This window comes from Pseudomonas sp. WS 5503 (genome assembly GCF_012985385.1).
Classification (GTDB): domain Bacteria; phylum Pseudomonadota; class Gammaproteobacteria; order Pseudomonadales; family Pseudomonadaceae; genus Aquipseudomonas; species Aquipseudomonas paracarnis.
Genome location: NZ_JAAQWI010000016.1, coordinates 52074 through 109744 on the forward strand (window position 1 = coordinate 52074; position 57671 = coordinate 109744).

Annotated in this window: 56 protein-coding genes (2 of these 56 cut by a window edge); 9 read left to right on the top strand and 47 right to left on the bottom strand. The window is 53.1% G+C overall.

Annotated features, from left to right (window positions below; all coding sequences use genetic code 11):
* The 4 genes from HBO10_RS29770 to HBO10_RS29785 all read right to left on the bottom strand — a co-directional run.
* Positions 1-388 carry the 5' portion of a hypothetical protein gene (locus HBO10_RS29770; protein ID WP_169904222.1) on the bottom strand. It extends 779 nt beyond the left edge of the window, so 388 of the gene's 1167 nt are visible here — the first part of the coding sequence; it begins with the start codon at positions 386-388; its stop codon lies off the left edge, out of view.
* Positions 389-533: 145 nt separating this feature from the next.
* A complete protein-coding gene (locus tag HBO10_RS29775) occupies positions 534-911 on the bottom strand; it encodes a hypothetical protein (RefSeq protein ID WP_169904016.1) in 378 nt (125 codons plus the stop codon).
* 101 nt (positions 912-1012) lie between these two features.
* A complete protein-coding gene (locus tag HBO10_RS29780) occupies positions 1013-1240 on the bottom strand; it encodes a hypothetical protein (RefSeq protein ID WP_169904015.1) in 228 nt (75 codons plus the stop codon).
* A 71-nt stretch (positions 1241-1311) separates the two neighbouring features.
* The gene (locus HBO10_RS29785) at positions 1312-1692 is read right to left on the bottom strand and encodes a hypothetical protein (protein WP_078466083.1); all 381 of its coding nucleotides are present in this window, start codon (positions 1690-1692) and stop codon (positions 1312-1314) included.
* A 344-nt stretch (positions 1693-2036) separates the two neighbouring features.
* On the opposite strand from HBO10_RS29785, the gene HBO10_RS29790 reads away from it, so the two are divergent.
* Positions 2037-2480, top strand: coding sequence for a hypothetical protein (locus HBO10_RS29790; RefSeq protein ID WP_078466084.1), 444 nt, complete (start codon positions 2037-2039; stop codon positions 2478-2480).
* A 493-nt stretch (positions 2481-2973) separates the two neighbouring features.
* Here the strand turns inward: HBO10_RS29790 and HBO10_RS29795 are convergent, their stop codons facing one another.
* The 9 genes from HBO10_RS29795 to HBO10_RS29835 all read right to left on the bottom strand — a co-directional run bounded on the left by HBO10_RS29795 (position 2974) and on the right by HBO10_RS29835 (position 13419).
* Positions 2974-5043 carry a hypothetical protein gene (locus HBO10_RS29795; RefSeq protein WP_169922244.1) on the bottom strand — a complete coding sequence of 690 codons (2070 nt, stop codon included), beginning with the start codon at positions 5041-5043 and terminating at the stop codon, positions 2974-2976.
* Between the two features lie 1252 nt (positions 5044-6295).
* A complete protein-coding gene (locus HBO10_RS29800) occupies positions 6296-7006 on the bottom strand; it encodes a hypothetical protein (protein ID WP_078466087.1) in 711 nt (236 codons plus the stop codon).
* 115 nt (positions 7007-7121) lie between these two features.
* Positions 7122-7478 (bottom strand): hypothetical protein, encoded by a 357-nt coding sequence (locus HBO10_RS29805; protein WP_078466088.1) that lies wholly within the window; start codon positions 7476-7478, stop codon positions 7122-7124.
* Positions 7479-7676: 198 nt separating this feature from the next.
* The gene (locus HBO10_RS29810; RefSeq protein WP_153045992.1) at positions 7677-9557 is read right to left on the bottom strand and encodes a hypothetical protein; all 1881 of its coding nucleotides are present in this window, start codon (positions 9555-9557) and stop codon (positions 7677-7679) included.
* Between the two features lie 195 nt (positions 9558-9752).
* Positions 9753-10310, bottom strand: a complete 558-nt coding sequence (locus tag HBO10_RS29815; protein WP_078466090.1) for a hypothetical protein — start codon at positions 10308-10310, stop codon at positions 9753-9755.
* A 91-nt stretch (positions 10311-10401) separates the two neighbouring features.
* Positions 10402-10776 (bottom strand): hypothetical protein, encoded by a 375-nt coding sequence (locus HBO10_RS29820; RefSeq protein WP_078466091.1) that lies wholly within the window; start codon positions 10774-10776, stop codon positions 10402-10404.
* A gap of 102 nt (positions 10777-10878) precedes the next feature.
* Complete coding sequence (locus tag HBO10_RS29825) at positions 10879-11412, bottom strand: hypothetical protein (protein WP_169904013.1); 534 nt, start codon at positions 11410-11412, stop codon at positions 10879-10881.
* Between the two features lie 93 nt (positions 11413-11505).
* Positions 11506-12057: a hypothetical protein gene (locus HBO10_RS29830; protein WP_153045993.1), complete on the bottom strand. Its 552-nt coding sequence runs from the start codon at positions 12055-12057 to the stop codon at positions 11506-11508.
* A 222-nt stretch (positions 12058-12279) separates the two neighbouring features.
* The gene (locus HBO10_RS29835) at positions 12280-13419 is read right to left on the bottom strand and encodes a hypothetical protein (protein WP_078466094.1); all 1140 of its coding nucleotides are present in this window, start codon (positions 13417-13419) and stop codon (positions 12280-12282) included.
* Positions 13420-13632: 213 nt separating this feature from the next.
* On the opposite strand from HBO10_RS29835, the gene HBO10_RS29840 reads away from it, so the two are divergent.
* A complete protein-coding gene (locus tag HBO10_RS29840; RefSeq protein ID WP_078466095.1) occupies positions 13633-15186 on the top strand; it encodes a diguanylate cyclase in 1554 nt (517 codons plus the stop codon).
* A gap of 60 nt (positions 15187-15246) precedes the next feature.
* Here HBO10_RS29840 and HBO10_RS29845 read toward each other — a convergent pair whose 3' ends face one another.
* The 4 genes from HBO10_RS29845 to HBO10_RS29860 form a co-directional block, all read right to left on the bottom strand.
* Positions 15247-16479: a hypothetical protein gene (locus HBO10_RS29845; protein WP_078466096.1), complete on the bottom strand. Its 1233-nt coding sequence runs from the start codon at positions 16477-16479 to the stop codon at positions 15247-15249.
* Between the two features lie 12 nt (positions 16480-16491).
* Entirely contained in the window at positions 16492-17004 is a 513-nt protein-coding gene (locus HBO10_RS29850) for a hypothetical protein (RefSeq protein WP_169904012.1), read from the bottom strand.
* Between the two features lie 400 nt (positions 17005-17404).
* The gene (locus HBO10_RS29855; RefSeq protein ID WP_078466098.1) at positions 17405-18793 is read right to left on the bottom strand and encodes a hypothetical protein; all 1389 of its coding nucleotides are present in this window, start codon (positions 18791-18793) and stop codon (positions 17405-17407) included.
* Complete coding sequence (locus HBO10_RS29860) at positions 18790-19521, bottom strand: hypothetical protein (RefSeq protein WP_011923016.1); 732 nt, start codon at positions 19519-19521, stop codon at positions 18790-18792. The genes HBO10_RS29855 and HBO10_RS29860 overlap by 4 nt, the downstream gene beginning before the upstream one ends.
* 465 nt (positions 19522-19986) lie before the next feature.
* On the opposite strand from HBO10_RS29860, the gene HBO10_RS29865 reads away from it, so the two are divergent.
* The 3 genes from HBO10_RS29865 (at position 19987) to HBO10_RS29875 (ending at position 25032) form a co-directional block, all read left to right on the top strand.
* A complete protein-coding gene (locus HBO10_RS29865; protein ID WP_169904011.1) occupies positions 19987-20319 on the top strand; it encodes a hypothetical protein in 333 nt (110 codons plus the stop codon).
* A gap of 3041 nt (positions 20320-23360) precedes the next feature.
* Positions 23361-24431 (top strand): ParM/StbA family protein, encoded by a 1071-nt coding sequence (locus HBO10_RS29870; RefSeq protein ID WP_011923011.1) that lies wholly within the window; start codon positions 23361-23363, stop codon positions 24429-24431.
* Positions 24424-25032, top strand: coding sequence for a hypothetical protein (locus tag HBO10_RS29875; RefSeq protein ID WP_078466101.1), 609 nt, complete (start codon positions 24424-24426; stop codon positions 25030-25032). Before HBO10_RS29870 ends, HBO10_RS29875 begins: the two co-directional genes overlap by 8 nt.
* 256 nt (positions 25033-25288) lie before the next feature.
* Here the strand turns inward: HBO10_RS29875 and HBO10_RS29880 are convergent, their stop codons facing one another.
* The 26 genes from HBO10_RS29880 to HBO10_RS30005 all read right to left on the bottom strand — a co-directional run bounded on the left by HBO10_RS29880 (position 25289) and on the right by HBO10_RS30005 (position 50584).
* Positions 25289-25732: a hypothetical protein gene (locus HBO10_RS29880; protein ID WP_078466103.1), complete on the bottom strand. Its 444-nt coding sequence runs from the start codon at positions 25730-25732 to the stop codon at positions 25289-25291.
* Between the two features lie 42 nt (positions 25733-25774).
* Complete coding sequence (locus HBO10_RS29885; protein ID WP_169922245.1) at positions 25775-26134, bottom strand: hypothetical protein; 360 nt, start codon at positions 26132-26134, stop codon at positions 25775-25777.
* Positions 26135-26319: 185 nt separating this feature from the next.
* On the bottom strand, positions 26320-27270 hold the full coding sequence (locus HBO10_RS29890) for a hypothetical protein (RefSeq protein WP_078466105.1): 951 nt from the start codon (positions 27268-27270) through the stop codon (positions 26320-26322).
* A 160-nt stretch (positions 27271-27430) separates the two neighbouring features.
* Positions 27431-29461, bottom strand: a complete 2031-nt coding sequence (locus tag HBO10_RS29895) for a hypothetical protein (RefSeq protein ID WP_078466106.1) — start codon at positions 29459-29461, stop codon at positions 27431-27433.
* Positions 29461-30858, bottom strand: a complete 1398-nt coding sequence (locus HBO10_RS29900) for a hypothetical protein (RefSeq protein WP_078466107.1) — start codon at positions 30856-30858, stop codon at positions 29461-29463. The genes HBO10_RS29895 and HBO10_RS29900 overlap by 1 nt, the downstream gene beginning before the upstream one ends.
* A 2-nt stretch (positions 30859-30860) precedes the next feature.
* Positions 30861-31742 carry a conjugal transfer protein TraF gene (traF, locus tag HBO10_RS29905; RefSeq protein WP_078466108.1) on the bottom strand — a complete coding sequence of 294 codons (882 nt, stop codon included), beginning with the start codon at positions 31740-31742 and terminating at the stop codon, positions 30861-30863.
* A gap of 7 nt (positions 31743-31749) precedes the next feature.
* Complete coding sequence (locus tag HBO10_RS29910) at positions 31750-32547, bottom strand: sel1 repeat family protein (RefSeq protein WP_078466109.1); 798 nt, start codon at positions 32545-32547, stop codon at positions 31750-31752.
* On the bottom strand, positions 32516-33205 hold the full coding sequence (locus tag HBO10_RS29915) for a transglycosylase SLT domain-containing protein (protein WP_078466110.1): 690 nt from the start codon (positions 33203-33205) through the stop codon (positions 32516-32518). The genes HBO10_RS29910 and HBO10_RS29915 overlap by 32 nt, the downstream gene beginning before the upstream one ends.
* The gene (locus HBO10_RS29920; RefSeq protein WP_011923001.1) at positions 33202-33861 is read right to left on the bottom strand and encodes a hypothetical protein; all 660 of its coding nucleotides are present in this window, start codon (positions 33859-33861) and stop codon (positions 33202-33204) included. The genes HBO10_RS29915 and HBO10_RS29920 overlap by 4 nt, the downstream gene beginning before the upstream one ends.
* Entirely contained in the window at positions 33842-35164 is a 1323-nt protein-coding gene (locus HBO10_RS29925; RefSeq protein WP_169904009.1) for a hypothetical protein, read from the bottom strand. Before HBO10_RS29925 ends, HBO10_RS29920 begins: the two co-directional genes overlap by 20 nt.
* Positions 35161-35538: a hypothetical protein gene (locus tag HBO10_RS29930; protein WP_078466112.1), complete on the bottom strand. Its 378-nt coding sequence runs from the start codon at positions 35536-35538 to the stop codon at positions 35161-35163. The genes HBO10_RS29925 and HBO10_RS29930 overlap by 4 nt, the downstream gene beginning before the upstream one ends.
* On the bottom strand, positions 35522-38404 hold the full coding sequence (locus HBO10_RS29935; protein WP_078466113.1) for an FtsK/SpoIIIE domain-containing protein: 2883 nt from the start codon (positions 38402-38404) through the stop codon (positions 35522-35524). The genes HBO10_RS29930 and HBO10_RS29935 overlap by 17 nt, the downstream gene beginning before the upstream one ends.
* Positions 38397-38873, bottom strand: a complete 477-nt coding sequence (locus HBO10_RS29940; protein WP_078466114.1) for a hypothetical protein — start codon at positions 38871-38873, stop codon at positions 38397-38399. Before HBO10_RS29940 ends, HBO10_RS29935 begins: the two co-directional genes overlap by 8 nt.
* A complete protein-coding gene (locus tag HBO10_RS29945; protein WP_078466163.1) occupies positions 38861-39184 on the bottom strand; it encodes a TraV family lipoprotein in 324 nt (107 codons plus the stop codon). Before HBO10_RS29945 ends, HBO10_RS29940 begins: the two co-directional genes overlap by 13 nt.
* An 88-nt stretch (positions 39185-39272) precedes the next feature.
* Positions 39273-40853, bottom strand: coding sequence for a conjugal transfer protein TraB (locus tag HBO10_RS29950; RefSeq protein ID WP_078466115.1), 1581 nt, complete (start codon positions 40851-40853; stop codon positions 39273-39275).
* The gene (locus HBO10_RS29955; protein WP_078466116.1) at positions 40850-41644 is read right to left on the bottom strand and encodes a hypothetical protein; all 795 of its coding nucleotides are present in this window, start codon (positions 41642-41644) and stop codon (positions 40850-40852) included. Before HBO10_RS29955 ends, HBO10_RS29950 begins: the two co-directional genes overlap by 4 nt.
* Positions 41641-42273 (bottom strand): hypothetical protein, encoded by a 633-nt coding sequence (locus HBO10_RS29960; RefSeq protein WP_011922994.1) that lies wholly within the window; start codon positions 42271-42273, stop codon positions 41641-41643. Before HBO10_RS29960 ends, HBO10_RS29955 begins: the two co-directional genes overlap by 4 nt.
* 401 nt (positions 42274-42674) lie before the next feature.
* Entirely contained in the window at positions 42675-43004 is a 330-nt protein-coding gene (locus HBO10_RS29965) for a hypothetical protein (protein WP_153045996.1), read from the bottom strand.
* 58 nt (positions 43005-43062) lie between these two features.
* Entirely contained in the window at positions 43063-43413 is a 351-nt protein-coding gene (locus tag HBO10_RS29970; RefSeq protein WP_078466119.1) for a hypothetical protein, read from the bottom strand.
* A gap of 91 nt (positions 43414-43504) precedes the next feature.
* Complete coding sequence (locus HBO10_RS29975) at positions 43505-43846, bottom strand: hypothetical protein (RefSeq protein ID WP_011922991.1); 342 nt, start codon at positions 43844-43846, stop codon at positions 43505-43507.
* A 39-nt stretch (positions 43847-43885) separates the two neighbouring features.
* Complete coding sequence (locus HBO10_RS29980) at positions 43886-45688, bottom strand: TraM recognition domain-containing protein (RefSeq protein WP_078466120.1); 1803 nt, start codon at positions 45686-45688, stop codon at positions 43886-43888.
* Positions 45689-45788: 100 nt separating this feature from the next.
* Positions 45789-48005, bottom strand: coding sequence for a helix-hairpin-helix domain-containing protein (locus HBO10_RS29985; protein WP_228759038.1), 2217 nt, complete (start codon positions 48003-48005; stop codon positions 45789-45791).
* A 2-nt stretch (positions 48006-48007) separates the two neighbouring features.
* Positions 48008-48502 carry a hypothetical protein gene (locus HBO10_RS29990; protein WP_078466122.1) on the bottom strand — a complete coding sequence of 165 codons (495 nt, stop codon included), beginning with the start codon at positions 48500-48502 and terminating at the stop codon, positions 48008-48010.
* Between the two features lie 1003 nt (positions 48503-49505).
* Entirely contained in the window at positions 49506-49778 is a 273-nt protein-coding gene (locus HBO10_RS29995) for an HU family DNA-binding protein (protein ID WP_078466164.1), read from the bottom strand.
* Between the two features lie 86 nt (positions 49779-49864).
* Complete coding sequence (locus tag HBO10_RS30000) at positions 49865-50194, bottom strand: hypothetical protein (protein WP_011922985.1); 330 nt, start codon at positions 50192-50194, stop codon at positions 49865-49867.
* A gap of 33 nt (positions 50195-50227) precedes the next feature.
* Positions 50228-50584, bottom strand: coding sequence for a hypothetical protein (locus HBO10_RS30005; RefSeq protein ID WP_078466124.1), 357 nt, complete (start codon positions 50582-50584; stop codon positions 50228-50230).
* A gap of 148 nt (positions 50585-50732) precedes the next feature.
* Here HBO10_RS30005 and HBO10_RS30010 point away from each other — a divergent pair, with 148 nt between their 5' ends.
* The 4 genes from HBO10_RS30010 to rnhB all read left to right on the top strand — a co-directional run bounded on the left by HBO10_RS30010 (position 50733) and on the right by rnhB (position 53813).
* Positions 50733-51149 carry a TraR/DksA family transcriptional regulator gene (locus HBO10_RS30010; protein ID WP_078466125.1) on the top strand — a complete coding sequence of 139 codons (417 nt, stop codon included), beginning with the start codon at positions 50733-50735 and terminating at the stop codon, positions 51147-51149.
* A gap of 177 nt (positions 51150-51326) precedes the next feature.
* Positions 51327-51815, top strand: a complete 489-nt coding sequence (locus HBO10_RS30015) for a hypothetical protein (RefSeq protein WP_078466126.1) — start codon at positions 51327-51329, stop codon at positions 51813-51815.
* Positions 51816-52503: 688 nt separating this feature from the next.
* Positions 52504-53160: an SMI1/KNR4 family protein gene (locus HBO10_RS30020; RefSeq protein WP_078466127.1), complete on the top strand. Its 657-nt coding sequence runs from the start codon at positions 52504-52506 to the stop codon at positions 53158-53160.
* 26 nt (positions 53161-53186) lie between these two features.
* Entirely contained in the window at positions 53187-53813 is a 627-nt protein-coding gene (rnhB, locus tag HBO10_RS30025; RefSeq protein WP_011922979.1) for a ribonuclease HII, read from the top strand.
* A 242-nt stretch (positions 53814-54055) separates the two neighbouring features.
* Here the strand turns inward: rnhB and HBO10_RS30030 are convergent, their stop codons facing one another.
* The 4 genes from HBO10_RS30030 to HBO10_RS30045 form a co-directional block, all read right to left on the bottom strand.
* Positions 54056-54517, bottom strand: a complete 462-nt coding sequence (locus HBO10_RS30030) for a hypothetical protein (protein ID WP_078466128.1) — start codon at positions 54515-54517, stop codon at positions 54056-54058.
* 89 nt (positions 54518-54606) lie between these two features.
* Positions 54607-56550: a helix-hairpin-helix domain-containing protein gene (locus HBO10_RS30035; protein WP_169904008.1), complete on the bottom strand. Its 1944-nt coding sequence runs from the start codon at positions 56548-56550 to the stop codon at positions 54607-54609.
* A 1-nt stretch (position 56551) separates the two neighbouring features.
* On the bottom strand, positions 56552-57286 hold the full coding sequence (locus HBO10_RS30040; RefSeq protein ID WP_161952153.1) for a PP2C family serine/threonine-protein phosphatase: 735 nt from the start codon (positions 57284-57286) through the stop codon (positions 56552-56554).
* Positions 57287-57306: 20 nt separating this feature from the next.
* Positions 57307-57671 carry the 3' portion of a hypothetical protein gene (locus HBO10_RS30045; RefSeq protein ID WP_078466131.1) on the bottom strand. 298 nt of this gene lie beyond the right edge of the window, so 365 of the gene's 663 nt are visible here — the last part of the coding sequence; its start codon lies beyond the right edge, outside the window; its stop codon occupies positions 57307-57309.

A 57671-nucleotide genomic window follows, 5' to 3' on the forward strand; every position in this document is an offset into this window, starting at 1 on the left:
CCTTCGCAAGGGTAGTGCCGGCAGGCAGGTGAGGCTTTGAGAAGTCCCAGCTGAGGGTCCGTAACAGGTTGACTTTCTCGATGCCGATCTTCTTGGCAGCCTTACTAACAGGGCTGTCGAATTCCCCCAAGGCAGACCCGATCACTCCAGCTATCAGTTCGGCCGGGTCAGTTTCGCGGTTGGCCCAAAGGTCGACATACACTGCCAGCCAGCCACGCTTTTCACATTCGGGGATGAAATCGTTTCTGAGGAAAGTGCTCTTGCCAGTGCGCCGAGGCGCGGCCAGGAACAGGCCTGAGCTATAATCGACAAACGACTCACCGGCGACATCTCGCGCCAGAGATTCTGCAAGCGCAGGGCGTTGGAAGATAGGGCGTTTCTGACTGATGCTCATGCTATATCCTCAAATATCCGAAAGACTATAATCTATAGTGTAGCGGATATTTCGAGATATTCAGAGTCGGCGTCCAACATCACCAAGCTACGGATGAGACTCTGGTCTAGCCTCGGTATGGCGGATAGGCCGCGCTCGATCAATGCTTTAGCGCTGCGATCAGTTGAATTGTCGCAGTTGCTTTACGGGAGCTGTGGATACACGACATTGCAACAGGTGTCACGGTGGCGACCACAACGGCGCAGCAGGCCGCCCACCCTCCAGCGACGTAGGTGCCAATTGCAGCCAACACCAGCCCTATAACGAAATATGCCTCACGCCTGTTGAAAATGTTGGCAAAACCTTTGTTCTTTCGGGCCATTGCTTCAAGGGTCGATCTCAATTGCGCCTGATCTTCAGGCCGCACCTGGTTAACCATATTTTTAGCCGCTGAAATGGCTTGATTCTGGTCGACGCGATAAAGCGAGTAAAACTCAGCGTTCATCCATACGATGAAGTCTTGTGAAGGGGGGCGCATTGGTGGGTTTAACTCCGTGGTGCTGAATGTGCCCGTTCTGACAGTGCACTGCTCGCAAGATGGTCATAGGTGCTTTGCTTATGAAGCCCTAACTATGGCTTTTAACCGTTTCCCAGGGCACGGTCGTGCTCGATCAGTGCAGCAGCTTTCGACTTGAGGCGCCCCTCCGGCCAGGTCTCGCATTTTGACCGCAGCAAGAATCCCAGCCCGCGGAGGGTGGGTTTAGGGGTGTCGATGCCAAGATCCTGACAGACCCTGCAGGCCACGATTCCAGTATCGGGGAAGTATTTGACGATCGATGTCTTGTGGTTGCAGCAGGTGCATTCCATGTCCAATCATTCCTTTCAAGGCGCAAGTGCGGGTTTAGCAGGCTCCATTCACTTCACCATCCCAGGCTAGGTTATGGACGCTCGCCGTACTGCTTGGCGATTTCGGGGATATTGATGCGGGGTCTATTAGGGTCTTCGTTCACAAACAGGCCGTAGATGTGAGCGCTAGTTTTAGGTCCATGTTTCTCAGCGATGTTCTTCAGCATTCGTGAGCCGTGCCAGGGTTGCAGGTACAGGTGCTCAGCCAATGCAATCGCTGCCGTAACAGCCATGTACGTAGTGAATCGCATCATCACCGACATTTGGTCAGTGACAGGCTCTAACGCTACATAGCACACCACAAAGCCCCCAACGTAGGCAGCCCAGCTTGCGGAGGCAAAGCCGATGGTGTTGAAAACCTTCCGCAACGCCTTCCGGCTTTTAGGGGCGGTTACGCTGTCCTGCACACTCATTGGACCATTCCAGGTAGAAAGCAATTCGGTGATGTTGCAGTCGGGCACTACGCCTTGCAACCCAACTGGGGGCTTCCTTTTTCGCACCCAGCTTTCGCTACATTCCATCAAACGCTCTTGATGCTTCAGGCTTTACCTTGGGCAGATAAGGCGCTAAGTGACGGCGGCCGGGGAGCCATTTGGACTTCCGCCCGCACATAAAGTCCGTCTTGCTCGCGCTGCCTCAGTCATCGATTCCTCAGGTGGAATTTCAAGGGTGGGGTTTGCCTTGATGACGCTGGCCCGGGCGTTAAACTGCCGTACTGAGCTACATCCTCTAAAAGCCTATGTTTGAAGGATCACCAATGAAGAAAGCATTTTGGGGAATGGCACTGCTGGTTCTCGCAGCGCCGGCATTTGCGTCTACCAACGAGATCGCGATTCCGGCACTCACCCCTATCCCTTTCATCGTCAGCACTCCCGGAGACCTACTCTTCGGCGTCGTGAAGAACTGGGGTTCCTTGGGCGATGAGAAAGGCCCGATGACTAAGCTTGCAAGCCAAGTCGCGGATCAGCTACAGGAGAGTAAATGTGCGTTTAATATCCGGGTCTCCAGAGGAACAAATGGCCGGTTAAAAGCTCAGGAGGGGGTTGCAAACCTCGCCTGTGCGCAGGCTGACGGTTCCTTGATAGTGACAGAGATGCCAGGCCTCATCTGGGACAAAGATGGGATTCTAGGACTAAAGAAAGGTGAGGTTGGCGAGAAAGGATTCTTCGTTATCACCACAGCTGCCCATATCCGCCAGTAAATAGCTCACACACACTAAAAGTAAATCGGGGACTGAGTGCCTGAGAACAGATTTGAATGGGGGGCAGAGGCAATCGCACTGTTGGGTGGGGTTTCCGATAGCGCACTGGCTGAACAGCTTGGTATTTCGCGTCACGCTGTCAGGTACAAACGAATCGCACTTGGCATTCCTGCTTGGAGGTATAGCGCCGGGGTTTTCTGGACACCGGAGCGAATTGCTCTACTCGGGAAGGAGTCGGATTTAGTTATCGCCTTCCGATTTGGACTTACTAAAAACGCGGTAGCCCGGATGCGTGAAAAGAAGAAAGTGCCGCTGTTGCGACATCAAAAGTTCTTTGACTGGACTGAGGACGCTATAAATCAACTCGGCACTTGCTCCGATCGGCTTCTTGCTGAGCGCCTCGGGTGTAGCGTAAGCACCGTTTATTTGAAGCGGAAACGGTTAGGGGTGCCTCTCCTTTCCGCTTGATTGTGAAGCTGCTGCGCAGGACCACTCAGCACGTCAGCCCTTCGGTGTGCGCAGCTAGGCCGCCCTCCAATCCCCATTGTACAAGTGCCCCGGGAGTGGGCGTGGTAAGCCCGTGCGCCGCGCGGTAGGCCTTGAATGCCTTGAAGCTGACGGGCAAGCGGAACCTCAGTGTCAGACCTGCCCATGGGTTCCGAATCCTACTTAGAGGATCCAGTCGGGTGAGGATGTGGTTCCCCGTGTAGATATCCAATCCTCGGGAATGAAGTTCAGCCGGGATGTCTGCAAGAGAAAGGCCGGTAAGGACCTTGATGTCGTGGATGGTGTCGGTACTCACGGTGATGAACAGATTGGCCTGCACGTGCTCCCCAGGCTGAAGGTAGCAATCCCACTGAAATGCCGCTCTGTTAGTGACACCAATGAAGTGCTCCAGGCGCACCTTGTCGCGGCGGTCGGGGGCGTGCTGCTTGCTGGGTGGCTCGTAGATATACCCAATGTGTCGCATGTTGGTGCCGTTCACGCCCATCATTGGGCGGCCACTCTCCGTACGAGGCAGACGGAATCGTGCATGGTTGGCTAGCAGTAGGTCATCCAGGATCGCGGGCAGATTCTTGGCCACGGCCTTGTAGAACCATTCCTGCACTTGAATCTGCCGGTGAGCGTAGTCTGCAGCTGCAAGGCCCCGGATAATTTCGACCTGGTTGTGACGTGCCGTGTAGTGGGCGTCAGCGATGATGCGCTCCGGGGTGTCCAGGGTGTTCATCGCAATCGACTTCAATTCAGCCACGAACAGCCCCTTGCCCGGCTCGCCGTGGTTCATGGTCAGTTCGCCTTGCCCATCCATGCCAATCTGGAGCTGGCCGGCCTGTATCACTGTCTCAGGGATGTACAGGCATTCCGCGGGCACTGCGGCGGCGAATCGATCTTCCATCCAGAGGTTCGGATTGGCGCACGTTTCCCACTGTGGCTCAGTTTGATAGAACCATGCGGCCGTCAGATCCTTGCTGGCGCGTGTAACCAGATCCAGCTTTCGGCCAGCAAGCGCTGGGAGATGATCACCACTCTCTGCAAGTTTGTGCCCGAGGCTCAACATTGAACCTGTTGCGAGCAATGGCTCGGACTTGCCTTGGTCGAAGTAGCGTGCGCGGCATTGGTCGATAAACAGCTGAAGCCAGAGCAACTCGCGGTCATCCAGCTCGCTGATGTCCGCCAGGACCGGCAGTCCGGCCGCGGCGGGTAGGTTGGTTGCGCGCGGCTCACTCTCCAGGGCTGTCCGGCCCCGGTCCATCCACTGAATCTTGAGCAGGGAATAGGGAAAGTGACTGCCATCGATACGCTGGGCGTTGAACCGATCGTTGCGTGCCTGCATGCGTTCTTCTTGGAGAGGGTGCTCGAACTTGCCTTTGTCGGTCAGCGCCAGGATGCGTGAGCCGGTGCGCACCACCATGACGAAGTAACTACTAGCGATGCTTTTGCCTCGGATGACACACAGGGAGAACCCCGTGGGTATTTGGTGGGCATGAACCAGCAGGTCTTCGATACGTCCGATGTCGTAGATGTTTCGTCCAAGCTTCGCTTCCCCTGCTGGGGCCGGAACACCGTCCTTGATCATTAGGCGTGTCAGCCGGTCGATGCTGTGAAGCGCGTCGAGGCCAACACCTCCGGCCTGTGTAGCGACAAACTCCAGTGTCTCAGCGGAGAGTGCTGATCTGTCCAGATTTCGGTAGAAGGCCAGTGAGCCTTGAGCATAGTCCAGGTACTCATCATGTAGCCTGCCTATGGCTGAATCTGCGAACAGTGCATCCAGTTCGCTCATAGCCTCCAGCATGGTTGATATGCGTTCTGAGCCGCTCCGGTACTCACTGAGGGGAAAGGTCGCCGCTCTGGCATAGAGGGGCATCTGTGAGCGTATGAGCAGGTTGACGATGGCTTCGTCCCCTGTCTTGATCGCCGCGTTGATTTCTTTGTTGGCGTAGTAGAGGCTAAAGCCATCTAAGTCCGAACCAAAACTGAGGCTCTCAACTGGCTTACCGGTCAGGCGTTCCCACAGCACAAGTGCTGTTTCGCCGGGTCGCTGGGGCAGGGTGTATTGGCTCATGCATGGACTCGCTGGATCGTTGGGTGTGCCCTCGAGGGGCTTCTACAATGAGTCCAGTCTGATGTTATAGCTGGCGTGCCAGAACCTAATGCGTTATCGGCGTTACTCTGCGAGGTGAGATATGTTCTGGACCTCCCTTGGGCGCGTAGCGTTAATGCTTTCTGTGTAAGGTGGGATGCCTGCCTTTTTGCGCCTGAGCCAAACGCAGGCGGTAGTGACCCCAAAGCGCCTGGCCAGATTAGAATCTGTGTCCTTACCCAGCAGATCATTGAGTTCCTCACTGGGGTGACCAAACTCAACGGTTGCGCCGATCCCGAGCCTTCGCCTGTATGCACTGATAGTCGGGGCTGATACACCCACAGCCTTAGCGATCTTTGCGTCAGAGACCTTTCCAAGACGCGTCAGATATTCTGCAGGGAGCTCGAAAGCTTCGGTAGGCACATTGAGGGGCGGGATCGAGCTTCGAGTTCTTCTTGAGGTAACTGTGGATTTGGGGATGCCGAGTTTGTAGGCGAGTGATTGGTCGCACATCTTACCCAGTAAGGCTAAGTGCTCTTCCGTCCACACTTTATTCCCCGACCTCGTCTTGATGCCCCGGGCTTTGCGCGCCTGGAATACTGCCGATTTTGTGATCCGAAGTTGGGCCGCCACTTCCTTGTCGGTTAGTCTGCCAAGCAGGGCTACGGCTGCTGGCGTCCAAATGGAATCCGCGTTCCTTGCGTCATTGTCGTTTGCCATCTTGGATCCAAGTCTAAGTGGATAGGCAAAGTTTAACGCCGATTTTGCAGGGGGCTAGCCAAACCGGGTCTATGAAAATCCCCGGCTTGCCGGAGGAGCTAGTTGAGGCCGATATGCCTAGCCGTTACAGCGGGCCGATTCCAAGGTCAGGGCTGTGATTTTCATAGTGAACGTGAATGGGGGATTTCCCATCTTGCGTCGAAGCCAGACACAGGCCCCATGCCAGAGATGGGGATTCGAGATCCCCACCCTATCGGTTCCCACCGGTGGATAGTCGGCAAGGCTCGTGTTCAGGAACCGTAGCCAGACAGTGTGTAGATGGTCTCCCATTTCTCAGCGCAGTCATCGCACGAAGTCTGTTGACCGATGAAGTCCCCGCCGAATGTGAAGTCGGTACCGGACAAGGTCACGTTAGATGATGCACACCACGGGCAAGCAAACCCAGCCGGATGATTGATGTAGACGTGATCGGTAACAGGCTTTTCTACGCGTTTGAGCGTACCCGCACCCTCGATCACGCCGCAGCCTCTTGTTTGTAGTCATTTCTGATCCGAACCGCCTCAGGGATCAGCACCTCAAACGTATAACCTGGATCTGCACTGAATTTGGTGGTGTCTCCGCGCGCTGTTGCGATTCGGCTTGCATAGTCCTTTGCCTGTTCGAATTGCAGGACTGAGAAATAGGATTGCTCTTTAATGTTGGTGTTCGAGATGTCAGTACACAGCACTGCGGTACCGCCGTGGTTGTTGCTTAGGCCAAAGGTCATCACCACGTAGCGCGGCTCGCCTGCGGGGCGGTAGACCTGACCATCGATGAGGATGAGGGTTTTAGCCCAGCCGTGAAGGTAGTCAGCGATGGCCACCTTCCCCTCACTCACAGAAACGAAGATGCCTAAATCGTGGCGGCTCATGCTGACGCTGTCGGTCACTAGCGAGAGTTCTGTCCCCGGAGCAGCGTAGTCGTAGTCAGTACCGCCCGATGTGCGCGCCTGGCGCGAACAACCGTACACGCTGCAGGAGGTCCAGAGTTGACCGTCAAACCAGCGGTACTCGATTGGCGGCTCGCTGCTATTGCTGGCGCTGATGATTGCAACCGGCGCGGCCTCGCGCGGGATCTCGCGGAGGTTTACAACCTCAAGTCCATCGTCGAACCGAGCGCGGCGGGGATTGCGACAGCGTGGCGGGATGATGTTTTCGACGTAGGTGTATTTGACGGTGAGTTGCATGGGGAGCTCCCTTTGAAGTTGGTACCAGGATGCCTCGAGCTCCTGCGTGCCAGAACCAGCGAGATAGCGAATGGGGCAGGCGGGGTGTACTCAGCCTACAGGCCGTCAATCGGGCTTATGAATCCAGAGATTCGATGTCGATGGGCTTTGTATCTTTGTTGATCAAGTCCAGTAAATCGCGGGCTGACATGCACATGACCTCGGAATCATCGTCCTCACGGTAAATGCCGATCAGGTTTTCCTCCCAGTCCTGTTCATCGGGCACATCTGAGCCACACTCCGACGTAAGAAGCATGTAGAACTCGCCTGCGTTGCGACGCATAGCCAAGCAGCCCCCGCCAGTCTCAACGACCTCAAACCCATCCAGCCCCGTGAATTTGAGAGACCCATCAGCACCAGCAATCGATTTGAAATCGGAGAGGGCGAAACCTGCACCAGTCAGTGCCTGCTGGTTTTCGAGGAGGGTTGGCATGTGTGGCTCCAGTAGAGGGCGAGTTCGTTTTTGATGGGATCCATTGTCGGGGCGGTTTGGGTGTGCCAGAACCTCGGCGCCCTTCGAAAATCGGCCGAATCCGCTGATGGGGAGCGATTCATCCCAAGAATGCCAAAGGCCCAGCATAAGCTGGGCCTCAGGTGTTCTGTGTTGTGCTCGTAGGTGCCGATAGCGTGCTTAGGATTTCTCCAAGAACACCCGTCGAATGCCCTTCGTATTTTCCTCTTGGAGCATCAGCCTCATCATCTTCTCTCCCCAGTGAATTCCGGCAGCCTTGTACCGAATGATGGAAATCGTTAGGGAGAGCAGGTAGATCTGCGGAGTGATCACCACTACCCACACGAACACCTGACCGATATTCACGTGAAAGGTCGGAATCAGCGATGAGAACTGCAGTGGCACGAATTGGGATGGATGCAAAGCCATGAGCATCTGGACAACCACCATGCTCGGCACGGCTAGAATTCCCATCCTCAGGAATGAACCAGAAGTCCACCCCCACACCCTCGGTGCGAGCAGGGGCAGGGTGAAACGATTGAAGACCAGCGCTGTGAGCATCCAGCACGTGATAAGCAGGTAGTCGATGCCGTACCTGAACTGGTCAATGAAATATTCCATTGGGCTCATGAATGCCTCCATTACACCTTTGGGGTCAACGAGAATCGCAAAAAGCCCAAGACACCACTCGCCTTTGCTGTGCTCATTGGTTGCATCCAAATGAAGGATGCTCATTAGCGCGTATAAGGCGAAGAGCACCGCGAACATCGAGTTGGCCAAACCAAATACGGCGCTCCAGCGGAACTGCTTGAAGGTAGTCATGATATGGAGCGTGGAGAGGTGGCGGGCCATGGAGAACGTCGTTGCGTCGTTCGGTGTGATGATTCCCTTACGAACTGGCGAACAATCATTGATATCTTTGCCTTTGGCTTGCTCGGTGATTAGCTCGCGAGCGATCTTGCTGCTCGATGCTTGGAATACCGCCTTGAGGTTCTTATGATCCTTCACACCCTCCAATGCTGTCTTGAAACCCCCGCTGAGAATATTGTCCAGGAACACCGGGACCAGCGTCGGGCCAATGAACTGGCAGGTGCCGCTCATGCCTTGGAATCCGACCTTTGCTTGCGCAGCTAGGACGTGGCCGGTACCGACGAACACGTTCGGGTTCTCATTGGCAAGCTCGTAGCGGTCGACACTGAAGATGGTGCTGCACTCGGGTGCGTTCATCATCTCCTTTAAGGCTGGCGCAAGCCAAGGCGCAGTGAGATTTTTCCAGCCGTATGACACCTTAGTCTGGGCATAGACGTTCAGGTTGTATTCGTACGTAAGCTGACATGCGCCCCTGCAACTGCTGCATTGAACCTCGCCCAGGTTGCATTGCCGGCAGTTCTGTCTGCCACCGCCATTGCACCCGTTGCAGGTCATGGTGCCTGTAGCGTGGCAGCGATAGCACGGACTACCTGATTTGCCGGTACCGTAGCACTGGTTGCAGCGGTCGCCCATTCTCGCACCAGAGCCACCGCATCCTGGGCAATAACGACTGTGTGAGGTGTTCCCGGTGCCGCTGCAGTTTGTGCAATGCATCCGGCACTGGCCATTACATTCGCGGCAGGTGTGGTACATCGTGCCGTTACAGGTGGAGCAATCATTCTTGCCTGATCCGCCGCAACCCCGGCAGTCCTCCACGCTGTAGCAATATGAGTCATCACGAAGGATCAAATGCTTCGAGACGGGGCTGCGGTACAGGTTGGGATTGCCCTTTAGTTGCCCCTGCATGAGGTTGCGGGTGTAGGTAGCATCACTGAATATTTGTTTGTGGCGCTGCGCCAGGACCTCACCGATGTACTCACGTTTGTAAGCCGGGCCGGACGCGTACTGAACCTGACGGCTCTCGGGTTCGCTTGTATACGAAGCGGTGACCGTATAAGTGACGTCTGCCCTGTGATTCTCAATTTCCTTGATCGCGAATGGATCTGTAACTGCTAAGCCAAAGGCATGCTCAGCTTTTGACTTGAGCGAATGCGCGATGTCACCTGCTTTGAATCCATTTGGTGCTGCCATTGCCGATCCTAGATCCTAGATCTGAAGTGAATTTCCCAGTTGCGAGCCATTTTGCCATCACTGCACCTGCTCAGGCACCCAATTGGGCACCCTCAAACCGCTGAGTTAGAGGACTGATGAAACAATCACGCGCGTGAATGCCCAGCAGTGCTGGGCGAAAGAGAGTGGATCTGAAAATAGGGGGATTACCCTCCGTTAGGAGTCGAACTGAATACGTTCGCAGAGTGCATCAACACCCTCGGCAGTAAGGCCTTCGTGGGTGCCGTTGTCCGTGAGGATTTCTCCGATGTCGCCATCACATGGGCGAACAAGGCCACCCGTCATGGATGCACCAAGCAGCCGTAGGGCAGCCAGTACGGCATCGAATTCAGCTTTGTTCACCGCCGGCAGCGCGATGCTCCGTTCGCCTTGAGAATACGCAATCACGTCAGCGTATTGCTCGATGAGGTCCGGATAGCTGGCCAGAACCTCGGCCGAGGGTACCGACGGCTTGTTTGGGATCTCTGGTGCGTCCGCCTCGTTAAGGAACAGGGCGTTGTTAACGGCGCCGTGGTGGGCATCGATCAGCGCAGCCTGAGCTGTGTCAGCATCCGAGAAGGAGTTGTAGTTCCCCATGCGCACATCCCACTTGCGCCCATGATTGAGCAGGGGTACTGCCTGGGCGGTGGCGATGAACTGAGCTTGAGTAAGCAGGTGAGGGGCGATGGCCGCTGCTTGGGTATTAGCATGAGTGTTGGTTTCGACGTTCTGCATGGTATGGCCTCCCGGCTCTGTGTTGATAGAGCCAGTGTCATGCCCTGAAGGGTGTGCCAGAAGCGGGTGAGTCATACTTTGCCAGTGACGGTTATCGGCCCTCGGGCAGATTCACCGCCCCAGTCAGGATTTCTGCGAAGGTCACCTTCAGATCCGGGTAGTCGTCCAGTACGTCTTGTGTTGGCATCGACGGTAGATAGCCTCTCTCACTTGTTCCTGCGCTGTTCCAGTTCAGCGAGCTTTCCACTTCACGCCGGTGTATCTGCCTCAGCGCGGCTTCAGCACTGTCTGCCTCTGCCCAGGTCAGAAAACGACCGTGACTGACCTCCCAGCTGCGGGGATTGCCCACAACAGGCAAAGCGTCTCCGTGCTCAAGAAACTGGGCGAGCGTTAGCCGGTGAGGGGCGAGGGTGGAGAGACGTAGGCGCGCATTCAGCGAAGCAACATCAGGGTCGATATCGGGCACGTAGGAAGCCTCAGTTTGGTAACCGTTATGGCACATTATCACTGGGATAGCGCTGACCAACAAAAAGGCCCGGTGTGTGCCGGGCCGGGGGAAGTAGCGGCATTAAACGCCGGCGAGTTTCAGAAGATCGTTGTAGTCATCACCATCAGGGCATTTTTCATCAGCGTCCAGCTTGTCGTTGTGCATGCGGATAGCCTGGGGGAGGGATACCAGTCCTTGAAGGCCAGCACAGGCCGAGCGCACCGTCGACTCGCAGTCACCTACCATCATCTGGTATGCGTCCTCGGGATTGGTGCTGCCATTTACAAATGCCAGGATGCGCCAGTACAGACCCCCGTACTCCCCGCTGCACAAGCTGATCTCGGTGCGGTCTGCTCCATGAGCGATGTCGTAGATCTCAGAGCCCTCCGGGGCGACCACTAGCCCATCCACACCTTCAGCCTCAACGCTCACGAGGGTCAGCCCCATCTCGTGGTCATCAAAGCAGTTGAGCGAGGCCACAGATGCAAGCGCGGACGGCTCCTGCTGCGGGTGGATGGTGCGGTAGACCACATCATTGTCGTAGTTAACCCGAATGCATGGGGCTACGGAAAAGCTGGTGAACTTGATGGCTTGAGGGGAATTGGCTTCGGGCATGTTCGTAACCTAGTTGGCGATCAGTTGATGGGGACCATGTTGGGGGCGATGCTGGTGTGCCAGAACCACCCCTGATTGGAAATTCTCTCCAACCTAGATGGCGGCCTCTGCCTCCTCAAACGCATCCGCAATAGCATCCTCTTTGCCCACGCCGTGGCAGTAGCGCTCGAGGTAATCATGCTTCTTAGCATCGCTTTCCTGGCTGAGGGGCCGAACGATCACTACGATATCCAAGGGGTGATCGGAGTAGGCATCGCTGATGGTAATTGGGCCGGTACAGTCGATAACCACACGACCTGTCTTAGGCCCCGCAGCTGCCAAGGATTCCACGTCTACGGGCAGAAGCAGGCCGGGCGCTGAGATGGCTTTGAATATCGCTACCGCTCGGGCGTTGTACGCCTCGGCGTTCATCTTGTCCGTGCCTTCCTGTGCAGTTGAAATCAGGGCGTGCAGGCTATCAAGCTGAGCCTTCAAGGCTTCGATCTGCCTGTTGAGTTGAGCCTCGCGCAAGTAGATGAGGTTCTCAACCGATTCTGCGAGGTCGCTGGCCTGGCCATTGGTGACGTAGCCGGTTGAGCGGAGGGTGGTGTGGATGGTGTCGTGTAGAGACATCTGAATTGACCTTGAGAGGTTGATGATTTCCATGGTCAACCCTGTATCCCAGTGCCAGAAGCACCTGGTGACTGGAAATTCATCATCCTCAAGAAACCCTAGTGTCTCAGTGTGGATGGGGAGCCTCAAAGGCAGGCTAGACCCGAGCTCAGGATCTGCACCCCGTCCAAACTCAAGGCAAGACACCTACCCAGACCGAGGGAATGAATGCGAGCCTTGACATGATAAAGCCGCTTCTTAGAGCGGCTCGGGTAGTTAGGCAGCAGCTTCGTCAAAGTCGTCTGGTGGCCGACGGGTGGAGCACGCTGTGTCGAGTGGTGGCGTTACCAGGTTTGCCACGCGGGCCTTGGCCCTATCGCATGCAGACAGGTAGCCAGAGAAGGTCGGGGGTTCCACCTCTATCTCGTCCGCCAGCGCTAGGCAGTAATTCACTAATTCAAAGCCGGTCTGAAGGTTTGCGCTTTGCCCGACACAGTAGTTGAGCTTGACCTCTACGACGAGGGCCTCTCTATCCAGATCTGAACGTTGGAGCCGGAATGCGCCATTCGATTCCTTCCTGAGCCTTTTTGTTAGCGTGCCCTGGTGGTAGGTCTTCACACCATCAAGGACAGCTGCGAGACGCCTAACGAGACCAAACACCTCCTTCCAGTGGGCTTGCTGCTCATTGACCCTTCGCATCTCCTCAGCCGCCCAGCACTGCTCGTACTCCGAAGGGTTCATACCACGATACTGAACGTCCTCAAGCAGCTTGCGCTCAAAGCTGTCGATGTACCGATTCCTCGTTGCAGACACGTAGTCGAGCAAGAGATGCATGCAGTCGTGCTCACGAAGCCGTTCGATTTGCTCTGTTAGGGAATAAGCCGACTCCCACATCCAGGCTGGACGGAAGCAATCCATCTGTGCCCTGATGTATTTAGCCACGGACTGGGTATCTAAAAGGATTTGGACCCAGAGCTCGAGTGTGATTTCACCTGCTACATGATCTCGTGGGAGTCTCGAGAGGCGGGTCATCGCCGCTGTGGCGGATGAATGGAAGTTCGGTAATGCCTTGGCACCGAATGCGCGCGCCCGACCATGAGCTCGGTCTGCACGCATTGCCTCGAATGCTGCCGCCTCATCGACTAGCTCACCAAGCCACGGGGCTCTGCTGCTGAGGGCTGTGAGCCTGCTGTGTTGGGCCTTGCTGAAAGTCAGGTCTGGGCCCGCGGGAACCTCAAACCATCCAGCCTGGACGGCAAACATGATCAATCGGACATCCACCAATACCCCTGCTGGGACGCTTCGGGACGCAATGGCGTCGTCTAAGCTTGCACCCTGTCGCATATCGCGGGCGACTTTTCTCGCAAATGGCATAGCGCCACGGTTGGTGAGCGCGGCTATTAATGTCGTGTCCATGGTTACTCCATCTGTCGGTGACCCATCCTCGCTAGTGCCGGACTGTGCCACCACCACCACATTGCGAACCTTCAGGTTTTAGCCTTCCCGACATTCGTCCACGGGCGCAGGTCTGAATGGCTCGCTGCCTCAGGCCGGAAGGCAAATATTTTAGTTGGAACCTGCAAATATGGGGCACTAGATGGCCACTATTACTAGTGGAGGCCCCTGCTTATGAATCACGAAACCATCAACCGGGTCCTGCAGTCAGCTTGGCGCTCACAGGTCTTGCCAAGGCCAAGCGAGTACACCCTTGAAGCCTTCAAAGCCGTAGTTGCCAAGGTTCGATCAAGCACCATCAGTTCCCTATCCGGGGAATTCGCGACGGAGCTCGGTTCGCTTTCATCCCTCATCAGCAGCAACCAATCACTGACAGCAAGATTATTAGAAGGAATTGATCTGCAGATGGACACGCTACAGGCGGCAAGCCGGCGGGAAAGCGACGCACGAGCCAGTGATCAAGGACCATCAGCCATCTACATCCCCGGGTTCGGAAACCGTGGAGCATTCTTTGCCTCAGGCTTAAGCTCTATGGGGCTTAAGATCCTGTCACTCAGTCTGGATTCCAGCTCGGATCTTGTAGCCGACCTGAGGGAACGAATGCCGACCTCAGGTTTGGTGCTCGTGGGTAGCGCTGTTGTGGACCACCCAGAAGCATGTCGTGCGCTCGAAGCTCTGGCTGCTCATCATGACAGTGATTTGCTGGTGGTCATTGCAGAAGATACACCAATGACATTCGAGCAGCGCTTGGTTGCCGCGACCTTTGGTGTAGTGCGGTTACTAGGGGTTGAGGCCGACGTCAAAACGCTTCGATCGCTGATCCGTAGCAGAGCCAGAGACTCGCAGATCAATGGGTACAAGGTTTTGCTGCTCGATGACTCCAAAACGGATGCATACCCGGCAATTAAATTCATGCGTGAGGAAGGGATTGAGGTACTCCATATCCTTTCTCCAGCTGGGGTTTTGAAGGCTATTGAGGACTTCAGGCCTGACGTGGTCGTAACTGACTTCCATATGCCGGGAGCCAATGGCGCCCAAGTTGCCAGTGTTATTCGCCAAGATAGCGATGCAGTGATGCCTATCATTTTTCTGAGCAGTGAGCGGAACACAGAAACCCAGCTGATCGCGCTTTCGAAGGGGGCAGACGCTTTTGTCCAGAAACCATTGAAGCGGGGAGCCTTCATCAAAGCCCTCAAGGCGCTCATATCGAGGTCTAAGGCGTTTGACTCGCGAATGCGGCGCGACCCTCTCACAGGGCTTCTGAACCACGGGCAGTTGATGGCATCAGCATCACGTGTCAGTGCTTCAGGCAGCGTGCCCAACACCATGGTGATGATCGACATTGATCACTTCAAGCAGGTAAACGATACGTTTGGTCATCCTGTAGGTGACAAGGTGCTTGTTGGGCTTGCTGAGGTGCTATCAGACAACCTTCGCTCCACCGATTTCATAGGCAGGATGGGGGGCGAGGAGTTCGCCGTGCTGATGGTTGGCGCACCGATGTCAGATGCCAGGAATGTAATCGACAGAATTCGCGAACTCTTCAGCAATCTTCAGTTTGAAACCGGCCTGCAGGATCAGGGTGAAAGTGGGAAATGGTTTGCCTGCACCTTCAGCGCCGGCGTGGCTCTGCTGGATGGGTCCGCAGCGGTTTCAATGAAGGCTGCAGACCACGCGTTGTACAAGGCAAAGCATGGCGGTCGAAACCGTGTAGAGGCTGCTGACTAACCAGTTCCGATCTGCGGATATAAAAAAGCCCCAGCATCTGGGGCTTTTAATTTACTGAGATCAGGCTCGAAAGGTTTTCTCGGCCGGGGGGGCGAAGTGATGGACATTGTCCTTCACAGGTTCAGAGAAATTACCCTCTGAAATGTCGCTGTGCTCTGTTATGCCCTGGATGTCATCTGGCTCGTCGAAGGTAAGCTGCATCAGCACGCGCTCCATTGCTTCGTTCGAGTCGAACTCAGCAGAAGGGAAGTCTGCAGGCATTTCAACGCGATCAAGAATGTGCTTGAGGTCCATGTACATCAGGGTAGGGCGGCCACGCATCAGTTTGACCAGCTCAAGGATGAGGCGCTCGTTCTGTACCACTGCTGCGTGGCAACGTTGCGATACGTTCCCCCGCAACAGATTCAAACGGTTAGCCTTCATCACTACTTCGTGGTCCGACACTGGTTTGAAGAAATTCCCCTTGTTTGTCATTTGCAGGTAGCGCAGACAAAGCTCGTCGAAATTCTGAAGATCATCAAGCGCTGCGTCAGAAGACGTATTCATGATGCGCTGTTCTGCGGCACTGCCGATCATCAGCATGTGCATTCGCCAGAAAACCATGTCTGAAGTAGAGAGGAGGTTAAGATCTGTGAAGATCTTTGCAGTCCGAGTGTTGATGTCAAGGTGAGCGCTGAATGAGTCTGCAATCAAGCAGTTACTGCCTTTGTAGGCAATGATCCGAGCCGCTTGATGAATCATGAGCCGGGTTTGGTCTGCCATTGTCACCTGAAATGCCGGCCGTTGCTCTGGTGTTGGGGCAAATGAAAGTGGTAGAGCGACTGCGCTGCTCATTGCGCCACCAAGTTGATCTTGATGAGCCTGGGCCTTTGGCCGAAGTCCTGATGCCCAGTAACCGACACCAAGAAGGCAAGCAACTCCGATGGTAGTGACGGTATAGAAAATGTTCTGTGTGACCAAGCGGTATGCCGGGGTGGCACAGACGTAAACGCAGAGGCAAACGGCCGAAGTGACCCATACGAATGTTAGGCCACGTTGAAAGCCTTCGCCGATCGCTGACACGACATTGCCAGCTTTCGCTTTTGCGATGGCACTTACCATGAATACAAACCCGACAAGAAGCGACAGGACAATGGCAGACATTGTTGCGAAACCAACCAGTTCGTCAGGCTTTTCCGCAGTCATGTAGCGGGCAATCACGTACAAACCAATTGTTGCCCCCGCAAGAACAAATGGGGTGAACCAGGCCGGAAGCATCCGGCTCGCGTCTTTAATATTGTTCCAGCTGCTCATTGTCCAGCTCCCTTATAAGGTGACGGTTGCTACATCAGGCTTTTGCTTAGCCTGCTGCTGCGGGTTTTTGGCCTGCGGTTTTGCTTGCTGGCCTTTAGGTGGCTGACCATTCTGCTGAGCAGGTTTTTGAGTTGGCTTCTGCGGTTGTTTGGCCTGGGTTTTGGGTGCTTCGCCGGCAGGGGCAGTCGAACCATTAGCCTCAGGCTTGGGACCTTGCGCAGGCTTAGATTCGGCTGTGGGCGTAGTAGTGGCCGCCGGCGCAGCTGAATTCTTTTGTGGAGCAGTCTGTGGGCGCGCCTGAGGCTCGCGTCGTTGTGGCTGCCCTTTACTCTGGCGACCGCTGCGGCGTGAATTCATATCCACGTCCTTCTCGATCTGCATGAGAGCGTCTTCGAACTCACCGAGCGCCCGAGCAAAGCCTTCGTTGCCCGAACGATATTGCTTGCGACCTTCCACGGAGGGGTTGCCTGCAAGCTCACGAAAACGCGAGTCGAGCCGTGCAACACGGATCGCCAGGGTGTACATCGCCGCGGTACGCTCGCCGTCAATGCGTAGGGTGCGCTCTGGAAGTTGAGGCGCGGTGTTGCGGACTTGGGTAGTTTCGTTAGCCATGGGGTTACCTTACTGGTGAGTGCCAATTGATCTCAGCCATTCCCAACCAGCAGCTTGTTGGGTGCATGAGCGAAAAAAGTCGCTGACGTCACTTGCGTGACTCAGGTAGCTGGCGCTGTCGTCAGGGACGAACAAACCCCAAGCATCAATCCAAGCGAGTTGGAATATTTTTTGCGGGAAGTAACAAACCTCGACGTATCGATACTCAGGAGCTCTCAGGTATATCTTCGCAACGAAGATAACGAGAAAGACAAAGAGCACGATCTTGAGAGATTTCACTATCGGGCCGGATGACGACCCCTGTGAGCTCGACTCAGCCATGAGCGGCATCCTTGGTGATGGTGATTTGGTATCCGGTCCTGCGGCGAATAACACCAGAGGCTTCTTCAAAAGTGAGACCACCCGAGACCAGATGGCTCAGTGCCCGTAGGGCATCAGATTCTTCATCGGCGGCGATGCCTAGGCTCTGGCTGAAATCCAGCCATTTACGCTTGGAGGCAGTGGTAAGCCCATTGGCAATGGCTCGTATCTTGGCTACGCGCCGTAGGTCAGGAAGGGGCTGGTCGAGTAAAGAGGCACAATATCTGGCCATATACTCACCTGCATTCATCCTTGAGTTGATCAGGGCTTTGAGTGCGTCTTCACGACCAGCTGTTCGCATGGCATCGGCATCATCCATGCCACGGCCAAGCGCTATGATGCTCAAGGTTATGCCAACGGCTTCAGCCTCACGGATCGACGATAGTGCACCTTCATAGCCGGCATGATCGCCATCGACCATATGAGCGGCCTCTGTAATTCCTTGGCTGGCTAGGTATGCGGCCTGGGCTGAGTTAATTGATGCTTGCCCAATGGCGCATCCCCAAACCTTGATGAGCTGCAGAGCCCAAGCATCCAACGTCCCTTCCACGCAAACCAGGATGGACTTCTGCCGCTGCTTGAAAAGGTAAGGGATATCTTTGGACGATTTTGGTGAAAAACGGTATTTCGGATTAGACCTGGCTTCACCTTGTCCTGATGGGATCCTGCCCCAGATACGGGCCTCGCCGTCTGGGTGAGGCCAGTAACCGATAACTCGACCTTCCATCCCCGACCAGACAGATGAAGGGGTTTCATCCTCAAAGCTGACGATCCCAATAGAACGGGCTTGCTCCCGGGTAACACCGTGAGCCTGAAGAAGCGAAAGCACTTCATCATTGTTAGTGAATACGCCGAGGCGCAGCGTAGCCATGACCTCGTTTGTATACCCTCGGGATTGCTGGAATTCGTCAAGAATCCCCTTGTTGCGTTGAGCCAGTTGCTGAGTCACCAGAATGATTGCCTGGCCCGTCGTGAGGGGAGGGCGACCACCATTGGCTGCGCGTGACTGCTGCTTGGCTTCGTTGTCCCGGTTGTCAGGGGGTTCAACACCTGCGGACTCACAAAGGGTTTTGACGATATCGCCGTTGCTCATGCCGTTCTGGGCGAGGGCGTCCCACAAAGGCGTGTATGGGCTTGGGCAGTTGTCCTTACGATTGCACTGAATCCCGGACCTGAATGGGTAGTAGAAAGCGCGGTCTTTACCACAGGCTGGACAGTCGAGGACATAGGAGCCATTGGCTGATAGCTTTTTGGGGTGCAGGTGATTAAGAAGGCCACGATCCACTGCATCTAGCTTCGGGTATACGGCGTCTTTGATGAAGTCTGTGATTGATTGCTTCATTCGCCGGCCGCCGCCGTCTCTTTCCCTCTCAGGCTTGCGACGACGCGAGGGCAGATGCCCTGGTCAATCGCTATTTCACCGAGTTTGACCTTGAGTTGGCGACGTACCTTCCATACCTGCTTTTCACTAAGCCCAAGCATCGAGCTCATGTCTACGGAGCAATGTTGCTCAAGAACAGCCAGGCGGAGGATCTGGTGTTCACGATGTGTCAGAAACCTGCGCAGCGTCTCAACGTGAGCATGGCGCTTCTGCAGTCCTTCATCACTGAGCACGATGCCGTCGGACAGGAACTGGGGTAGTGCCGACAGGCTGTCAGTGTAGTTGGACGCAGTGTTGAGGTAATCAGGTTCTAGACCATGAGCGCGCGGCGCATAGTCTAAGCCGTCGAGATCCGCAAAGTTGAATGCGCCAGAACCTGGAACCTCATCGATGACGCGGGCATAACCGTACTTACGTATGTAAGAGAGGGCGTAGCCGATCAAGCACAACCCGCGTCCGTCAGGGGAGCCGGCAGCGTAGTTTCTGATGGCGCTCTTTGTGGCGTCATAGATGCCCGGGTACAGAATCTGAAGAAGCTCCTCGTCCGTTAGACGAACAGAAAGCTTCGAGCGGATTTCAGCTACCCACTGTTGTTGGGATTCGACATGAATGACGAACTCCCACGGGTCAAGACTTAAGAACTGGTCGCTGGTAAGCCCGGCGAGCCAGTTGCTCCTAACGAGGCGCATGCCTCCCTCCTCCGATCATACGATCGGCTCCTAAGCGCAAATCCAGTCCCCTGGAATTTGCTTTGTCCGGTAGCCACGACAGCCACCGACCCCCTTCTACATACGGTGAGCAATGCTCAACCGCTTGGCTCCTCGGACGCCCCGTAGGTGTGTACCGAAGTAATTGAGCGCGATTCTATTGGGCGCGGATGGGACAGGCAACTCTAAAAAGGGCGTGATTTTTCAGTCAAAAGCGTTGAGCTGGAGGAAAAGTGAGACATCAGGTACCCAACTGTGTGCAATGACGTTCAGCTTGTAAATCGCTACAGACCCTGTCCCGTAAGGAAGTTGACGCCTGAAACCCGGCGTTGATGGCACACCAATGGCCACAAGATGCTCAATGGTGGCAATGTACTACCGTTCGTCGCTGCTCTTGGAATTCACGAACGTGACGTTAAGGTGCGCTCATCACCTGTAGGAGTAACCATGATCAACGCGTATCACCAAGCCATTAGCTCGGCTCGTCAAGCGGGATTTGCTTTGCAGAATCGACTGCATGGCTGGGCAGCTATCAAAGAGGGCATTGATACTGTTCTCGTTAGCTTCTTCTATATCGAAGGCGGCCAGGTCAGTGCTCAGATTGTTTGGAGTGGGCCCGATCCGCGCGACTCGATGGACCTGGTAGCGCATCACCTCAATGGCCAGGCTGGTGCTGGGAGCGAACTCGTTCAAATGTTGATTGATGTTTATCAGGCAAGTGGTGACAGCGATACGCTCCTCCCGATGAAGCCATGTCCCAAAGGTGCCGTTCTTCACTAGCGGCTCCGATATCAGCCGGCGGCCTGATTCCACAGCGCAAACAAGTGACGTGGGCTGCGGGGACTTATACCGACACCGGCTCGGCTGTCTCTGGCCATTTGGTGGGTGCGAGTAGTCCGAGAGTGGCCGTATCGGCTCAAGGTGCTTGAGTTGCCTCTCTAGTGTGTTCCGATTTCCGAACTTAATAGCCTACCTGGATAGCCAGGGATCTCAGCTTGAGGGTTTGGAGCTTGTCACGGGCTGCTGGATCTTTCTTGCAGGTCACGGTTGTCACTAATCGGATCTGACGAATCCCGAATATTCCTAACACCAACTGAGTGCGCGCCGCAGCCTGCCTTCTTTGAGGGGTCGCAGACCGATCTAGTTATGGGGGAGGGCTCGAGCCCTACGGCGCAGCCTATGCCATGAGCCAAATCTTATGGTGGCTGATACTGAGTGATCGGTAGATGGTCACAGCCGCTGAACAGGTTGCCCTATTAGGTCATTCGTGAAATGGGCCTTCTTTCGCCGAGCGCGAGCTAAAAGCTAAAGACCCATGCATCACCTAGTGTGAGCGTTGTGATGATGAAACCTGGCTGTCTGGTACTGACTCTATGAGGTGTCGGTTGGCGAGCTAAGGTCATTCTTGGCTGATGCGATTTTCCATCGTGTAGAGCATCACTGACATCTTTTGTCTGCTGGGAACGGAGGAGTGCCGCAGGCCGGCTGGGTCTACCTTGGTACGTAAGGTCGTAAACGCGCTCAAGGGTATTCCAACGCCCGGCCCTACCCTGGCGGCAAAGAAAGCGTTTTGCCTCCCCTGTCTTCAGGGAGTTCAGGCAATGCACGATGCTCATGTCTTTACCGTTACAGCCCTTAGCAATGATCACGGGCTCTCCAGCGAGAAAAGCAGGGCTGTAACCACCAGTAGCAATGATGTGCACCCCATCGACCCAATCAGTTAAGACCCCTTGAGTGCGCCCCCCGCCTCTTATGGGATCGTTGTTCTCCAAACCTCTTGCTTGCAATCGAAGTGCTGCCGCCTAACAAGGGAACAAAATGACGGGCACGCCGTGAGTGCGACATATCTCAGTGATTACTGCTGCAGTTGGTAGGCCGGCAGCATTTGCGGGAAGCGCAATGGCATGAGGTTCGCTTTTCTCAATGAACGTAAGAAGCAGAGATAGGCATCCAGCTCGGCTCGTCGCGGCAAGCGGAATGCTAGCTGCCGTCTGACCGAGGATTCGGTGACCTGCCTGAACCTTAACCACGAGCTCCTGTAGAAGACTGCTTTGGATGTACCACACAGTTGCAGTCGTCAGAGTTCCGAGGCGGTAAGCATCAACAGAGGACCTAAGCCAATACCGCCGACCACCCCCTGTCTCTCCGTCATGTTCAAGAGTTTTTAGAGCAACCATGCGTTGGAGTGTGTTGCGGTGGATTCCGAGGATTGAGCTGACCTCAGACCCCCTCAGCTGATCAGTTGGTTGTGGAGCGTGGTGCTTTTGGCTAGAGCGTTTTGGCATTCAAGAACTCATTTTCGAACATTTGTGATAACCCGTTGAAATAGAATCGGATTTATCAGAATCGCAGAAGGGCCCGTATTATTACATTAGACGGGGATTTAACTAATTTCCCGCCTACTCTATGTTGTCGGATGCAGCCGGCCGGGAGCACCATCGGCATATCCGTAATGTGCATTCCGACACTAAATGAGTCCAAAAACAACCGGAATTGACTAATGGATTTCGTATGGTGCTTTTGAGGTGCGTTGCTGGGCAATAAGGGGATAATTGTCGTGTGCCAGTGGGTTTTAGTCAGGCGTTACGAGGGCGTATGACGTTTGCGTTCGAATGCTTATACCTATGTGATTGGGGCATCAGTGGGCAGTCAGTAGTGTTGCTTAGGTGTGTCAGAAGGTGCTGCCGGGCTTTGGAGGTGCGCTACGAGTGCCTAAAGGGATTTTGCAGTGCTCTCTAAGACACCGTATTGGTCGTAAACAGCAATAACCACAGTTTTGAGGTTGATCTGTGCGTAGAAATGTTCGTGATGTTGAGCTGGCAGGTCCGTTCCTTCAAAAGCTCGCCGAGATGACAGAGAGGCGAGAGCACCTCTTGATGGGGATCGTCGACCAGATGGCTTTTGTCCAAACTACACTTCAGCAACTTGCTGACAAGGTTAGGTCCTACGAAGGAGGCTGGGCACAGAGACGCTCTCAGGATGGCTGGTCATTAATGTGGATGTGGCGAGCAAGCGAGAAGGTTGGGCGGGTTTCGTGTGTAGAGGTGTACCTGTCGAAGGGAACAAAGAAAGATGGCGATTTCCACCGCGTTTCATTGAGGACAGTGGAGGCACGTCTTGCTCACATGACTCCGATCCTCGGTGCCAAAAGGACTAAATCGTTTTCCAGAGACCTTGAATTGTTCCTCAATGCAGCGAGGCGAGCGGTACGTTGGGTGAATGCATTTCCTGGTAATGATCTCGGGATCCTTGTTCCGAAATCAAAGGCTTCCGGGCTAGATGAGTGGATCTCGGCATTGGCAGTGTCCTGCGAGACCCGAAGCGCTAAGGCTGCCGGTTTGATCGAGAAGTACCTTGAGTTGGATAGTGAATTAAATCAGCTAGCTTTTGAGTTCAATGAAGCGCGACAACCGGTAAGATTCAGGTCGATCATTTGCAGGCGTGAATGCCCTGCTCTCGATCCGCTGTCCCCTGCGGAGCCGCGATACAGGGTGGTTGAATACTTCGACCGCCGGACAGGTAAGCGAAGTAGCCGAGATGTCAGCAGCTACAAGCAAAGGCTAAACCAGCAGAAGGTACGAGAGCGTCTTGCGCTCTCACTGGGTCGCCCTCCAACTGAGGCCGATTTGTCTGCTGTCATATCAACTAGACCAAGCCGAAAGCCAACGCCATGGCTGACAGCCGAGCTGATTTCTCACTGTCATCTAGGCAAGCATTCGGGAAGCATCAACAGACACCAAAAAAATATGGTGGCGATTCTGGAAGAGTGGGGCTCGTTGAGAGTCCTTATCCGAGCGCTACTCTGAGTAGAAGGAAAAATAATGTCTCATTCTATCGAACAGCTGATTGCGATCGACCTTGGTAACGGCACCACCAGTTACATCGCAGGTGCTGGCGAAATTCGAGGGTCTTTTGCGTCACTTGTTGCACCTGCTCAATCGAACCAAGGCCTGGGTGGTGGCTTCACCCGTGAGTCTTTCAAGACAAAGTTCGGATCTTTCTACATCGGCGATGACTGCCGGGAAGATGGTGCTGCCCCCCGTAGCACTGACTCGAGCTATTACAGTTCAGAAAGCATTAAGGTTCTGTTCCTCAAGGTCTTGAAAGAGGTTGGTCAGAAAAATCCGATCATCGTGACGGGGCTGCCGACTGAGTTTTTCAAGCTTCGCCGCAACGAGTTTGCCTCCGATCTCAAAAAATGGGCTATCGAAGAAGGTTACCAACCAGCAAGCGTCAATGTGCTACCACAATACGTTGGCCCATGGTTCGACCCTGAACTGTTGGATCCGGAAGGGAAAGTCATTGATCCCCGTGTTGTGATGGAGGGGAAACTTGGAATTATTGATATCGGCCAGGGCACCACAGATGCCGGACAATTCGTCGACGGCAAGGTGAGTTCTGACGATAAGCTACGTTGGGGTGAATCTAGCGGGGTTTCTGACATCCACAAGAAACTGTTTACACAGCTAAAGCAGGTGGATGCACTAAATACTATCCTGCCGGCAAAGTCCCGACTGCCTAAGGATTTCTCTCTCGACGCTCAGACTACTGAGTACACGATGGATACCTGGCTGAGGAAAGGCTTCATCCCGTGGCGCGGATCCAGGATCGATATTGATCCCATCAGCCTACCTGCACGGCAAGAGTTCGCAGATGACGTGGTCGTACGGTGTATCAACACCGTCTGGGGGAAGACTGACTTCATGGCCGGTATGGTGGTGGCTGGTGGTGGTGCAATTGTTCTGGGGAGGAAACTCCTCCAAACGTATATCAACACGGTGATCTACATGGCCAAGGATCCTGAGAACTCGATCGTGCGTGGCTATCATCGTTTTTACGTAACGCAGAACTTCAAGGAGCAGGCCCGGATGAAGGTAGCTCAGCGTGGCTGAGACCCAGAGCGTTGTGATCCGGGAAAGGCTTTATCCAGAGATGCATGAAGCCCTTGTCGAGGTCCTAGCAAAATACCCCCGACAAGCTGGTAATCAGGTTGTGCTGGCTATGTCAGAAGCGTGCTTGAGCTTTTGCCCCATTTCTGAGGCCGACTACAACGTAGCCGACGGCGGTGAATTTCAGAACGTAAAATTTACACTGTCGGCAGAGAAGTATCCGAAGTTATATGCGTTGTATCGGGCACTTCCGAGGGGGGTCAAGGGGCAAGCGATCATCAACTTACTGAACCGTCATCAACTATTTAGGCAAGCTGATCCGGGTAAGGTTAACGATGCTCTGAATGAGGCGCTGCTCGGTAGAAAGGTCACAGACGGATCATCGACCGACCTGGCCAACACGAAGATGGGTGTAAGTGCAGAAATCGAAAGGGAGGTTGTGGCGAGACCAGTTGCTATGGTCGTGTCCAGCGTAGATCAGGCCAGCATTGAACCTGCTCCGGGCAACTTCACAACTGGAACGAAGCCACCGGTTGAAGCGTTGGTAATTCAGGTGGAAGTGGATGATCCATTGGCTGATTTGCCACCTATGGATTTCTCCTAGATAACCCATACGTCCAGCAGCCCTTCGTCCAGGAGGGCTGCAACTCTCACCTCGCCATCCCAACGAACGAAACAATCAAGAACACGGGCCAACTGTCGCGGTGTACCGTCGCATGTGAGAAGTGGTGGTAATGCTTGAGTATGGGGGAGAACCTTGACCGCCTCCTGGGTGACCGATAAAACGGTCACGCCCTCTACAAAGTTGTTGAGCAGGGTGGTCACCATAGTGTGAATTGGAGCTGCTGCAGTAGACATCATCAAAACCCTTCCACCCAAAATAGACCTTCAGTTGCATAGATTCGAACATTCGGACGCCGAGATCTGAACCAGGTCAGCGCATAGTTGAGAAAGCCTGGATTATCAGCTTCGATAGGGGGGTCTATGTTGGGGATACGGTCAACCAGGCTGTAGTTAACGTGAGCCACACCCTGAGATTCGGACAGAACGAGATCAAGAGAAACGCCTGTATGCTCGGGAAGGCTCAGTGCGAGATCTGAAAGCCAGAGATTGAAGTCCAGCTGCGACAGCGACCCGAATACACCGACCTTCGCCTGTGAAGCCGAGCGCGCGAGAAAGATATTCGCACTTGGGAGCCAGTTAGGCAGCAGATGGTTGACATCGAATGCGTCCGCCTCCTGAAGATAGCCGACATCAACGTTATAGGTTTGCATCTCTTTCTTGCTCCGAATCTGGATCAACATATTTTGATTTCTAGGTGGTGGCACGGTCTGGATCGGGGCAAATTAGGCAGATCGAACTAGAGCTTTACGGTATACCTTCATGCTCGACATCCAACCAGCTGTCACATACTCAATAGGCGGAACGCTCAGCCCAGCGCCTGCTGCCTCATGGAATCCAGCATCGAAATTCGAGATAAACGGAATTTCGAAAATCCCGTTTGCAGCTAGTTGCTCACGGACCGCCACTGCGTCAGCAGCTGAAAGACTTGGCAGCAAGTCGATAGCCTGGATCACAACATCTTCGCCCTCTGAGACAGGTATGTGTGGTACGAAGGGGGCTGTGGCCGAGACCAATTCGAAATCTCGGTACGCGCGTTTAACTTCACCATGGATGCGCGCTACAAAGGTCAGACGTTCAAGCACGGCACCTATTGTGATTGTCCATGGAAAAGGATTCACTAACTCGTCAGCGGTGGAAACTAGTTGAACGCCGAATGGGACCAGACCCAGCTCTGGTCCAGATTCGTCACAGCGAATCAAATTCCCAAGTGAGTCTAGGCAGTAAGAGGGATACACATTGTCATTAACCGTGAAAATCACTGCGCCTATCATTTCGAGTTCATAATCTCTTGGAAGGTTTCTAGGACCTTGCCCACGCCGGTCTCGATGTAGTGCTGTCCATAGTAGCCTTGGGTTGGTGGTCGTGCTGAGTCCGCTTTCTCACTGACGGCCACCTTGGCGTAAGGCCCACCAACATCAGCAACAATGGCAGCCTGAACGCGCTGAACCGTGGCCGCGTCATTTTTTTGAGGAAGCCAGGCACGTGTAACAACACCTTCAGGATTCACTAGGAAGACCATAGTAGGCCAGATGTCATAAAAGGGACTTTTTTCGTCTTCCATCCCGCCCCACGAATCGATCACAAACTTGCGGCCTACAGCCGTGTCGCCTTCCCCAAGGTTCAGGTATGGCTTGATCCAGTCCTTGTAGCCCAAGCGCTCACCTCCAGACAGGCGGGATACAGGCGAGACAAAGTAATTGTCCACGCACATACGAAAAGCTTTTTCACAGGGCTCGTTGTTCCAGGTCAACCAAAAACCTCTGTATGCATCGTTGCTCTGCATCAGGGATTGCGGGAGACCATCGTAGCCCAGGAAGTTGAGCTCAACGTCTACGTGATTTTCCTTGAGCCACTTGCTCACCCCACCGATAAAAAAGCTTTCCTTCTTAGACCGCTCGGCTGCCGAATCTGCTCGAGCAAACCCATGTTGCAGCATGCTCAAATCATTTTTCGGCGCCTTGTAGTCCGAATACACGTTGGAAGCGACCCACAGTGACCAACCCTTCGGTTTCCAATTGGCTTTCTCGAAAAACCAAGCTTGTCCGGATTGAGCGTTGGAATCCTGTACGCTCTTCAAACCGAAGGTCGAGCCTGGCAACCGGAATTCTGGTTGGTCGACGACGCTTCCGCCGATCCATTTCGTGGAGGTCGGATTCGATGAGTCCCCGCAACCTGCGATCGCCACTGCAATCAGTGCCACAACCATTAATTTTTTCATAATTCATCTCCGTGATCTGGACACGAACTGTTTTAACAGGTCAGCCCAGGATTCCAAGTCTCAGCGCAGGTTTAATGGGATGGGATTATGAAGGGCTTCCTTGATCAGTACCAAACGTGAACGGCTCGGGCAAAGAAAAGCCCGCTCGCGCGGGCTTTGATTAGGGCTTGTTTGGCCCCTTTGGAGTATCTGGACCCGGTGGGGTCGGGGGCGGCAACGCGGGGAGATTAGGTTTTGGAGGCGGTGAGCTTGGCTTAGCGAGCCTTTTGCTGGCTTGGGAGGCTGATCCAGCAGAAGCTTTCGGGAGCGATTGGACAATATTTGTAGCTCGGTAAGCCCCAGTTGTTGCGCCTGCTGCACCGTTAGCTGCCGAACCTGCTCCCGAGACAACTCGCCCGAGGGCGCCAGCAAGCTTGGCCGGTCCACCAACGAGACTCAATGCAGCACTGCCGAGTTTGACTGCTGCACCAATCACAGCACCACCGGTTGCGGCCATTCCAGAAGCTGCGCCGGCTGGGTTAAATCCTGAAAGACCTTTGACATCATCCCAAATCAGCATTTTAGCAATAACTATCTCTACAGCAGTCAAAGCCATGAAGATAATATATTGTGCAGAGCCTGCTGAAATGAGCAGGGGATAGTTCTCATAAATGTTGCCCGAAGTTAGCCCTGTCATCAGCTCCCCATTCATTGCAAGCAATGTAGCAGCCATTGTTAAACAAAGGTTGTTGACGAATGGGATCATGAAAGCAAAGCTAAGAATTTTAACAAAGCTAATCAGAATGCTCGGATTAACAAAAACCGCAAATACACATATCACCGGGAAGAGCACAACCATCATCCCTGCGAGCATGGCGCAGCCATTGATCATTGCAGGTACCTTGAAGGTAAGCATCCATTCTTTAAATGCTTTGCCGACGTCCTGGATCTTGGTCATTATGCTGTCAGCTGCATCGCTGATCCCCCAGTTCATGTCCTGACCATTACGGCGTTCAGAGCCAATAATAGGAAGCGAACTATCTGAAAACTTATCTCGCTGCTCAATCATATTGTTTATGTTTTTGATCATGAGGGTCTGGGCTTCAGTCTGATCTCTCATATATGAGGATCTTTGAGCCATTGGAACCTCTTCTCTGATTGCATCAGTCCAATTCTGAACGGCCTTTGTCACCATGCCATACATTTGGAGGCAGTTTTTAGGGTAGAACCTAACTTCTTGTCCCGCGGCGACCGATGAGCCCTCAGTTAGCTGTGGGTTGCTATACATTGAGCTATCGGCATTGTCAGTAGTTTTATCGAACTCCGAGGCGCCTTCATTTGCTTTGGATGGGAAATACTGTCTTACCCAATACTCTTTTGAAGGTAAAAGATAGCCCCCGGGTTTGACATTATTGCCTCGGAACGGATTCTGATCTTCAGGTATATTGAGTAGTGCGGTTCTGCCGGCGTCCACCTTATCGGCTACCTCGCTGTCTGCGAAATACCTTCTCCATGAATTGATTGATAACCCAAGGCCAAGAACGTTCATCGGCGATGCACTTCCAACCTTGTTGCCAGCCTCCATTTCTTCATACTGCTCCTTGCTAAGTTGACTCACTTCAACAGGGTTTATCATTGTTGAACCGTAGAGACCAACTGATTGTCCTACGAGCCGGGTATCTGGGGTGCTACCAGCCGTAGCAGACAGCGCACCTTGACATTTATCTATATAGTCTTGGTACATATCCTTTACAGGGCTATTGGCGAATTTCTTGAGTGTCCCCTCGTTTGTCACATGATAAGCATTTTCAAATGCCAGGCTCATTGCCGTTTCTTTATTTACATTATCCAGAGCTGATTTGAAAAGCTGATAAATATTGCCAATAATTGAAACTGACCAGCCAGCACCCGCCGATAGTCCTACGCTTCCACCAGCGGGCCCAATTTTATAGTTACCTGGCTGTAGGAGCATGGCAACCAAAAGTACAACACCTATAGCGCTCGCAGCTGTCTTGAGCTTATCTGCAGGTGCTTTCAGGGTCAAAATACTTACCCAGGCAAGTCCTCCCCACAGACAGAGGTTCATCGCCGCCACAGTGAAGGACTGGTTATAAGCCTGCCACATGTTGATGTAATGACTAACAAGATCGCCAAAATTGGAATTGACGATCTGTAGGTAGTCAAAATTTTCAATATCAGTCGAGTCTGACATTAGTTCGTTACCTGTTGGACACTCGCGAATACTTTGTTGCGTTCTTGATCGTGTTTGATTCGTGCCTGAAGGGCGATGTATTGTTGGCGAAGGCCCGCAACAGAGGTTTTAGTGCGGCTGATAACCTCATCACTCAGGATTACGTTATCAGGTTGATTGGCGATACCGCTTGAAACGCCAATTTCAATCTTGGAAATTACGTCGTCCAGCTCTTTCATCATTCCGAGCGTTGATAATTGGCGCTCTGTTGAAATGAACATGGCCGGGCTCGATCTGGCAAGGTTTCGCATGTATTGATGTTCGTTCTCGCTGACAACGATGTCAGCTCGAGAGATCAGATCTTTATATGCCTGTGTATTTTTGAAGGATGCGGCATCTGCAGAGTAAACAGCTTTGTACAGGTCCATGTATTCAGTGGTCAGGGTTTTCGAAAGGTTCTCAATGTTTTCAGTGCGCGGGGTTACCGAGGCAGCATCATTGTTGAAACCATACGAAGGTACGAGGCCACCATATTTCTTGATGTCATCACAACCAAGTTCCGATGCCGCGAGCACCAGGCCGGCGCTACCATCTTGTGGGTCATTGCTGCATGATTTACCGCTAACAGAAGCTTTAACTGAGCCAGTGCCGCCGGTTCCTGTTCCAGACCCAGTGCCAGCGCCTTTATTTGTTCCGCCCGAGACAGAGGAATTCCAACCAACCAGCCCGCCAGTAGCGCTCGACACCTTTCCCATCATTGCGTTGGCGCGATCGGAGGTTTTCTGCTTGAACTCCCCCATTTGGTTGAGAAGAGATCCGGTTAAACCCTCACCTGCCATGCATTTTGAGCTTTTATAGCCCTCGTCCACAGTACAGTCGGCTTCAGCTAGGGTTTGCTTTTTCTCGTCATATGCCTTGTCGGCCAGAGACCGTACGCCCGAGCAGGTCATGTTTGAGAGGTCCAAGCCAAACTGACCAACGCTATTAAGCTGGTCGATCACAGACTTGATGGTCGGCTGGCTGTAGGCTAAATACATGATGGCAAGCGCCGGAGCATTTTGGATGAACTGTTCAACCATCTCCTGGTACTGGCCCAGTTGACCATCTAGTACAGTGCTAAGATTGAGCCCATTACAACCCACGCCAACTTCAGTAGCGCCGTAGCCATTTACTACTGAAGTCCGCTGGTCTTGGAATGGGGTGAAGGTATCGAAGGAAAAGCTGCCTCCTTTGTTCGCGTCGTTCACCGCGCTCCCTTTCACGGATTCACCAAACAGGCCTGTAACGTCGTCCATGCGGCGTGTCCAGGGAGAGTCCGACCCGTCAGCCCCAAAATCAATTGACGCTGCGAAAGTATTTGTTGACATCACAGCAGAGACTGTCAGCGCGAGGATCGATTTGATATAGCGTGATTTCATTTTCATGCGCCTTTCTTCTCTGGCTGGATATATGTCATAGCCTGAAAGTGATCTTCAAGCTGGCGAAGTGTTCTGTTACCGACAATACTTTTGCGTCTGTTGACCTTAGTGTTGTCGATCCATGAAATTGGCCATGACGTCACTCCCAGCTTTTGCAAACTAATACGTTCTTCGCGAGAAAGTACGCGTCCAGACAATCCTCGTTGAGTTACATGCTTTGTGAAGGCATCACGATCACCGTCAAGTTGAAATATCTTTATTTTAAGCTTTGGATATTTTTGTTGGACAGTGGAAAGGATTTGTAGCTGTTTTTCACAGACAGGGCAGGTTGACTCTACGAACACAGACATACTCACGTTGTCGGTATCTATGTATTTTACTTCCTTAGCCTTCTCAGTAGCAGCATCAAGTCCTTTAATGTTTTTCAGGTCTCCGTTTTGCCACATTGCCATTTTGTAGAGTTCGGCGGACTTGTGGTACTCACCCCAGGTTTTATCCATATAAGAGACAAGCTCTGATGCCGCCTCAGGGGTTTGGTTGAGCTGAAGGTTGATTACGGCGCTTGGCGTTCCCGGTTGAAAGTTAAACTCCACACCATTTTTGCCAATCATTCGCATAGGCGCTTGTGGGTTCTTCTTCGCGTTCCGGTTCAACTCAGAGCAATTTTTCATCCAGTCCATATTCTGGCAGTCGAGAATATTTGGAAGCTTGTCGATTTCAGCGTTCTGACGATCATCGTTGTACTTGTCAACTTTTGCCATCGCTACTGCGATAGCGTTTGACAACGCTTCATTTGGACTTGATGCGTCGGAAAGTACGAAAGGTGCATTGGAGACAAAACATCCAACCAGAAAGGCGAGAGAGATCTTAATTGAAGTTTTCATACTTTCCTTACCTAAGAACAGCAGACAGTTCGGTGATTACAGACTGAGCATTGCTCAATATTTTTGGTTGTCCATTTTGAGGGACTAGCACGATAGCTGGAGTTGAGCGGACACCATATTTCAGTGCTTCAGAGCCGTTCATATCAGGTCGGAATCCGGTCAACGGAAGATTTCCCGATGCTGGAGTAAAAACACGTCGAGGATTCCAGTTAGCTTGATCAATTAATACATAATATTGAAAGTCAACCTTTTCCCCAAATCGGGCTTTAGCATCGTTTGATATCTTCACTAACTCTGCAACATTGCTTGCATTTTCGGTGATGAACATCTTTATGGTTGCAACCGGTTCAACCAATCGTTGGTCGCCAACAAACCGACCGATTTGTGACTGCATGCGCGCGTATGCTTGTTTTGCGCCCTCAATATCTTTCGGTACTGGAACACCGCTTGCACCGCCAATTGTTGGTGTTTGACCACGCTGGCCAAGCATTCCCTGGACCTGAGATAGCATTGCAGCACTACCCTTATGTCCTCGATCAGCTGCAGCTTTAAAAAAAGTAGCTGCTCGCTCCAGATTATTCGGATATTCGGGAGATCTCAGCATTAGATCACCAAGGTGATACATGGCAATAATGTTGCCTTTCTTGGCCTCAGGAAAAAGGATGTCCCATGCTTTCTGTTTTTCGCCTTTTAGAATAGCCATGATGCCTTCGCCGACTCTTTGGTCGGTAGTGGGCTCAATAACGCTGGCCATTACATTGGTTGAAATGAAGCTAGCGAGCAGCAGCCATAGATACGGTCGCAAGTCGTTTCTCCTCGTTGTACTTTGGTATGAAATATTCGAGATATTTCTTGCGGTAAACCGGGGTTGCTGAGTGGTAATAGCCAACGGCCTCGATCTCGTTCTTGTGCTTCTTTTTAAGTTCTGCAATACGAGTCGCTGCGAATTCAAGGTTGTAATGCGGATCAAACCATGTCTGAACAGTCGCAATTCCTTGACCGTTCCAACGGTAATTAACTTGAGCAATCCCTATATCTGTATTTATTAGTCTTAGTGCTCGAACCCGCACCTCTCCTTTGTTGACCACTTTGCTGTCATCTACCCGCAAAATCAGTCGACCTGAATCTCGAATGCTTTTCGCATAAGAATTCGCACTAGCCTGAGAGGTGAAGAACCGGCGGAACCGCTCTCCTTTCAAGGAGATGGCTTTGACCATCCAAGGTGCTTTGGTTAGTGACCAGAGCACTCTTACTGCGGTTTCTTTATCTTGGTAGCGGAAAGGTTCTCCATCAGCGTTGAAAGTCCATGGGTTTTTGTTTGACTCATGCGCTGCTATCGCACGCAGCACGATTGGATCAACGCCGTGGTTTCGAGCTGCACGATCAATCATCGAGTCATAAGGTGAGCAGATTGCATTAGCAGCGTTAAGTGCCAGTGCAAGCGCGACAATGGATCGAATCACACCCGTACTCCGTCGATGGTATGGAAACTGTGTTTCTGCAACCAAGCGATGGTTCTGGCGCGCTCCGGAAAGCTTCGATCAAGACGCCTGAAAAGGGGAGGATGGGGGTCTTCAGGGCTTGTACCCAATTGCTCGTGGAGCATTTCGTGATGGGTCACATATTTGACAACGCACCTGGGGGCATCATGACCTAAGGACTTACTCAAGCCTTGATGAATCAGGATGACCTTCTGGCCATCAATCACTTCCGTACTTCCGGCTGGTACGAACAGAGTGTCGGTGCTAACGCGGTTGATGCGTCGGGCAATTTTGTCCCAGTCAGCTACACGTAGCTTTTGAAGGACCTTGATGTAGAGCTTGGATGCTTCTTCATGATTTATAGCAACGAACGGCTCAAGCGCGCTCTTGGCAGCTACATAGTCCTGCTTTACGAACAGAACTACTGCGGCCTCCAGGGCACATAGCTGGGCCTGAGTTAGATCGCCTGGATGTAGCTTGGGTTCGTCTGCCTCGCTTGCGCTGGGAATTCCCCAGCGCACGGGGACATGGTTAGGTGCACGGAAATGACACTCTGAGACCTCAGCAGCTAGTCGCGCCAAAAACAGCTCGTCAGCGCTGCTGATCTGCTCATGAATGTTAAATCGACGGGCACCCATTTGGAGAACTCCAGAACTTATGGACTACTTGGCCATCCGAGTTCTGCAAATCGAGACGATCACCGGTGATTGCAACGCGATATCCATCGAGGAAATCGCCTTGGCCCACCATATTCTCCGCGCCGGCATCGACTACGAACGCATGAGCTACGCACGTGGTGCAATTACGCGCTGGTGGTGCTACTGCTTTCACGCAGAGTTTTGGTCTCGAGACAACCTTCGCCACTGGCGGTACAGCCTTGGTGGGCGATCGTTGTGCAACGCGGGCCGAGTGCTTAGGGTTGTGAGCTACAGCAGGTTTGGCTTGGGCAGGCTTGATGTTGCTACCTGGTTTCTTTGCCAATTGATCTTTGAGGGACTTGATTTCATTGTCCTTCTGAGCAAGCTGAGCTTTCATCTTCGTCACATCAGCCGCGTCTTTCTGCAGACTCGGTTTCTGACTACTATCCGGGTTTTGGAGTGAAGTGCTACCCAAAACAGGGTCATGTTTTTCAGCTGAAAGTGAGGCTAGTTTAGGGGGTGTTTCTCCCCCCACAGGCATCTCACCAAATGGTGAGCCCGAACCAGCAGTGATTGGTTCCGGCGCTACCTCTGGAGCAGCGGCGAATGGGCTGTTTGCTCCGCTTGGCAAAGGAAGCTGTTCCTTCGGCTGTGAGGCTGTTGCTCCAATTTCAAGAGGTGGTGGCTCATTGGCTAGCTGGGCAGGAAAGCCAAAACCGTCAGCAGGTATTGACCCTGAATCTTGCGCTGAAACAGTCTTGCCGCTAGCAACCAACGGCTTCTGCAATTGTCCGTCCAGCTGCAATTCGTCCAGTGTTTTTCCAATCGCCGGATCAACAACTGCTTGCTCGCCAAGTGCGGTAGGTAACCCGGCAGTCAAACCACCATCATGCATTTGTGGCAGCGATGGCTTGTCTTCATGCGCACTCGCATCGGCCGTGGGCGGATGTGTTTCTGGAGGTGATTGATGAATCGCAACCGGTGTGAAAATACCGTTTTTAGCCATAACACCAAGGGCGACAACCACGGCCCCAAGCACGAGCTTTTTCTTTAACGACATCTTCTTTGGATCTGGCTTTGCTGGTACAGCCTGGTCCTGTGGGTCAATGAGGAGCGGATCGTTGTAATCGTCGATGTGCGGGCGTGGGGCGTCCTGAGATTCAATGACCTCAACGTTATCAGCGTCTGCGTCGGTGCCTGCGTCTCGTCGAGGCTTCTTCGTGCTTGCCGCAATAGTTGCTGCACCGCTTTTGATCTTGCCGATCAGATCGCCGAGACCGCCTGGTTTGTTTTGTTCACTCATTTTTCTGATCCGAGCAGGGGAAGGTAAGTAGGCGCCTCTTCGGAGAAGCGGCCTGGGGCAATTTGTACGCATTCTTCGTGTTCGGGTGACAACATCCCATTGACGACACGTGCGGGGATTTTCACTCCGCATTGAACTAGTGGGGCATCCCAAGTGAAGCGCTCGCGAGCCCGCATCTTTCCTTTCATGTCCGTTAGTACCTGGCTCACTCCTTCGGAGTAAGCGCGGCGCTCGAGTTCAGTATTCGGTGCGTACATTTCTTTGACTGGCTTGGTTTCGGTGTCAACGATCGTTTCGCGAGGTTCGTATTTATCAGTGCACCCAGCCGTGACGGCGATGCATAGAAGGGCGGCAGCCTTAAACAACTTGGCCATAACGTGCTCCGTATGGGTGAGTTTTTGATAGGTCGATGATTGCTTGCTGGCGGGCGACCGACGATTCAATTCTTTGCTCGTTTACGATTGCTTCAGTCCTAAGCTCTCGCATCCGGTAATCATCAGGGTGCGAGCTTGCAATCCACAAAGTCATCGGGGCTGAAAAGAGTCTAAATACACCTGAGTAATAGAGGCTCTGGCTGGTCCGCATCCTGTAGAACACCTCTGAATACATCGGAGGCAGCGAGGCTAGAGAGCGCCACAGATCGATTTCTTCGTCGGTGAATGCGAGTTCTTCTTTGGCAACTCTGTAGTCAGACTCCGAGCAGGCAAGGAAAAAGTAATGACTTGTGTTCTCGAGAATTCCGTCTTGCGAGTCGCCACCACCGCTCGTCTCTGCTTTGATCAGGTTCACAAAGTCTTTAACCGTCTGGCTTATCAGCAAGCAACCAGCACCATAACGGCGCAACTCACGATAAAAACTGGACAAGGCTTTTGCGGCGTTCGGATCGGACAGTGTTGCCCAGGCCTCATCGACAGCAACCACCTTTTTACGGCTGCGATCGAGCTTGAACTTGCAGTACAAGTCGATTTGGCGGAATAGAGCCAATGTCACAATGCCAAGCGCAGGGGACTTCGACATGCGCTGTGTTTCAAGTACCGTAAAATCGTTTTCCCAATCAACATCCAAGTAGCCATCGAAAATGGCGGCGAACGGACCAGTGCCGTAGTACAGCGTCAGGTTCTGTGCGAGAACCTCACCTTTCTGCTCATGGAAATTTGTCTTGATCAGGTGAGGGATGAAGTCCCTGAAGCGCGGCTCATCCATAGGCCGCGTCTCAACCCAGTCACGATAAAACTCCTCAAGTGCTTGGTATAGGAGAGATGAAGTCACCTTGGTTAGATTAGACTTGGTGGACCCTGAGCCGTCCCCGGCCTCCATCATCATGATCAGCATCCGTGCGACGAAGAAAATCTCGTCAAGCTCGGGCTTCACATTGCGATTATTCTCATCACGCTTGAGGGCAAATGGATTAATACAGATTGGGTCAATTGTGCGGCCGGAGACGGGCTCAACAAACCGCTCGGTCGTGAGGCGGACGTAATTACCATTCAACACCAGACAAAGGCTTTCGTACGAATCACCTTTGTCAATGATCCAGACCTTCGGTCTGTATTTCACCCTCAGGGCCATCAACAAATTGTTGAAAGTAAATGACTTACCTGAGCCTGTGGTCCCGCAGATCAACGAGTGAGCTGTGTTGACGCTGTTACCCCAAAGGTCCAAGAAGATCGGCTGACCAGCACGATTGTTCATCAGGATCGCAGGGTCGGGTACTCCTTGGTACTCAACAAACATTGGGGCCATGTGCGAAACGCTCTCCGTCAGGTGAGGAATGCTTCGCTTCAGCAGTTTCATGCTGGTCTGGCGGAAATTAAATGGCATGCTGTTACGGACCACAGCATCCCCACGCAATACTTCTTTGTGACCGATACGCCACAGCCGACGCTCAAGCGACATGGCTTGGTCGTCAATGATCTCTTTGTTGAATCCCATCAGATTGATGTGAACAGACAGGTCGAAAAACTGCTCCCGGTTGCTCGCGTTCTCTGAGGACACCTTGCTCCTTACAGCATCAAGGTCGCTACGCTGCCGTTCACGGGTTTCTTTGTCCCCTACGCGCATCGACTCCTTAGCCGCGATCATTCGACCGCGGATAGCTAGCCGGCTGGTCACGACAACAGCGCGTGGAACGCTCCAGTTCATTGTGATTAGACTTTCGGATTCAATCCCAGCCATGGCTACCTGGAGCATGCCAGGTGCGCTGCGAATCGGCTTGCCCATAACGGACACAGGACGGATGTAGTACGGGACGCCGCGGTCGTGAATTGTCCAGCCGTTAGGCTCCGTTTCTACATGCGCAAAGGTAGCTGTCGCAGCAAGGTTATCCCGGGTTTCAACGATGTCTGGATTATCCAGCGCATCAAGTATTGGTATGTCAGCCCTGTACTTCGGTGGCTCGATTTCAAAGCTCCGGACAGGGTTCATCAGCCCATAGTGAAGGTTGATGTAGCCTTGACCAGTCAAAACCTCAGGTTGGAAGCCATAGGTAGCCAGTGCTTGTTCGATCTCAGTGCAATACTGACCAAAAATCTTAGCGTGCCCGTTATAGGCACGCTCAGCCATTTTGTTTGCGTCTGCTAGCCCTACCGAAGCTAGCGCTGCTTTGACGGTAGTGTCAAAAAACTTCCCGAAAATGTATTCAGGCTGCCACATGAACACGATGTAGAAATCGTTTACGAAGGGGAAGCGGCCTTCCCGTACCTCGCGCTTGATTGCTTCAGACGCAGTTGCCCGGACATCTTCATCAGTCTCGTCCTGCTCAAGATCCGCAAGAGCATCGTCCTGCATCTTTTTCAGAGTGGCCGCAGTGGCATCGCCGAAGAATCCATTGGCCGATGTCGCAGCCGAAAACTGCCGGTCCATTATGGAGTGGGCGATTGCGGCGGCGAACTCACCGGCTTCAGGGTCAATCTGATCTTGATAGAGCCCCATGATCTGGCGGATGTCGCGATGTGTATGTCGCAGAAACTGCCCGGTGCTTCCCGCTGGATACTTGTTCAGAACGTCCGAGAAACTGCCGGTCACATCAAACAACATGTCGTTGTTGAACATGGACGCATCCACACCGGAAATCTTCCAAATCTTTGCGAACCGACCATCCAGCGTATGGAAATAGCGACCTTGCTGCTCGTATAGGAAGGCATCGGACAGCAGTTGAATTGGCATGCCGCCTTGATAGTTGCGACGACCCAGGCCAGCTAGCTCAGAGTCGTATAGGTGCAGATCAGACTTTTTAGCCATTCGTTGATACCTTCTGTGTTGCAGTAATCAGTCGCGATTCGGGGTAAACAGTGATGCGTGCTGAACTGACCCGGGAAACGTATTCAGCAATGTCACGAAGCGAATTCGGTGATGTGTTGATCAGCACGATTTCGTTCTGGTTTATCGCCGGGTCAAATTCCGTTTCATAACCACTTGCGGCCGAGGCCAAGTTAAGAATTTCACCTAGAGTCAGATTTTGTTTTTTGAAGATCTGAGGCCAAGGAATTTGATCCGGTGGGGGTAGCGGCCGGGTGTCAACTTCGTTGGGTTTCGTAAAGATTCTTCGATAAAGATCAACGTCGGGTTGGCGAACGGTGAGGTCCTGGCCTCTCCCTAGGATCTGCTTCTCGTAATACTCACGAATGGCATCTTTGTGGTATTGCGTGATCCCTTCGGCTTGAGCAATTGGGGCAAGTAAAAACAGTAGGCTCAGGATTAGTTTGCCCATCCCGCTTCCTCCATGATCACGTAGTCCCAGCGACCGCCATGCTTCACGCCTGTGCGCTTGTCGGCATATGGCACTACCCATACAGGTGCAACGACATCTGGATTTCGGATTGGATAGTAGGGATCGCTTGAACCAAGTTCAGGCCTGGCGCGCAACCCTTCACGCAGCAACCGGACAGTGTCAGCGCCACCAGAGGAGTTAACCGTGTCGTAGATCTGATCCATGGTTGCACTGTTCCGGAACGGTTCTTCATCAGTTGCGCAGCCGGTGAGGGCCATTGCCAAGAAGGAAAGAAGAATCAGCTTCTGCATGGTCTTTGGCTCACTCTTGTCACGTACGAGATTTGCACGCCGTGTAGCTGGAAGGCGGATTTGGATTGAAGTCATAGTGCTGGCCGCCTTAGATCAGGGTGTCGTACATCGAGGCGTCGATGTCGAATGGTTCGAGGGGTTTCACAACACGGATTGGCTGGTCAGTCACAAAGCGCAGTCTGATGCCCGGCTCGACTTGAATGGTGTCGACAGCAGCATCTGCTTCAGCTTCAAATCGCTCGCTGATCTTCTGGAACATCGAACCAATACCCTGGGCAACTGCTGCTTTTGTTGCGTCGCCTGTCAGTTGGCTCGTAGCACTCGAAGTGCCGTTTTGTGTAGAGCTGGTGTTGGTGAATTCCGCTGAACTCAAAGTTGTTGCATAAGCGGCTGCGGCTGCGGATGCGGCTTGCAGAGCCAGGGTTCGACCTGAAGCTTTGTCGAGCCGTCCATACACGTCTTGTTCGTTGTCCCGCATGTCTACGACGTACCCAGTTGCCGCTACCATCTGCGCTCCGCCCGAAGCATCCCAGTAGCTCAATTGCTCAATGCGGATAAGTGCTCGGCCAGTAGAAGACGAAGAGGTTCTCCGGCCCGAGCAAAGACCCATAAGGTGGGCAGTACCAATGTCGCGCTCTACGCCATTCGGTCCGTGAAATATCCCGTGAACTGGAAGAACAACTGGGCGGGCTGGGATCTTTGAAGAGTCTGAAGCGCCCGGGGCGTTAGCGCCGATAGGGCAGCTGACGCCGTGCAAAGTTGTGACCTCAACAAAGGAAAAAGCCTCGACGGTGTAGGTATCTTGAGCTTTCTTCTTCGCGGCAGCCTCTTCCGCAGTTAACCCGGCTGGCTGAGCAGCAGGTTGGCCTGAGCTTTGAAACGCTTGGTTGTTCTGCTGGGCAGTGTTGGGTTTGCCATATACGTCATTGAACTGAGCGTTCAGGTTTTCGTTGTTGGTCTGTCCTGTTTGGTTGCTTGGGGTCGGCGCAGACATGTCATTGAAAAGGGATGTTTCTGACTGCGTGCCTGGGCCACCACCACTCTTACCCTGGAAGCTCGATTGAGTCTGCGCCTGAGTTTGAACTGGCGGGGCAAGCAGAATGTAGTTAGGACCGTATTGGCTTGTTACCGGTGTTGTCATTGTCGACGGCAGTGCGGCAGGACCCAAATCAAGGTCTCCGTCGAACGATAAGCCACCCGATGGAACTTTTAGACCCTGAACACCCGGCATGTCAGGAATCGTATTTGTGGTTTTGTCCTTTGCATTAATAGCGGCGTACAGGTCGTCAACGCCTTTCTTTTGAAGGTCGGCGATCTTCTCGCTCAACGCCCTCGTTTGGGCATTGTTTTGCTGTTGCATCTCACGCAATTGCTGATCGCGGACTTTATCCGCTTTGATCCGCTCAGCTTCCCCGCGATTAGCGTCGGCTTGCATGGCCTCAAGTTGCTTGCGGAACTGTGTGAGTGCCGCATCTTTGTCTTGGGCAGTGATTTGATTGACGCCTGCAGGGCCCGCCTCAATTGCTACCGGCGTCGACTTACCAGTAACAGGCGCAGTGCTTGAACTGTCCGACCACTTGCCGAAGAGGAACATGGCGCCACCAACGGCAGCGAAGATCCAAAGAAGCTTTTTGTTAGGTCCTGATGGTCTCGGATTCGAATCACTCATTTGCTCTTCTCCGATACGATGAAGAGCAATCCACGATGTGAATCACCGTAGACTTCAGATATATATTCGGGGGATGGACCTAAAATGTGAGAAGTCGGTAGCATCGCTACCTGGCGAGCCGTTCCGATTGAGTCCACCACTGCCTTGTTTGAGTAGTCGATCTGGTCGATTGCAAGCTTGAATGCAGTGCGGCCACGATTAACCACCTCGTAGGTGGTGCCGACATATGTTGGTCCGATAACTTGGGATTGGAGTGAAAACTCGACAGAACCCTGGCGGAAAACAACACGTTGCTCTTTAGTGAGCTTTGAAAAGTTATTTTTACGGTACCCATTTGGAACTGTTCCATCGAACAGGTAGTTCATTAGTCCCTTGACGCGACCTTTACCATCCTTTGCCAGCTGGGAGCGATCAACTGGTGCTTGATGCGAAATCGTCACCAAGCTATCTGCGCAGCCAGGGCGGGCTATCAAATTGACTTGATAGGATTGACCAGAAGGACCATCTACAGTTACTAGGCCAACGTATTGCCCGTCTGTAGTATTGAAGGCTAATTTGTTTTTTATCGGCGTTGGGAACAGCTCAAGGCCAACAGGTTGTTCACGGTTCACACCCAAAAGATATGTTTCGGGAAAAACTACCTCGGCCCGTTGGTTGTCGTTCGAAATATAAACATCAATTGGTGAATTTTCATAAATAACTGAACGTGGGGAACGGTTGCATTCCTCATCAGCAAAAACGGGTGAAGCAAAGGCTACGGCAACCATCGCAGCCAGAATTGTTTTTTTCACTGAGCAATCTCCTGAGTTTGCAGATCGTCAGCGACGATGGCCCACTCGAAGTATTTCGACTGTTTGACAGGTTTCATCAGAATTCGGACGTTGAACTTGGCCTTGCCGAAGACAGTATTTAGCGTCGCGCGGTAGCGCAGCGCCTGGAAGGTCACAATATAACCTTGGGGTGTAGTTTCAATTTTATACGGCGAAGTTCGAACAAAAACCTGGGTAATCTGTTGCTCAGATGATTGCTTTGCAACCAACTTAAGAGTCTCTTCCTGAACAGCGCGGAACCGAGGCGACATTAGACGCAAGGCTTCATTTGCATTGCTAAACGAAGAGTCCGGCGTGAAGTTATAAAAATTGTCAAGAAAGACAGAAGTAAAAGCGATGATGTGCCGCTCAGGAACTTCATTTTCGCTTACGAATACACCCTCTGCGTTCGGGTATCCGTACATGACCCGCTGGCCCTGTAGTTCAACGTTCACATCCTGAAGATGATTGTTCCAGTTAATAAGGTACACAATGACCCCTGTCAGGATCACAGTGACTGCAATGAATGCAACGTTGATTCTGCTTGCCCTCAACTCACCCCGACCGAGCAGGTTGAAGTATCCAAGCGGTACGCCGTATTTGTCGCTCATTCTTAAGGCTCGTATCGGTTGCAATAGGTAGGGGAGGGGAGCAGGCCAACCTCTAACCAAAGGTTGGTTAGGAATCTGTTGAGTGCCCGAGCAACCTTTCTGACAGCTGGGTACATCGTCGCCAGGTCGCCGCTTTCAAGTTGACCCATAACAATGCTCAGTCGCAAAACCATGTGACCTGGAGGTGTATTTGCAGTAAGCCGTTTGTAGAGCCACAAACAGAAGCAACCCACAGCAAACGCATAAAAGGGGTCGTCCATGATGTTGTTCGCGATCGCCATCGGGATGATCCAAAACAAGAGGTCCTCTTTCTCTACTCCGCCAAAATTCAGCGGGGAAGTTGCGTACGCGTAAGTGTCGCTTTCTGTTGTGGTTCTAAGGTGCATGGCTTATCTCGTTACCTAGGTCGTAGCGAAGTTGGTGAAACCAGCCCATGTAGCTACTTGGGTGATCGCTTTTTCGCCGAATAGGCAAATGAGGAACACGCAGACAGGGATCCACCACCACTTACCACCAAGGAAAAAGATGGAGAACAATAGGCAGCCGATTGAGAGCCACAGCCCCCACCCTGCTGCGGATTTCCACCAGCCTTGAAGGCTGGTGTTCGTGTTTTTTGTCAGGGACGCATCTGGGCCAAATTGACCGTTCCAGGCTGTACCGTCGGCTGCATGAGCCATCTCAGGTATCAGAAATAGAGCAGCAACAGCGAGCAGCAGAAACAAGCTGGCCATGAACCGCCTCATTTCCTCCATGCGTACGTTATGGGTGATTCCAGTGACGGTCATCGTCTCAATCTCCGAGTCGAGGTGGGGTAGTAAAGAACTGCCCATCAGGTGTTAGCTCCTGATACCGAAGGCGTTTCTTCTCCGGGCGCAGGACAACGTTGATGGTTTCTTCCACGGGCCTGACCTGGCTCAACATTCGAACCAGATCCAGTCCAGGAAGGGGGTGGGAGGCCTCGGCTTTTTTCAGTTCATCTTGAGCAAGGCGCAGTGCCTGAGCAGCGCTCGCGAGGTGCTCAATTGCGATCTGATACTTCGGATCGCGCTGGTCGATGACGTATGAATCGCTCGCATACTCAGAAGCCACAGCGTTAAACGCAGAGACTGAAATGCAGATGGCTAGAAAGACGGCTTTCATGAGGGTTCTCCTTTCACTAAATAGTGGAAAGGGAGTGCCCCATTTCGGGATGTTTTCCAAAAAAAAACCCGGATTGCCCGGGTTTTTTCAATCAGTCGCGACGTGTACGGCCGGCAAGGGCAATGATCCAGCGGCGAGAACGGTGAAACATCGCTAGCAGGAGTCTGCCGAAGAATTTGAAGAGGTCGGCTGTGAGCAACGTCAGGACGTTCTGTACAAAGGTGAACACCATGCGGAAAACACCACTCACAACCAGGCTTGTCACTCCTCGTGTCGCCGGGAAGGCAAGACCCAGCCCGATAATGAACAGCACAATTCCGATGTAGCCCCAGATCCCTGCGCGCTGGATGTGGAATTCCATAAGGTTCAAGACCCACTCTACAATCCCCTCCAGGCTGTAGTCCCAGTTCTTGATCCGTTCAAGCCATGTCATAGAAACCCCCTTAAAAGATTCTGCATGCGAAATGTTTTGTCAGACGTCGCCCAGAAGCCTGCGGTTGAAATCGGTAAAGTCTTTCCAGGCATTGATGCCTGCCCGCCCGCGGGAATGTCGTCGCGTCAGTTTCATATCTCGGAAATGTACGTTCGGGAAACTGCTGCGGACCATTGGCATTCGAACCCTGTAGGTACCAGATTTTGCGATGATAATTCCGTCGCCCTGGTCGAGGGTTTGGAAGTCATCAGGCTGAAGTAGGTCTTCACGGGTCGCCTTAGCACCTACACTGGAACTCGCTCCCGTGTTTTCATTTGAGATGAGGCCTGACTGCTCTGTGCTATGGCTGGCACCGGAGCTAGTGGCGGAAGTCTCCTGCTCAAATTTCCTGAGGGTTGTGCCGGCAAGTTTGCAAGCGAAGGCTCTTGTTTCAGCATCCCTGATGTCGCAGTAGACGTGAGTCCAACAGTTACCCAGCACCATCTCCACGAATGGTGCAGATTTTTGCTGAAGGAAGCCGACACCCTGGAAAGCAATGATGATTGGTACGTTTGCACTTCGAGCAAGCTGGAAAAGGGTGATCTGACCTTCCTCCGCGAACGAACCATATTCGTCAAAGATCGCTGGGCAGATCATTAAAGGTTTCAGCTTAAGAAGCTGGATCTCACCGATAGCACGGGCCAGGTCGGAGATGAATAGCTTGCCCATCAGCTCAACACCGTCTTTGTCGGCGAGAGCCGACATGGACAGCACAACCACCTCGCCATTGAGGATGGCGTCTTTCAGGTCAACATCAGGGCTATAGGTGTTAACAATGCGTGAGTATTCTGAATGCGCGAAGGCAGAAAGTTTTGAGATAGCGCCCTGCAGCATGGTCTTGAAGCTTTTACGATTCCACTCCTGTTTTTCTTCGTCGTACCAGTAGCGGAGGTAGGAAAATAGGAACTCTTTCCCGTCCTTGTGAGCATCTGAGTCAGACTCTCGAATCGATTTCACGTATCGCAGGAGGATATTGAAATCAGAGAGGACTGCGATTAGATCCTTAATGTGGAATGCAGGCTCACCAGGTTGAAGCTTCATGCATAGGATTGCTGCAGACAGTGAGTAGCGGTTTACGTCAGTCCAGAACTCCTCTTTTGACGCGGCTTGCATCTTCATCGCTGTCGATAGGGTGGCGCGAACGCCGCCGGCGAAGAATGGGTTGTAAGTGTGGCTGATCTCTGGGAACTCGAAGGATATGAGCTTGAACTGGTCCAGCCTGCCAGCGGCTTCCATCATTGCGTAGATTGCACCCGACAAATCAGAATCAGCCTTGGCCTCGACCAGCAGTAGGCCTGCCCCTTTTTTGATTTGTTGTTGGGCGATTGCGAGGATGAGTTCGGTCTTCCCGGTCCCGGTCGCGGCGAGCAGCGCCATATGCCTTGTCATGATGTCGTCTGACAGCATGAAGGGGATCATTCCGGGGTATGCCTCGATTAGCGACTGACGCACATCGTCGGCGCTTGCGATACCCTTCGCGTTTGAGACCGCATCTACACGTTCCTTCCATTCCACCCATGGCATGGTTTTGCCTAAGAAGGTTGAGCGCTGGAAGTCGCAATCGGGTATGTCAGTCTGTGTGTAGCTACGGTCCCAAACCAACGGAGTCACTGCCTCCTTGTCCTTCCGATCAAGGTACAGAGTCCATACAGCACAGCCCACAGCAATGCCGATTGCGAGTGGCAGAGGCACAAAAGGGATTGCAGCTCCTACAAGCGGGAGACTCAACGCAACATTGCGGGCCTGCTGTGTTTTCAGCTTCGCCCGTTCCTGTGCCTCGAGTCGTGCAGATCTGATCGCCATGTACTGTTATCCCGCGTGCTGGAGTGTGAATTGTGGAATGAGCTCAGGCTGAGTTGTACTCACCCCATGCATGAGGGGACCCGGCCAGTAGGAGGTCGCATTACTTCTGCGGCGGGTCAATTTGATCGCCATCGGTGGCCATCCATTTCGAGAGTGATGACCTCACCCGTGTGGGCTCATCGCCAGGAAATGAATCTGCAATACCGTCTAGCTCGCCTACCAAAATCAATGATCTTTTTGCACTGTTCAGGAGGGTCGAGAGAAGTTCGGCATTGAACAGCCCCATGTGCTCCTTGAGCACGATCAGGATTACAAACTCGTAAACTCGACCGCGCGCAAATTTTGGTGTCAGTACACCGCCGTGAAAGATGTTGAGATTCCGCTTGAGGTCGATCACCGCTGAGTTTCCCGAGCGGGGCGTGGCAAGCATTCTTTCGCCAGAAAGTTCAGTGGCCTCGAAAATAGAGAAGGCAGGGTGTTCCAAAGAGAGAGCCTGGTGCACTAACACAGGCATGCCCTTAAACAATGCTCGTCCATGAAAGTCGACCGGGTCATCCTTACCAACGAATTCATGGGCGATCGAACGAGTAAGCCAGGAAACTGCATCAGTACCTGGGACCTCTGCGTGCTGGCGCGCCACGACAGGTTTGATGTCGTGCAATGGGGATATTTGGCATGAGCCAGACAGCTCACGGAGCAGCACATTCACCACATCAGGAATGCTCTCTCGTGGCGTATTGAGCCAACTGATGGGCTTGCTAGGATCAAAACTGTCATCAGGCTTAATCGATCCCGACCACACGTCCTTTGCTGCTTTTCGCTGTTCAGTACGGGCCGGCAGCCAGAAACTGGCGATGAATGTTCGAATTTCTGGCACTTTGGCCATCTCATCAAAGGGTTGGCCGATTGTTTGCGACGGGAGATCCTTGGGGGCCCCAAGCATGAAAACTCGGCCAGCTTCAGGCATGGCTTCGAGCAGATAGTGAATTTCTTCTACCCCCATAGAATCAGTGCCAACCACTACGACCACGTCGGTTGGTATAGGGCTGGCCCGGTTCTGTTGTGGGACACCTGTCACCGGGTCGAGCCCAATCAACTCCGCATAGCTGACTACCGGGGCCTCATCCCCCAGAGTCAGTTGAAGCTCGGTCACCATTTCCTTGGAAGATGCAGTGATGAGTGCGTCTGTTCCGAAAGCATTCAGGAATAGCTGTATGCCCTGGACGATGGTCAATTGATCGTGAAGGGTCTCGCACTGGACAAGAGCTAAGCGCTCAGCCATCAAGTGGCATAGACCCATTGAAAGAGTCTTCGTGGCGGGGGCACCAAGTTTCAGAGGGCGGAGCAGTTTGATGCCCATTTCCTCGCTCGGAACCAGATCCTCTAGCTCGGCCGCGGTCAGCCTTGTCCAGCCGATCGCCTTTTCAACTAGAGACTTTTCGATCTCATATAGGTTGTACAGCTGTAGTCTGCGTTCTTCTGCGCGAGCTACCTTTGCCCGCCTCAATTCGGTCACACCCTCTTTGATTAGTGGATAGAGCACTGCGCGGTCGAGCTTGAGTAATTTGGACACGGCGTCGACTAGGGGGACGCCCTCGATGTAGCTATGGCCCAACCAAGCTTCCTTGCGAAGCACGGCAACGATTGCGCCCTTGACTGCGGACACAGTGTCGTTAGTGACTCGGAAGCGCTTAGCGAGAGATTGGGCTGTCGAGAACAGCATGTCGTCAAAGTGGACATACAGGAGGTATGGGTCTTCACGCAGCACAAGGTTCAAGTCAGTCATGTACCCCAGGCGGCGCTGCAGGGTGGCCAGCTTCTCTGGAGGAATGCCTTCAAGGTCTATCTGCGCCAAAGCTAACTGATGGGAACGCTCTGTTGCCCACGTCGTCCCGAGAAGCTCAGCATCGCTTTCTGAAACGCCCGCTTCCGTCAGCCGAGAGGGTGCTCGCTCGAGAATGTCGATGAGATTCTCGCCGAAGTGCTGAACAGCCTTGTTAGTTGCAGCAATAGCAACCCTGTTCTGAGTCAGGCTCGTCAAGTACCGCGGAAGGGTTTCTAGAGCTTTCGGTGGCATAGACGAAAACGATGCAGTATCGAAATCCCCGCCCGGAATGTCTGGGCTCCATTTCCCGTAGAGGATGAACTCCTCATACAGGATGGGTTGCCCGAAGCTTCCTGTCGCCTGGAAGGTCGTCCCGTCCTCTCTGCGGAAGGTACCGATCCCCCAAGGGCCGTGTGGGTCACGATATTGAATTGAACTTAGAATTGCTTGCTCACGCACCAGCCCTTCGACTGCTTCGGGTACACGTTCCATATTCATCCCTGTTCGAAAGCCCGGCCGCTGTTAGCGATGCGAGAGGCGCGACGGACACGACATAAGGGCCGCATGGTCACAATCATTGCTGCCTTTCGGATGGCTTTTGGCGACTCGTCGAGATGGCTTGGATATTTATAGGTGAGGGCGACCAGATGGTCATAGAGGGCAACAAGATCGACTGCTCGCAATAAGTCGTCCCAGTAGATCATCCCGTCCGGGTAAGCGGGCTCAGGTTCATACCCGTCAAAAAGCCCGTCAGTGGGCAAGCCGGCGTATTTATCAGCGATCGCCTGTACTTTCTTGAGGGCGGCATCGACACCACTGGTGAACAGTGTGGCTGCCGACTTACGTTGTCGAATCGATTTGCACGAGAAAACAGTGCTCGATCCGTCGTGGAGAAATTTGCGGAGCGTTCCCCGCTTGAGAGTGCCGTATACAACCGGGTACGTCTCGGAAATCAGGGATTTAGCTTCTTGGGTATGAATTGGTTGCATTGAAGGCCTCAAGGTCTTAAACCAATAGTGGCAATGGAGTGCTCCATTTTCGGCCTTTCAATGCAAAAAATCTTAAATCTAATCGCCACGCATACGATTCCGAGGCCTGAACTAGCTCTTCCTATGGCTAATTCCCACTTCGCTTCCCGCACACGCAAGGTCGAGTAATCGAACAGCTGCACGCTCGAAACTGTGTCGGGTCGGTTTCGTCAGGGAACTCATTTAGGATTTTGTCGCTGATGTGTACCACTCGACTATAGGAATCAGGCGGCCCGAAAAATGGGTGGCGACATGCGTCCTCTACCTTCTCGTCGTAATCCAAGCCAGCAGTGTCTACGCCGGCGGAGAGGATGACATCTGTTACAGACATCTTGCGCGATGAGGACTTGCCTTCTGATCGGCGCCATGCAGCCTGGAGCCGCGCACTGAGCTCTGCGCCGTTGAGTTCGGCCCAGCTGTCCAGGGACACGTAGAAGGCGTAGTCATGTGACGGGTTCACGATTGCAATTCGTGTCTCGACCAAAGACAGACGTGGTGAACCGTCCTTAAAGATTCGCCCAGGCCTTACGTCATTGCACTGGACCAGGAGATCAGCTTGAAGCTCGAATGTTTGACCAACTGATGTGACCATGAACATTGCAAATGGTACCGCTGGAAATCCCCGAACTGGGCGCAGGTCAACCCGATGGATGATTGATCCCTTAGGTAGGACAAGCAGGCTAAGTGGGCCCTCTTTCTCCAGTATGGGTACCGGGTGCCGAAGGAAAGGCCCTATATAGTCGATGCTTTTTAGACCCTGCTGCTCCATGTATTCCGCTGCAAGAGCTGCCTGCCCTAACATCCAGTCTTTGCCCTCAGGGCTGGTGTCAGCAAGATGCGAGTTCGGATCGATAGACCCATTTCGAAGGGTGTCTATTGTGTACATTTCATCGCTTCACATTTCGGGGCTGAGAAAGCAAAACGCCCCGTGGGGTACGGGGCGTTTGCTCACATCGGGTTCGATTTAGGCAATCGCGTCTTTCAGCGATTTGCCGGCAGCGAAGTGAGGTTTTTTTGCGGCCGCGATTGTAATGGGAGCACCAGTCGACGGGTTACGACCTTGACGTTCAGCAGTCTGTTTGACGCTGAAATTGCCAAAGCCCACGAACGATACGGCGTCACCCTTGCGCAACGTGTCAGTGATGGTTTCCAGGACTGCGTCAACGGCGCGCTGAGTGTCAGCTTTGGTAAGACCCGACTTCTCAGCGACGGCGTCTACAAATTCACTTTTATTCAATTTCATTCTCCAGCGTGGGTTGTCAGTGAAAGCACGAGTATAACGAGGGGCTTGCACATGACGAATTCAAAAGCACCATCCCAAAATCATGGGGTGAAAATAATCTTGGCGACTGCTCCAGTGATAAATCCTGCAGCAACTATCAGGCACTTCAGGGCCGTATCAGGGTGGCCTGAGCGCTTAAGCATGAGGCTGCCGAAAGTTGCAATCGGCAGTAGCAACAGCGCCCATAACATCTGAGGGGAAGCCATTTTTTCAAGCCAGTTGGAGCCCTGGGCTACATTCGAGCCGATGATGTCTGCAAAAATAAAGGCAGCAAGCGCCAGGCTGGCAAGCGTGAGCAAGAACCGATTGTGTGTGTAGCTGAATCGTCCAAGCTGAATGTCGCCGGTTGGATTCTTGGTGTTGTTTGCCATGGAAAACCTCCAGATTCAGCATAGATAAGCAGATTACATTGATCCTGCCAACTGGCGGGCTGACTCAGCTGACTTGAGAAGGAGTGCTGGTAGGGCGCCAGCGTCCTCCAGGTCGCAATCTACCGAGAATGCCTCAAAAGCCTGTTCCGCGGCCGAGGCGAATGCACTGATCGAATCAACCAAGTCCAGCATCGCTTGCTCATCGCACGACGCTGCTATCGGCAGCAGGCTTACCAAGCCATCAACGTGAACAGTGGTATCCCAGCCTTGGACTTGAGCACCACTCCGGCTCTGGAGCAGGAAGCTCATCTTGTCTTTGAGGTTGTGTGAAGCAGCTCCGTATGTGGCATCGAAGTGGTCCGATCCGGATTTGCGGGATTCAATTGCCATGGTGATCTCCTGTGGTAGTGGATGCCAACATAACGTTGATGAGGGTTCTAACAAGGGAGGAATTTCCTGCTAGCGTTCCGGGTTGCAAACCGGTTGCCCGGCGTTACCCTGAGATATTCCTTTAATTCGATACAATTGGAGTCCTCTTATGGTTATAGACGCAGCTGCATTGCTAGCCCAGCCCACCGACAACTACATGGACGCTGTCCAGCTTCAGTTCTTCAAGCAGCTTTTGCTTTCGAAACAAAGCGAGCTGACCGCGCGGATCGTAGGGCATGAGGAAGCGGTTTCTGTAACTGAAAAAGTCGCTGACTCATCAGATGCGGGCACTATCGAAGAGAACCGCGGGCTTCTGATGCGCATCCTGAAGGGGGAGCGCGCCGAAGCTATGGCTATCAAGGCTGCGCTGGTTCGCATCGAAGAAGATGCTTACGGTTGGTGCGATGACTCTGGAGAGCCTATCGGGCTTAAACGCCTACTCAACAACCCGACCGCATCTCGTACCACTGAAGCTCAGACTCGTTTCGAGCGTCTGGGCAAGCATGTCCGAGCAGAGGCAGTGTGAGCTATGAGGCCGGCGCCGTTTTGCAGCTCTCTTCCGATTGTGCGTAGACAGGTCCTCGATCTAGCTAGGCTAGGAAGTCTATCTGGTGTTGGCCCATCTCAATGGATACGCTTTGAACAGCCTGTTGTCTGGCTACGCGAGGCTACCGCTCAAGTTGTTTTTGAGCACGGTGGCCGTGTGTTGGAGACCGGTGCTTCTTACGTAGATTGTGGCGATTACCTTTCATCCCTCTACAGCGCCATCGAGTCTGCAAAGCATGAGTGCGAGGTCTACGAAGTCAGTGCTGATTCGAGCCTGATTGTTCGTGTGGCTGTGTCGATCCTCAATATACCAGTTGTCGCCTGTCCAACACCCTTGGATGCCTTTCCTGTTGGGAGTTACTTCCAAAAGGCCGAGAGTGAGGAGGGCGCCTGGTTCCACTTCGCAGAAGCTGATATGCGAGCGGTAGCAGAATCCAAATCTTCCATTGAGCGTGATACCGCTTGGCAGGCTCTCAGGCGATTGGCATCCGTCGAGGTAGAAGTTCCAGAAGGTCTCTGGACTAGCCGTAGTGGAGCTTCTTGCCTCTCTGATACTCACCTTGTGGATCAGTATGTCCACCAGCAGCGGAACGCAGTTCAAGCATTGATTGCTGAAGCTCAGATCACCGCTCTCCGGGCTGGCTAATTAACCGTGCTGAACGCAGCGCTTAACCAAACCGACTCCAACTTCTGAAAAGAAATGCCGCGGCCTCGAAGGGCGGCATTTTCGATTCAAAAGGCTCGGTTAGCTTCGTGGTGCATCTGGACGTGGCGGAGGCGCACCCTCGCCGCCAGGCCGGCCCTGGGGGTGGCCGGGGATTGCTACTAAGCGCCCATCGAGTAGCTGGCAAACCCCGACGAACTCTTTTCCACCTTCTTGGGAAAACTCTACGATTTCGCCAGGCTGAAGGCCGTCACAGGCCTGATACGCCACATCCGGCGGCAGCTTCGGAGGAGGGCGATGTTCTTGTGGCTCGCTGGCGCTCACAGTTCCTGACGCAATCATCACAGCAGCGGTTAATGCTGCCCAACGAAGTACCTTCATGTTCGTACCTTCTTAAATATGATCACAGCTAAGAGATGCCATGCCCGGCGTTATGGCGGTTAGGAATTTCTTCACCTATGTTGCCGATAATTTTACTGAGATCTCATCCGCGCGCACCCCGAAACGGGGTCGCTAAATCCTTCTTCCCGGAACCTAGGGTGGGGGCTGGTTGTTTTCGCATGCGGAATTTTGCGAATCCTACGCCAGAATTTGCCACCCTGCTTTTCACTTGGTGATGGTCAATAAATCCGTAACCTGTCTGAGTGATGAACACATACAGGAAGCAATAATGCTTGCGGATTTTGAGGACATCGCAGAGGAGATTGGCCTGACAATCCCCGCTGCGCTCGCACAGCTGATCGAACTAGGCGCCCAGCCTTTCAAGCGCGGAGTACCCACGCTGTTCGCCAGCCTTCACGATATAGAACTCATCGACTGCGGTGATGTGGAGCGACTGCTCGGTGACTGGCTTGGCCGTGACAAGCAGCGTGGTGCAGGATTCACATTGCTCCCATTTGCGATGTCATGCGGAGTGGATGCTTATTGCTACGTCCTGTTTGAAGAGGGTGACGAAGGCATCGCTCGAGTAAAGCACGATGAAGAGACCTCAGAGCTTGAGTACCCATCAATTTCGCACTGGATTGCGAGCGAATACATAAGAGCGTTCACCAATCTTGCCGAAATTGGATGCTTTGGTGCAGATGGGGGCGAGCGCCTGCAGAGCGAGCTAGGTCTCTTGGAGCGCATCCTACTGCCCGAACACCTAGAGCTTCTTTTGGGGTTGTTAAGTGCCGATGTAGTGGTCCGCCCATTCCGTGCCGGCCCTAGATCCGCTTTGCTCGAAGTGCCTTCTCTGTTGGGACAAGACCAAGCAGAAACCCTAATCCAATCCCTGGCTTTTGAAAACCCGCTTGAGTTTGACGTACTCCCGGAGTGGGAAGACTGAAATCAACCCGATATCAGGAAAGAACGATGTCTCAATTTAGTTTTGAGTTCGCCGGCAGTGAAGTCGTTGCGGGTGTTGATGAGGTAGGCCGGGGGCCTTTATGTGGGGATGTGGTTACGGCTGCAGTCATTTTAGATCCATCACGGCCAATCCAAGGATTGAATGACTCAAAAAAACTCAGTGAGAAGAAACGTGATCTTCTGTACGACGAAATTTGTGAAAAGGCTCTAGCGTGGTCGATCGGCCGGGCAAGCGTTGAAGAAATCGATCAGCTAAACATATTGCAAGCCACCATGCTGGCCATGCAGCGAGCTGTCTACGGCCTGAATGTTACTCCTACTTTGGTGCTGATTGATGGTAATCGATGCCCAATCCTACCGATGCGAGCAGAGGCCATCATCAAAGGGGACGGGCTGATTGCCGAAATCTCAGCTGCATCAGTGCTTGCCAAAGTCGTCCGTGACAGGGAGATGCAATCGGCAGATCTGCTTTACCCAGGGTATGGGCTCGCAGGGCATAAAGGCTATCCATCCCCGGAACACTTGGAGGCCCTTACCCGATTGGGAGTAACCCCGATACACCGGAAGACATTTGCTCCCGTGCGAAAGATTCTAGCAAGCCTGAATTATGTTGGTGGGAGCGCAGTTAGTTGAGGCAGGTGGCTGACCGTGCAGGCTTGTTCTAATTTCTCAGCAGTGTAGTGGCGCTCTTGATGGGCGTGCTATTGCTGCCGGCCTTTGATAAGGCCGATGTGCCCGCTGTCTTATTGCTAGGAATAGTTTGTGGGGCTATTGGGACAATAGTTTGTGCTGCTTCTGAAGAGCCCAAAGGTTTTATATGGATGGGCAAGCAGGAGAGTAGTAGTGCCCACCCTCCGACCGCTGATGCTTATGGATTAAACTCGACGCCTGAACTTCCTGAATGATCGGTACAGCTCAAAGAAAGCAAAGGTGCCAACGACAATTAAGTACGTCACCTTAATCAGTGCCCCCTGGTGTGCCGCGAGTTGATCGATGCTGACGGACTCCACTGAATGAGACCCGCATACCTTAAGATGGTCCGGCATGCGCGCTGGTTCGATTGGCTTGTCATCGCAACTCTCGATGAGCACCTGCCCCGGGATGACCTTGTTGGTTCCTACGAGCCGCTGGGACATCTCCATGGTCGACAACATCATATATGGAATTTCTGCAAAGCCTCGGCCTTGCATCCCTATCAGCGCGACCATGCAAGCCGAAAGAATCGCAGGGTAGACGACTGCGACTTTGAACACAGTACGGATAGATCGTGAGACAAAAACGAGCTTTGACTCGTACTGGTGTTGCAACAGAAAATCTCGAATTTGAGTTAACTGCATAATGACCTCGCCAGCGAATGAGAAGTTATGATCAGTCCTCGCCTATCCATTCACCAGCCAAAATAGGGCTCCGTTTTTTGGTAACCTGATCAGTTGAGTGCTTTGCAATCAGCCTCAGCTTGTGCAAGCTCATCAGCAGCCTGTTGCACCGTTTTTAGATGTCGGTGTAGCGCCCCTTCGCGCACCTCCGGACCCTGCCTGATATCTTTTAGGCCCTGCACCATCAGAGCAGAAATCTCGACTGCACGCTTCCGCACAGCACTCTTAACTAATTGCGTGTCCGCAGGCGTGATGGCGGTTGCAGGGTTAAACCGAAAATTGCGCTCATGAGAGTCTCGCCAATCCAACAGTACCTGGATAATTCGCTCTCCAAATCCTCTTATCTGCATGATCTTGCGCGCATTGATCTCTGCGGCGGTTTCAATGCCGAACGCTTGCAAAGCTGCTCGCTTAGCGGGCCCAACGCCTGGCAGGACGGCCTTCTCGATGTAAAATCGCTCTAGGTACGCTGTGCGTTGGCGTTGCTCAGCTTTACTGCGAAGGCCTGCGAGATCTTTCTGCTCCCTGATAGCCAAGGTGTCAAACTCAAGCTTGAGCCTGTTTAGCAACTCGCGCTTGGCTGCTACCTGATCAACACCGGAGTCTGCCTTCAGTTCCTTCACTGCATCTTCGTGTCGTTTACGAGCAGCTTCCCTCACAAGGGTTCGACGCTGCTTCTCTTCCGTCTTAGCTTTTGTGCCAAATTGCCCCACGAACAGCCAGGTCATAGCAACGATCACTAGGTATATGAGCGGATACCCACCCACGGCCGACCATATCGCGATCGTAATAGCCGTCAGCGATAAGCTCATGATGTGCTTGGCGGTTGTGCTGAATACTCCAAGCGGCAAAGGATCTGGCTGCGGGCTAGGATTTCTCGCTTGTGGGATTAGCACTGGGGCAAGAACTGGTACTTTGGTTATCGCTGCCCATACTTCACCAATCCTGACTGGGGTACCGTTATTTGCCTCCCCTGGTGCGTAGATGGGTGTGACAGTGAAGTAGGAGACACCCTTGCCATCCATCAAACACCAAGGGCAAGTGCTCAGATGTGACGGAAAGGTGTGGAGCTTTGATTTCGCACATGGCCGGAGCGAGGACCGGAGTTCGTCCAGTGCGACCATCCATTGATGGGCAGTTGGTCGACCTGCCTGTTGGCCTGCCACCGTGAATGTATTCTCAAACATCCCGGCAATTGAGCCTGGCACCGTCGATAGAGGTAGTGCGTTGGGGGGCGGAAGTAGAAGGGATTGGCTGGCGCTATACGCAAACCTGAATTCTGAGATGTTGTCTTCAATCGTTTCGCCGACACCTTCCTTCTGAGGCACGCCGGCGAAAGGGTGCCGACCGCCCATCAAGAGGTGCCAGATGAGCAGACCAAGACCGAAGTTATCATGGTTTGGCGTTCGCACTACTCCGCGGAAACTTTTGCCCTGAAGCTCAGGGGGTGTGTAGGTCCCGACGCCGACTTCGCAGAGGTGCTGGTTAACGCCGTCGCTTAACTGGTACGAGTCGCAGTCAATCAACTTGACCACGGCGGACTGTCCTACATAGAGATTTCCATGGTTTACATCGCCGGCTACAAATCCGCGATCGTGCAGGACGGAAAAAGCAGCTGCGGTGTTTCGAGCAGCGTACACGAGGAAGTCCCAGCCCCTTTGCGGAAACTCCTGCTTTCGCTGTGCCGGGCTATAGAGGGACTGGATCGGCTTCATCCCGCCGACCTTTTGCATCGTAAAACCAACCACGGGCCCGCCGCGGGATTCATGGAGCGTCGCTTGAGGCCAAGCTGCGTACTTCAGTAGTTTTTCATCGTGGACACCCACCATGTAACTGAGCTTGGTTTGTTTATCTCGATCGAGGGGGGCGTGGTACACCTTGGCTACAACATCTCGCGTTCCTTGAAGGGTGAATACCGAGCCTTCGCCACCTTTGCCAAGTACCTCAACAAGTTCACACGGGTTACCGTCCGCTGTATAGAGCCTGCGTGCCATCTCAGACCCTCAATACGGCAATGGCAAGGGACTTGTCGTCATCAGTCCTTTCGTTGATCCTGGAGCTTCCGAGGAAGCCTTCCAGCGCAGCACCTATCTGTGGTCGACTTACATCCGTGAGGAATTGCATCTTCCGAAAAATTGGTTCGAAAAAAGGCCCGTGAGGTTCGCGCTTGGCCATGTCCAGAGCAAGATGCTGTAACCCATCAGAGAAGAGCGCCAGGGCTGTTACGCCCGCTGGGTATACACGAACGGCCAACTTCTCGATTGCGTCTTTTTGACAGATAAATAAAGTTTCGTTTGCGTAGTGCCCGTTCATGGGCTCAATCGCTAATTCAAGTCCATGCTGCCCGTCGAGAACGATTCCGCCGTCACCAATCTGGAATACTAGTGTTCCTGCGGAAGAGGTGAGTGCGCCGAGAAAGGTGCAGGAATACGCTCGGATCGGCAGTTGGCTTTGATCAGCAGCTTGCGAGATGGCCTGACGGATTTCATTTACGATCTGAAGAGCTAGGCTTTCATCAAGCGGTAGCTCGGCTAGTTCCATCAGCTGTGCGACGGTCTCGTTTGCTGTACGCACGGCAATATCTGCGCCTTGCTCTCCACACTCGGCACTGCCGGCGCCGTCGGAAACAAATAGAGCGACCCATGGCGAGCCGGCTTGGTCAAAAACCTGAGAGGAACAGCGATCTTCGCATCGGCCGCCACGCTCAGTGTGCGCGGTTCCAATCGACACCGCGCTAGCGCATTCCCACATCACACACTTGCCCACCCGGTTGGCGGAGCGAGTTGAACCTCGGTTCCTGGTGAAGACTGCGAAACCGCCTTCATTGAGGCGGAAAGCCACTGGAACAACTCGCGGAACTTCAGTCCATCAAGTTTCAATGGAGCGCGTACGCTGATCTGGGAGAGCACCTCCATATTGGCTCCTTCGACCCCTACGGTGAAGAGGGCGAAACGCTTGTTCTGCTCGCCATCACGAACCAATGCAGCAGCGTGCTTCCAAGCATCAGTCGGACCCCCGTCAGTGATTACCAGAATCCACGGTCGAAAAAGTGCTACCCCGTTCTCCCGGATGATCGCCTTACGGTCTTCAAGCATCTTGAGGCCGGTGGTGATGG

Coding starts and splice junctions, on each gene's coding strand:
- HBO10_RS29800 (WP_078466087.1), bottom strand. CDS start 7,006: ATGCAACTCACCGTCAAATACACCTACGTCGAAAACATCATCCCGCCA.
- HBO10_RS29810 (WP_153045992.1), bottom strand. CDS start 9,557: ATGGCAGCACCAAATGGATTCAAAGCAGGTGACATCGCGCATTCGCTC.
- rnhB (WP_011922979.1), top strand. CDS start 53,187: ATGTCTCAATTTAGTTTTGAGTTCGCCGGCAGTGAAGTCGTTGCGGGT.
- HBO10_RS29900 (WP_078466107.1), bottom strand. CDS start 30,858: ATGAAATCACGCTATATCAAATCGATCCTCGCGCTGACAGTCTCTGCT.
- HBO10_RS29850 (WP_169904012.1), bottom strand. CDS start 17,004: ATGTACACCCTGGCGATCCGTGTTGCACGGCTCGACTCGCGTTTTCGT.
- HBO10_RS29925 (WP_169904009.1), bottom strand. CDS start 35,164: ATGAGTGAACAAAACAAACCAGGCGGTCTCGGCGATCTGATCGGCAAG.
- HBO10_RS29855 (WP_078466098.1), bottom strand. CDS start 18,793: ATGAAGCAATCAATCACAGACTTCATCAAAGACGCCGTATACCCGAAG.
- HBO10_RS29830 (WP_153045993.1), bottom strand. CDS start 12,057: ATGGAAATCATCAACCTCTCAAGGTCAATTCAGATGTCTCTACACGAC.
- HBO10_RS29775 (WP_169904016.1), bottom strand. CDS start 911: ATGCGCCCCCCTTCACAAGACTTCATCGTATGGATGAACGCTGAGTTT.
- HBO10_RS29895 (WP_078466106.1), bottom strand. CDS start 29,461: ATGTCAGACTCGACTGATATTGAAAATTTTGACTACCTACAGATCGTC.
- HBO10_RS29890 (WP_078466105.1), bottom strand. CDS start 27,270: ATGAAAAAATTAATGGTTGTGGCACTGATTGCAGTGGCGATCGCAGGT.
- HBO10_RS29985 (WP_228759038.1), bottom strand. CDS start 48,005: ATGGAACGTGTACCCGAAGCAGTCGAAGGGCTGGTGCGTGAGCAAGCA.
- HBO10_RS30035 (WP_169904008.1), bottom strand. CDS start 56,550: ATGGCACGCAGGCTCTATACAGCGGACGGTAACCCGTGTGAACTTGTT.
- HBO10_RS29880 (WP_078466103.1), bottom strand. CDS start 25,732: ATGTTGATCCAGATTCGGAGCAAGAAAGAGATGCAAACCTATAACGTT.
- HBO10_RS29950 (WP_078466115.1), bottom strand. CDS start 40,853: ATGAGTGATTCGAATCCGAGACCATCAGGACCTAACAAAAAGCTTCTT.
- HBO10_RS29795 (WP_169922244.1), bottom strand. CDS start 5,043: ATGAGCCAATACACCCTGCCCCAGCGACCCGGCGAAACAGCACTTGTG.
- HBO10_RS29860 (WP_011923016.1), bottom strand. CDS start 19,521: ATGCGCCTCGTTAGGAGCAACTGGCTCGCCGGGCTTACCAGCGACCAG.
- HBO10_RS29930 (WP_078466112.1), bottom strand. CDS start 35,538: ATGGCCAAGTTGTTTAAGGCTGCCGCCCTTCTATGCATCGCCGTCACG.
- HBO10_RS30020 (WP_078466127.1), top strand. CDS start 52,504: ATGCTTGCGGATTTTGAGGACATCGCAGAGGAGATTGGCCTGACAATC.
- HBO10_RS29920 (WP_011923001.1), bottom strand. CDS start 33,861: ATGGGTGCCCGTCGATTTAACATTCATGAGCAGATCAGCAGCGCTGAC.
- HBO10_RS29825 (WP_169904013.1), bottom strand. CDS start 11,412: ATGCCCGAAGCCAATTCCCCTCAAGCCATCAAGTTCACCAGCTTTTCC.
- HBO10_RS29780 (WP_169904015.1), bottom strand. CDS start 1,240: ATGGAATGCACCTGCTGCAACCACAAGACATCGATCGTCAAATACTTC.
- HBO10_RS29845 (WP_078466096.1), bottom strand. CDS start 16,479: ATGAGCAGCTGGAACAATATTAAAGACGCGAGCCGGATGCTTCCGGCC.
- traF (WP_078466108.1), bottom strand. CDS start 31,742: ATGAAAACTTCAATTAAGATCTCTCTCGCCTTTCTGGTTGGATGTTTT.
- HBO10_RS29980 (WP_078466120.1), bottom strand. CDS start 45,688: ATGGCGATCAGATCTGCACGACTCGAGGCACAGGAACGGGCGAAGCTG.
- HBO10_RS30030 (WP_078466128.1), bottom strand. CDS start 54,517: ATGCAGTTAACTCAAATTCGAGATTTTCTGTTGCAACACCAGTACGAG.
- HBO10_RS29790 (WP_078466084.1), top strand. CDS start 2,037: ATGAAGAAAGCATTTTGGGGAATGGCACTGCTGGTTCTCGCAGCGCCG.
- HBO10_RS29870 (WP_011923011.1), top strand. CDS start 23,361: ATGTCTCATTCTATCGAACAGCTGATTGCGATCGACCTTGGTAACGGC.
- HBO10_RS30000 (WP_011922985.1), bottom strand. CDS start 50,194: ATGGCAAACAACACCAAGAATCCAACCGGCGACATTCAGCTTGGACGA.
- HBO10_RS29835 (WP_078466094.1), bottom strand. CDS start 13,419: ATGGACACGACATTAATAGCCGCGCTCACCAACCGTGGCGCTATGCCA.
- HBO10_RS29940 (WP_078466114.1), bottom strand. CDS start 38,873: ATGGGCAAACTAATCCTGAGCCTACTGTTTTTACTTGCCCCAATTGCT.
- HBO10_RS29935 (WP_078466113.1), bottom strand. CDS start 38,404: ATGGCTAAAAAGTCTGATCTGCACCTATACGACTCTGAGCTAGCTGGC.
- HBO10_RS29960 (WP_011922994.1), bottom strand. CDS start 42,273: ATGAGCGACAAATACGGCGTACCGCTTGGATACTTCAACCTGCTCGGT.
- HBO10_RS29840 (WP_078466095.1), top strand. CDS start 13,633: ATGAATCACGAAACCATCAACCGGGTCCTGCAGTCAGCTTGGCGCTCA.
- HBO10_RS29805 (WP_078466088.1), bottom strand. CDS start 7,478: ATGCCAACCCTCCTCGAAAACCAGCAGGCACTGACTGGTGCAGGTTTC.
- HBO10_RS29865 (WP_169904011.1), top strand. CDS start 19,987: ATGATCAACGCGTATCACCAAGCCATTAGCTCGGCTCGTCAAGCGGGA.
- HBO10_RS29945 (WP_078466163.1), bottom strand. CDS start 39,184: ATGCAGAAGCTGATTCTTCTTTCCTTCTTGGCAATGGCCCTCACCGGC.
- HBO10_RS29970 (WP_078466119.1), bottom strand. CDS start 43,413: ATGAAAGCCGTCTTTCTAGCCATCTGCATTTCAGTCTCTGCGTTTAAC.
- HBO10_RS29990 (WP_078466122.1), bottom strand. CDS start 48,502: ATGCAACCAATTCATACCCAAGAAGCTAAATCCCTGATTTCCGAGACG.
- HBO10_RS29785 (WP_078466083.1), bottom strand. CDS start 1,692: ATGAGTGTGCAGGACAGCGTAACCGCCCCTAAAAGCCGGAAGGCGTTG.
- HBO10_RS30010 (WP_078466125.1), top strand. CDS start 50,733: ATGGTTATAGACGCAGCTGCATTGCTAGCCCAGCCCACCGACAACTAC.
- HBO10_RS29965 (WP_153045996.1), bottom strand. CDS start 43,004: ATGGCCAGCTTGTTTCTGCTGCTCGCTGTTGCTGCTCTATTTCTGATA.
- HBO10_RS29815 (WP_078466090.1), bottom strand. CDS start 10,310: ATGCAGAACGTCGAAACCAACACTCATGCTAATACCCAAGCAGCGGCC.
- HBO10_RS30005 (WP_078466124.1), bottom strand. CDS start 50,584: ATGGCAATTGAATCCCGCAAATCCGGATCGGACCACTTCGATGCCACA.
- HBO10_RS29975 (WP_011922991.1), bottom strand. CDS start 43,846: ATGACATGGCTTGAACGGATCAAGAACTGGGACTACAGCCTGGAGGGG.